This window comes from Haloarchaeobius iranensis, from assembly GCF_900103505.1.
Lineage (GTDB): Archaea > Halobacteriota > Halobacteria > Halobacteriales > Natrialbaceae > Haloarchaeobius > Haloarchaeobius iranensis.
The window spans coordinates 161,437-215,678 of record NZ_FNIA01000002.1 but is presented as its reverse complement, the minus strand read 5'-3'; the positions used below and the strand labels follow the sequence as shown (position 1 = coordinate 215,678).

The window sequence follows — 54,242 nt, the reverse complement described above, 5'->3', positions numbered from 1 at the left end:
GCGTCGAGTGCGGCCAGCACCCGCGCACCCTTGGTGTAGCCGACGCCCTCCTCGTGGCTCTCGGCCAGCACGGCATCGGCGTCCTGGTCGAGGGAGACCGAGCTGTGGAACGACGAGAAATCAGTGGCCCCCCGTCGATAGGCGAGCAGCGAGGCGTAGTAGTCCGCGCTGGCCTCGGTGAACCAGCTCGTCTCCGGCGTGGTCGTGTAGCCCTGTTGGACGTGGACGTACTCGTGCACCCAGGTGTTGCCCGGGCCGTCGACCGTCGAGCCGCGTGACGCCCAGATGTCGCTCCCACCGGGGTGGAGGCCGCCGCCGCGAATCGGTTCCGGTGCGGCGAACGCGTGGACGTCCCCCGTGTCGCCGCCGACGTCCAGTGCCCGCATCGCGTGGGTGATGCTGCCCGTAATCCGTTCGGGATCGGCGGCGAGGTCGGCGTCGTTCGGGACGATGAGCGTCACCGTCCTGCCGCCCACACTCGCGTTGTAGTGTTCGTACGCGCCAGCGAACGCGATGGTGTCGCCGACGGCGAAGTCGGGCGCGAAGCTGGTCCGCGTCCGGAACCGGTCGCCGCTCTCGTACATCTCGTGCCAGCTCTGTGTCTCGGTGCTGTAGTACCGGGCCGTGGCGAAGTATTCGAACAGTGCCCAGTCCGCCGTCTCGACGAAGTCCAGGCCGCCGAACTGCTCGTTCGTCTCGTTGGTCGGGATCTCGACGGTGATGCTCGGGTCAGGCGTCTCCCCGTCCCACCGGTAGAGCGTCTCCTCGCCGTAGCCTTGGACGATGCCGGAGCGGTCGACGACGGTCGGCTCGCCGTGGGTGCTGATCCGGAGACGACCCAGGTCCCGTCCGAATTCGAACGTGAGCGTGACCCTGACCGCACCCAGGTCCGCGGGCGTGCGGTCGACGGCGACCGAGGCGACGACACCGACTTGCTCGTCGTAGGGCGCTGGCGACGCCGCTCCAAGGTGGTTCGTGCTCCCGGTTCGGTCCGTGGGGACGGCGGTCACCGTCCCGGAGAGTGTAGCGACGAAGACGAGGAATGCGATGCACACCCGTGTTCCTTCCATTGGTTCAAGCTTTCATAACCCGGACAAAAACGTTCTGGCCAGCTCCCCCTGGTACCCCGATGTCGAGGGTGCTGTTCGTCCATCAGGACAGCCGACGGGAGCGCATGGACAGGACCACATAGCCGACGAGCGCGACCAGTCCCGAAGCCACGCCGAACCCCGGCGACCCCCCGGACGCCGTGGAAGATGTGCCGGTCGCCATCACGGGCGTGCCGGTCGGCGCAGTCGTCTCCACTGCGGTCGGGGTCGATGTCTCGGTCGCGGGTTCGGTCTCCTCACCCGTCGGGTCCATGCCCCGTTCAACCGCCTCGCCATCCGACACCCCATCACCGTCCGTATCCGGGTCGGTCGGGTCCGACCGGTGCTCGTTGACTTCGGTGCCGTCGTCGAGGCCGTCGTCGTCGGTGTCCACGTCGGTCGGGTCCGCGTCGCGGCTCAGCTCGGCCGCGTCCGGGAGCCCGTCGCCGTCGGTGTCGGGGTCGTTGGGGTCCGAGCCGACGACGCGGACCTCGCGGCTGTCGTTCAGGCCGTCGTCGTCGGTGTCGGTGGCGAACATGTTGCTCCCGGCGCGCTTCTCCTCGGCGTCGGTCAGCCCGTCGCCGTCGGCGTCCCGGTCGGGCCCCGTCGGTGAGTCGTACAGTGACGCGTTCTCGGGTACGTCGGGGACGGCCTCGGTGCGGGCGTACTCGTCGAGCCACGCCCCGGCGGCCTCGCCGCCGGCGGCGACGACGTACTCGCGGAGGTCGTAGTAGGTGACCACGCCGCGGTGGACGTTCACGAGGTAGAACACGTCGGCGAGGCTGTAGTTGCCGCCGGAGCCGCGGCGGATCTGGGCGTCGAGCCCCGCGAGCACGCGGCTGCCCTTCGAGTACGGCGCGTACTCCGAGGTCCAGTGGATGTCGTTGACGAGGACTGACTCTGCGTCGCGGTCGGTCGAGACCGCATCGTGGAAGGCGTCGAAGCCGATGCGGCCCTCGCGGTAGGTCAGGAGGGCGGCGTAGTACTCCGCGCTGGCCTCGGTGAACCACCGCATCTCGGCGTTCGGCCGGAAGCGCTGGCGGGTGTGGAGGTACTCGTGGACCCAGACGTTGTCCGCGTTCTCGGCCTGCATGTCCTCGTGGACCCAGAGGTCGGTGGGCCCGGCCTGGATGCCGCCGCGGCGGATGGGGCCGGGCGCGACGAACAGGCGAACGTCGCGTTCGCTGTCGGTGACGTACAGCTCCGACATCGCGAACGACACCGACTCGAAGACGGTCGCCGGCCCCTCCTGTACTGTCGCCGTCTCGGGGACGACGAGCGTGAGGTTCCGTCCGTTCGCCGTGTGTTCGTAGCGCTGGTGTGGGCCGAGGTACGCCAGTTGCGTGCCGAGGACTGCCTCGTCCGCGACGCGCGTCTCGGTGTCGAACAGCCCCTCGCGCTCCCAGGTGCGGTGCCAGCTGTCGGTCGCGTCGCTGTAGTAGCCCGCGGTGACGCCGTAGTGGACGAGTGCCCACCCGTCGCCCTCGGCGAAGTCGTAGCCGCCGAAGCGGTCGTTCTCCACGTCGCTCGGGATGCGGACGGTCATCGATGGCCGGTCCGTCTCCTCGTCCCAGCGATGGTCCCAGGCGATGGTGGGGGCGTCGACGATACCGTCGCGCGAGAGCAGCGTCGCGTTCTCGGGGATGCTCACGCCCAACGTGCTGACGTCGGAGCTGACCTCGAAGGTGACCGTGACCCGGACCGTCCCGGGGCGGTCCGGTGTCAGTTCAACGTCTACGAGCCGGGTGACGCCGACGCTGCCGTTCGGCGACGGTCCCGGACCGTTCGCTGCTACCCCCTCGGTGCCGGCGGCCGCTGCTGGGCCGTCACCGACCGCGCCGACCGGAACTGCGCTCAGGACGAGGAGCGCGACGATGGCCAGTGCGGCGGTCCGTGGCGGGGTCTGCATTGTATTCGTCTTCGAGCAGCGGGAGAAAAGGGTTCCGCCCTCCGAAAACTGTTTTCCCCTGACGGCCCAAGGTCGGGGCATGCCCGCGACGATGGAGGTCAGGTGTACGGACTCGGACTGCGAGCTCGACATGTTCGAGTTGCACTACACCTACGACATGCCGGACGACGTGACCGTCGAGGAGTTCACCTGCCCGTACTGTGGGACCACCGCCGGTCTGGAGGAGATCGAGCTATGACGATCCGCGAGTTCGGGCGCTCGGTCAGCAACAGCGTCCTGCGCCAGATCGGCCGGGCGGCCTCGCAGGTCCAGGAGAACCGCCCGCTCCCGACGGACCTGCTGGAGAGCGACGACGCCTACCTCGCCGTCTTCGACGCCCCGGGAGCGACCCACGCCGACGTCCAGGTCCGCTACGACGACGGCGCGGTGAAGGTCCGCCTCGACCGCTTCCGGGAGTTCCACGAGGGTTTCGACATGCGCATCCCCGGCCGGGGGATGGCGCTCGACGGCCAGGTCAAGCTCCCGGCCGACGCGCTGGTCGACGCCGAGTCCGCCACCGCGACGCTCCGCAAGAACGGCACGCTGGAGGTCGAGGTCCCCAAGGCCGTCCCCGACGGAGACGAGGCCAGCGATGCCGGCGACACCGACACCGTGACCATCGCCGAACCCGACGACGGCACGGACGACGGCAGTGACGACGACCCGGAGACGAGTGCGGACGACGCCGGCGAGACGTGACCCCCGCGGGTGACGAGGCTTCGGGGAACCGGTCGTTTCTGCAGACGCGACGGGCAACGATGCGACGAGCTGCCGGCACGGCGCTCCTCGGGAGCCTCGCCTCGACCGCCGGCTGCCTCGGCGGCTCCGGTGGCGACACGTGGGATGCCGGCCGCGAGGGGAGCCTCCAGCCCTGGCTCTACGACCCCGCGAGCTACCGCGAGGACGTGACCGACTACGTCGTCGGCTACTGGGAGCCAGCGACGTTCGCAGCCAGCCAGGACGCCCTCAGGGAGAGCGCCGGCCGGGTCCAGCGCTACCACGCCGCCGCGCCCGAGAATGTCGAGTTCACGGTCGAGCTCGGCGGCGCGAGCGACTCGGGCGGGCTCCCGTACGTGCTCGTCTCGCGGGGCTCGTTCGACGCCGAGACGGTCCGTGACTCCCTGACGGCGGAGTTCGAGCGCGTCGGCACCCTCGGCGACAGGCCCCTGTACGGCGACGGAACGGACGCCTTCGCTGTCGTCGCCGACGGCGAGCTGGTGTTCGTCCGCGGCCTCTCGCGCGCCGACGCCGAGTCGTACGTGACGGGGTCGCGCTCGTTCGCCAGCGACGACGACCGCCTCGCGAGCTTCTTCGACACCGTCGGCGTCGGCGCGAACGCCGGGTTCCGGCTGAGCACCGACGACGATGGGACGCCGACGCTGCACGGTCACGCCTACCGGGTCGACGGCGGGACCACGACCGCCCGGGCGCTCAGGGTCCCCGGCGTCGACGAGGCCCGCGGGGAGGAACTCACCTCGTACCTCGACCAGGTCCAGTCGTCGGTCGACCGCCTGCGGTCCGCGTCGGTCGAGTACGACGCCGAGCGCGTGCTGCTTGACCTCAAGTTCGCCACCGCGCAGGCTCCCTTCGGCGTGGACCCGCTGTCGAACTTCGGACTCCGGTGACGGGTGGCAATCACCGGAAAGACCCCAAAATTATCGGAATTCGTATATATACCTGCAGCGACGGCAGTTCCTGCGGCTGGCTGGCGCTTCCGCGACCGGCGGCCTGGCGACGGGCTGTTCGACGGACCACGACGTGTACACGCTCGTCGACCTGTCGATGCGGACCGAGGCGGCACCGTTCGGTTCCGACCCCACGAGTGACCTAAACACCTGACGTCGACGCTACTCCTCGACGACCATCCCCTCGACGACCTCGAACGACTCGTCGCCGTCGAACCTCGTGGGCGCGAAGGCTTCGATACCCTCGCCACCCAGCAGCTCCGCAGCGACCGCCTCGCCCAGCGCCGGAGCGCGCATGAAGCCGTGCCCCTGGAAGCCGGTCGCGACGAACAGCCCATCACGGAGCTCGCCGAGCAGCGGGTCGCGGTCGGGCGTCGCCGTGCAGAGGCCGGCCCAGGCGCGCTCGACCGAGGCCTCCCGGCCGGTGCGCCCGGCGACCGCCGCGACCGCGCCGTCGACGAACCAGTCGTCGGCCGCCCGTCGCCAGTCGTCTGGGTCGGCCTCGCGCTCCTCGGTGCCGTCGCCGACGAGCAGGCCGTCGGGATGCGGGCGGAGGTAGACGCCGGCGGTCGCGTCGTAGCAGACGGGCACGTCCCGGTCGAAGCCCGCGGTGAGTGCCTGCACGCGGTAGGGCTTCATCGCGATGGGGACCCCGGCGTCGGCGAGCAGCCGCTTCGTGTGCGCGCCGGCCGCGACGAGCACGGCGTCGAACGCCTCCCGCTCGCCGTCGTCGGAGACGACCGCCGGCCCGTCGTCGCCGTCATCGTTCGTCGCCACCCGAACCGGCGTCGCCTCCCGAATCGTCGCGCCCTCCTCGGCGGCCAGCGACGCGAGCAGCGGCGGGTAGGTCGCGGGGTCGACCACGCCCGCGTCCCGCGCCACTGCGGCGACCGCCACGTCGTCAGTCCGGAGGGTGGGGAACGCCGCCGCGAGGCCGTCGGGGTCGAGCAGCGTCACGTCGCGGTCGTTGGCACGCATCCGGGGCACCTGCTCGCGGATGGCGTCCGCGCGGCGGTCGTCGCCCTCGCGGGCGAGCCAGACGTACGGCGTCCCCTCGAAGGCGAAGTCGCCGCGCCCGTCGAATTCGCGGAACCGCTCGATTGCGCGGGCCGCCACCCGGGCGTCCCGGTCCTCCGCGAAGGCGTCGTAGCAGATGCCCGCGGCGCGGCCGCTGCTGCCGCCGGCGACGTGCCCGGCCTCGAACAGCGTGACGGCGACGCCGTGGCGCGAGAGGTCGTAGGCGGCCGTCGCGCCGACCGCACCGCCACCGACGACGGCGACGGTCTCGGGCGCACCGTCGGTCTGGAGGTCCCGGTCCGCGGGGAGACTCATCGGTGCTCCTCCGGCAGCAACGCCTCGAAGGGCTGGGCCACCAGCCAGTCCACCAGCGCGTCCAGCTCGTCCGTCGCCTGCTCGAACAGCCGAGCGCCCGCCTCGGCCGAGCCGCGGGTGGGCCGGCCCACGGCACCGGAGTCCGAGAAGTCGGCGGTGTCGAAGCCGACGCTCGCGCCGTGGACTGACCGCCCCCACGAGTCGGCCGCGCCCGCCTCGGCCTCCGCCAGGCGCTCCTCGCGGACGAGGTCGGGGGCGACGTGGGCGACCATGCTCGTCTCCAGCTCGTCCGCGTGGCCGATGCCGGCCTCGCCGAACAGCTCCTCGTCGAGGCCGTCGAGGTTCGACCACCAGGCCCACGGTGCGGCGAAGGCCAGCTCCTCCCGGCGGAGTCGGCGCGCCGCGCGGGTGATCGCGTCCGTGTTCCCGCCGTGGCCGTTGACGACGACTGCCTTCCGGACGCCGTGGCTGGCGACGCTCGCGAGCGTGTCGGCCACGTAGTCCTCGAACGTCTCCGGGGCGGTCCAGAGCGTGCCGTCGAACTGGCGATGGTGCTCGCTCACGCCGACCGGCAGGGTGGGGAGGACGAGCGTGTCGTCGCGGTCCGCGAGGGTGTCGGCCACCGCCTCGGCGGCCATGAAGTCCGTGCCGAGCGGCAGTGCCGGCCCGTGCTGTTCGACGCTTCCGACTGGGAGGACGGCGACCTCGGGCGTGTCACCGAGGCTCGCCGTCGTCTGGTCTGCGAGGCGCATAGCCGGGAGTGCGCCCGGCGCTCAGTTAAAGAACTCGTCCAGCCCGCGGGCGGGGTAGCCGACGACGTAGTCGGCACCGAGCTCGTGGAGCTCGTCGACCCGGTCGCGAACCGTCGCCGCGTCGCCGACGAGCGCGAAGTCGCGGCTCGCCTTCAGCAGCACCTCGCGAGCGCGGCCGGTCGCCGAGGCGTCGGTCGCGCAGTCGTCGGGGAGCGCGCGGGCGACGCTGCCGCGCCGGCTGATGTAGCCGCCGACCCCGTCGAGGATGGCGTCGTCGTCGCTGGCGAGCACCGTGGGCGCGTAGACGGCTATCTCGCCGTCGTAGCCGGCCGCGCGCAGCGACTTCAGGTCGCGGTCGGTCGACCGCGAGAGCAGGTCGAACTGCGTGCCGCCGGCCGCGAGGGCGACGCGCTCGACGCCCTCGGTGCCGACCCAGGCGTCGTCAGCGACCGTCCGGGCGGCCCCGAGTCGGGGCGCGATGGCACGGCCGGCCTCGCGCTCGGTCAGGTACGCGCCGTGACCGGCGACCAGCACGCGCCCGACATCGTCGGGCAGCTCTCGCGCCAGCGAGTCGTCGCCGAGGGGGTCGAACCCGTCGGCGCGCACGGGCGTCGTCACCCGGACCGCGGACTCGTCGGCGAGTTCGCGCAGGACGTTCGCGTCCGGCAGGTGGTCTCGACCCTCGTAGTCGACGACGAGCAGGTCGGCGTCGAGGTCGACGGCGTCGGCGATGTCGACCTCGGCGGGCTTGAGCGCGATGCCGTCGAGCCCCGTGCGGGCGACGGTCGCGCCGCTGGTCAACATCGGCGATCACCTCGAACGGCGTCGATGCGGCTCAGGAGAAGTAGGCTATCGGTCGAATGGAACGCGACCCATCGTCTTGTGGACCATGTACTCGTGTCCAGGTCTCGATGCAGTATAAACGTGTCGGACAGCGCGAAGACCTGCCGGCTGGTGGGTCGCGGGAGACGCCGGTTCAGGCGGGGGACCACTCGCAGCAGGTCCCCGTCGTCAGCCCCTCGTCGTCGATGTAGGCGGCGAGACAGGCGTAGTTGCAGAACGCGCGCTCCTCACTGCCCTCCTCCCGGGCGTACACCGGGTCGTGACGCTCGACGGTGCTCTCGCAGTACACACATGGCGTGGACATAGCTGGCTCCACGGCCGCCGCCGGGAAGAGTGGTCAGGCCTCACACCCGTCGGTCGACCCGTTCGGGCGCGCGCCAGTCCGTCGTCAGTTCGAGCAGTTGGACGAGGATGCGGGCGGTCGCGCCCCAGACGGTGAAGCCGTCGACGGTGAAGTAGTGGATGACGATGTCGCCGTAGTACGGGTGGTCGCGCCGCTCGTAGCGGTAGTTCTCGGGGTCGAGCAGCGCGTCGACCGCCAGCAGGGCGACCTCGGCGACCTCCCGCTCGTCGGGGTGGTACTCGCGGTCCGGGACGTAGCCGACGAACGGCGTGACGGCGTACTCCGTGATCGTTCGGATGTCGTCGACGCGGCCGACGAGTTCGACCTCCTCGGGGAGCAGGCCGATCTCCTCGTAGGCCTCGCGCAGCGCGGTCTCCTCGATGTCGGCGTCGCCGGGCTCGTAGCCCCCGCCGGGGAAGCTCATCTGTCCGGCGTGCTTGCCGAGGTCCTCGGAGCGCTTGGTGAAAATGAGGAACAGCCGGTCGTCGCGCTCGACGACCGGAATGAGCACGCCGGCGTCCCGCGGCTCGTCGTCCACGGAACGGGGGCTGAACTCGGCGACACGACGCAGGTCCATCGCCAGCGGCTACGGCCTGCGGCCCTAAAGCGTTCACTCTCCGCGTCGGCTTTGCACCGACGGACTCCCCGCCGCCCTACCACTGCAGGTAGTCGGCGACGAGCAGCGCGACGAGTGTCGCGGCGAGGACCGCCGCCGTCGGAACGACGCCGTCGGTGACGGTCGCGGTGACCACGCCGGCGAGCAGTCCGACGACGAACAGTCCGCCTGTCCGCCACGTGAACAGCCGTTCGACTCGGAGCTCCATACCGGAACGACGGTCGTGACGCCCAAAAGTGTGCCAGCTCCCCCGCGAACCGACCGTCGGACGTGGCTACAGTCGCGCGTCCAGCCGGCTCCGGACGGCCGTGCAGTCGACTGGCGCCCACGCCTCCAGGTCGTAGGTCACGTCGAGTAGCTCGTGGGCGCGCGCCTCGTTTGCGCCGGCGAGTGCGGCGGTCGCCTCCTCGGCAAGCCGCTCGCGGACCTGTTCGCCGAGTGCCGCGCGGTCGACCTCCCGCGGCTCGACGTCCATGATGTGCGGGAGGTCATCGCCGTGAGGTGGCTCCTCGGGGAACGCCCGAGGCCCTGCGACGTACAGCGTGCGCTCGCCGTCGTCGTAGGCGACGATGTGGTACGCTTCGGTGGCGTCGTCGACCCAGCCCTGGACGGTCTCGGCGTCGACGTCTTCGCCGGCGCGGAACGCGACCTCCTCGACCGCCCGCCGCAGCTCCGCGCGGGTCAGGCCGCCGAAGGTGTCCACGACGCCGGCGAGCTCGTCCTCACTCAGGCGCATGTCGGGTGCCACGGGCGACGGGGTAAAGACTCATTCGACCAGCTCGTCGCTGGCCTCGCGTGCGGCCGCGGCAACGTCAGCCGGCTCGAACGACACGTCGGTCCAGGCCGGGAGTCGGGTGTCGGTGTGGGGAGCATGCACGGAGCCGGCGTAGGCCGCGACCTGCTCGCGCTCGCCGGCGGCGTCGTAGTCGAGACCGTTGAAGCGCGCGTCGGCGGCGTACTGGCGGACCAGCCCGTCGGCGGTCTCGCGGTAACGGTCGGGCAGCGTCTCGAAGTCGGGTTCCAGTCCGTGGTCGTCGAGCGCGTTGAACAGCGCCTGACCGACCTGGTCGGCCATGTCCGAGAGGCCCGTCGGCCCCGACACCGACCGGTGGTCGTGCTCGTGCTTCCCGAGGTCGACCTGCGCCGTGCCGGCGAAGCCGGCGTGCTCGTAGGCGTCCGAGAGCATCCCCACCTCCAGCCCGAAGGCGCGCTGGGCGCGCACCTCGCTGGCGAGGTCGGCGGTCATGGCGAACTCACCGGCGAGCGCGTAGCGGAAGGCGTCGAGGTAGTCGAGGAACGGGTGGTCGTGTGCGTCGTCGAGCGCGCGCACCAGCGGCGTGAAGAACAGCCGGAACAGCCGGCCGTAGAGCTGGTTGTTCTCGACGCGGGCGTAGTAGCCCTTCGAGAACTCGAACTCGCCGGCGACCGGCGCGAGCAGCCGGGGGACGTGGCGCTCGGAGTAGGTCTTCGCGTCGGCGTCGTGGACGACGACGTAGTCCGCGGCCTCGGCGGCGACGCCGAGCGCGAGCCAGACGTCGCGGCCCTTCCCGAAGCCGTTGTCGAGGCCATGGTCCGCCAGCAGGTCGGTGACGCGGTCCGCCGAGCACCACAGCAGCTCCACCTCGAGGTCGAACGAGTCGAGCCACTCGTGGAAGTCAGACACGCGCTCGGGTGGCGCGCGCAACGGCACGACGACCGCGGCGGGGTCGACCTCGGCGAGCGTCGTCAGCACGCGCTCGGCGGCCAGCCCGGCGTACTCCCGTTCGGTCATCGGGACGACGACGGCCGCGCGGTCGGTCGGCGCGTCCGGCGTCGGGTCGGCGAGGTCGTGCAGCGTGGCGACCCGCTCCTGGACGTACTCCATCGACCGAGGGTCAGGTCCACAGTCCTAAAACGGCCCCGACTGGGGAACGGGTTACCGCGGCCCGGGGCCGCGCCGGCTCCGACCGCGACCGTGGCCCGGGCTCACGGTTCGGCACCCGAGGGGAGCCGGTCGAGCAGGAACAGCCCGACGAGTCCGGCCAGCACGAGCACGAGCACCGCCGCGAACCCCCGGAACGCGGCGTCGTACCCGATGCCGGCGTCGACGAGCAGGCCGACGGCGACGCTGCCGGTCGCCTGCACGAGCATCATCGACCCGGAGTAGAGCGCGTACGCCGACGCCCGGTTCTCGTCGGGGAGCGAGTCCAGCATGAACGTGTCCATGGCGGGGAACGTGCTGTGGACGATGTAGCCGAGGGCGAGCGTCACCCCGACGAGCGGGAGGAAGCCGCCGACGACCGTGAGCCCGAGCAGCGAGACGACGAAGCCGCCGAGAAGCGCGAGCAGCAGCGGGACGTGGGACACCCGGTCCGCGAGGTCGCCGGTGAGCAGGAACGCCGGGACGCCCGCGAGGAAGACCAGCGTCAGCAGGGTGCGCCCCTGCGCCGCCGACAGGCCCTTGGTGACGGTCATGTACCGCACGTAGAAGTTGAACACGCCGTTCCAGACGAACCCCGTCGCGCCGAGGATGGCCAGCCCGGTGAGGATGATCTTCCACTGCCGCCGGAGCGCCGAGAGCAGGTCGCGGTCCTCCGCACCCGCCACCGGCATCGTCGTCCGCCGCGCGACGACGTAGAAGACGGCCGTCGTGACCGCCGTGACCGCCGCGATGGCGACGAAGACGACCCGCCACGCCTCCGTCTGCCCGAGCACCGGCACCCACCACGCGTCGCGGATGAGCACCAGCCCGACGAACGACGGCGCGGCGACCGCCGCGAGCTGGCTCGACATGCCGTGGACGCCGATCGCGCGGCCGACCCGTCGGGGGAACAGCTCGCTCACCAGCGGGTTCGCTGCGATGAAGTACGCGCCGCTGGCGAGCCCCATGCAGAGCGCGCCGACGTAGACCATCGTCAGCGAGGTCGCCGCGGCGGTGAACGTGGCCGACGCCGTCAACACGAGTCCGGTCCAGCCGACGACGCGGTGCCGGGGGACGCGGGTCAGCACGTAGCCCGTCGGGATGCGCGGGAGGGCGCTGCCGACCCAGGCGAGCGTCGCGATGAGCCCGACCGCCCCCTCGGTGCCGATACCGAACTGCAGACGGAAGGGGTCGAGCAGCGGCGCGAAGACGACCCGCGCGAAGTTCACGAGGAACACCATCGTACAGAGCGAGCCGAACACGCCGAGGCGCCCGTCTCGCCGGTTCTCGGACTCGTTCCGTGGCTGTTCCGTCACGAACGGTGGTACTCCCGGCCCCCGTTCAAACCTTTCGAACCGAAACAGAATTGCCGGCCGTTCGAGGGGGCGTGCAACCGGGGGCTGGCCGACAGCCTACACCCGTCGCGTCCCCGCTCTTGCCAGCGATGTGGTGCGAAGACACCCCGGCCTTTTTCCCGCCCCCCCTCGTACCGTCGGGACATGAAATCGGTCAGGAAGGCCCTCAGGGACGGCACACTGGAGAAGGACACGTACGAGCGGCTCAACTGCGCCGAGTGCAAGAAGACGCTCAAGACGAAGAACGACCCGGACGAGGTGGGCACGGTGCGGGTCTGTCCAGACTGCGGTGGCGAGTGGAAGGAGATCAGGTAGTCACTCGAACGTCGCGTCGAACGCGTCCGCACCCAGCGGCTCGAACCGTCCCGCGTCCACGTTCTCGGCAACGTGTTCGGTTCGGCTCGCGCCGACCAGCGAGGAGGTCACGCCTGGCGCCGACCGAGCGAAGTTTATCGCGCGCTGTACCGACGTCTCGCCAGCGACGCGTGCATCCACGTCTTCGGGGAGCCCGTCCGCGAGGTCGCCCTGCAGTATCGACGCGCTCGTGAACACGTCGAGGTCCGCCTCGTGTGCCAGCCGGAGCGTGCTCACCGGGCCGTCCGCGGCGGGCTGTGACTCCACGGTGAACCCGTCGGCCATGTGGACGTTGAACGGGAGCTGTACCGCGCGGAAGTGCGTCGCCGCGTTCCCCGCTGCCTCCGCCGCCGACCGCGCCCGTGCGATAACTTCTGCCAGCGAGAGGTACGACTCGTGGTCCGCCGGCACCCGGAAGCACTCCCACGAGGCCACCCCGTAGTGGTCGATGTCGCCCGCCGCCGCACGCTCCTCCAGCCGCTCGAACGCCGCCTCCAGCCGGTCGTACACCGTCTCGCGGTCGTGCTCAGCGAGCTGTGTCTCCGGGTTGTGGACGTAGTAGAGGTCGATGGTGTCGAGGTCCAGGTTCGCCAGCGACCGGTCCAGCTGGTCGTCGAGGAACGCCGGCGCCATGCAGTGGCTTCCCCGGACCAGCTCGTCCGGGTCGACGATGCCGGTGTCGACGTACTCGGACTGGATGTACGCCCCCGGGTCAGCCGGCCGCGAGCCGTCGAACGGGACGAACCCGCCCTTCGTCGACACGAGGACGGCGTCGCGGTCCACGTCCGAGTCCGCGAGCGCCCGCCCGACCACCCGCTCCGAGCGCTGACACCGGTAGTTGATGGCCGTGTCGACGACGTTCACGCCCGTCGCCAGCGCCTCCGTGATGGCGTCGTGGTACCGCTCGTCGACCTCGTCGGTCGGCTCGCCGAGGTACGTGCCGACGCCGATGCTCGACACCAGGCCGTCACCGAATCGTCGGTAGAACGTCCGCGCGAAGGCCTCGTGGAACTCGTCGCGGTAGGCCCACGACGCATTGCTGGTGACCATGCGTGGACGTTGTCGTGTGGTGGTGAAAAGGAGCGCGTTCGAGGCCGCGTGTCGTCGGTCGGGGTCGTGCCGTCTGAGCCAGCCGACTACCCTCTCGACCCGGCCATCGCGTCGAACAGCCGGCGCTTGAAGTCGTCACGGGAGACGCCGTCGGAGGGGCCGAGGCCCTCCATGTGCTCCTTCGAGAGCTGGCCGCCGCCCATGCGGGCGTGGCCGCCGGCGTCCGCCATCGGGATGTCCGCGACGACAGCGCGCAGCGCCTCGCCCATGTGGATGCGGTCGTCGCGCGACCGGCCTGACATGTGGACAGTGTCGTCCTGTTCGCCGAACACGACGACCGCGCTCACGCCTTCGAGGTGCATCAGCTCGTCGGCGGCCTGCGGGATGGCGTCGACGTTCGGGATGGCGCCGAGGTCACAGACGGCGAAGGGGCCGTCCACGTCCTTCTCGACGATGGCCTTCGCCTTCGTCTTGAGCACCTCGTCGGGGACCTGCGGATTGGCGATGCGGTCGAGCAGGTCCTCGTTGACGGCCGGGTAGAGGTACGCGCTGGCGTCGAACTCGGCCGCCGAGCAGCCCTTCGTCAGGTCGTTCGTGTCGGAGAGGATGCCGTAGACGAGCCCGGTGGCGGTCTTCGAGTCGAGTGCGAGGCCCTCGTCGCCGTTGCCGTGGCTGGCGTCGAGGTCCTCGAAGTACTCCGCGAAGATGGTCGCACACGCGCCGTAGTCGGTCCGGATGTCGGTGTGGTCGGTGCCGGTGCCGTTGCCGGGGTGGTGGTCGACGACCGCGTACGGCTCGACGCCCTGGGCACCCTGGAACCCACGTGCCGTGTTGTGGTCCACGAGAACGACCGTGTCCGATGCGAGGTCGCCTGCGGTCTCGATCTGTTCGAGGTCGAGGTCGAGCACGGTGCGGAACGCGCGGTTCTCCTGATGGCGAATCTCGCCGGGATACTGGAGGTAGGCGTCTGCGCCCGCGTGTTCACAGAGGTCTGCGGCGGCCATCCCGGCGGCCATCGCGTCCGGGTCCGGGTTCGGGTGCAGCAGTATCGAAACCTCGTCGACACCACGGATGGCTCGCTCGAATCGCTCGCCTGGCGACCGACGAAGCCGCTGGACGCCGGCCAGTCCCGCGCCGGCCCCCAGAACCACCGCGAGCAGTACACCGGCAGCCATCATCGGGTCGTTCGTGGCTGCGTCAACGGCGTTGGCGGCGGTTATCGAGGCCGGGGTGACAGCGAACCCCATACCCCACGTCTCACATCGGACGAGTAAGAAGGTTCCCACTCGGTCACTCCACCCGATACTCCCCGACAGCGGCGCGATAGCCGGCCCGGAACGTCGGATACCGGAGCTCGTAGCCGAGCTCGCGGAGCCGCTCGTTCGAGCAGCGCTTCGACGTCCGGATGCGTCGTTTCGCCGCGTCGGAGAGTCCGGGGTCGGCGAGCCGGTCCGCCTTGGTCTGCTTCGGCGGCTCCGGGACGTCGCACTGCTCCGCGAGCCAGTCGGCGAACGCCCACTTCGAGACGGGTTCGTCGTCGACGACCTGCACGACCGCACCACGGGCGAGGTCGTCCGCCAGCAGGAATCGGACCGACCCGGCCGCGTCGTCCCGATGGACCATGTTGAGGTAGCCCTCCGTGACCGGCCCGGACAGGTAGCGCTCCAGCCGGTAGCGGTCGGGGCCGTACAGCCCGGCGAAGCGCGCGACGGTGCCGTCGATACCGTGGGTCTCCCCCGCGTCCAGCGCCAGGTCCTCGGCCGCGACGAGCACCTCGGTCTTCGGCGTCGTCGGGTCGAGCGGCGTCGACTCGTCCACCCAGTCGCCGTCGTGGTCGCCGTGGACGCCCGTGCTGGAGGTGTAGACCAGACGGTCGGGAGGCGACTCGCGGGCGGCGAAGTGGTCGAGGACGGTCCGCAGCCCGTCGACGTAGATGCGGCGCGCGGCGTCGGCACCGCGCCCGCCGGTGCTCGCGGCGAAGACGACGGCGTCCACGTCCGGGACGGTCGTGAGGCTCTCGTCGTCGGTGAGGTCGGCTTCGACCGCCTCGAACCCCGCCGCCTCGATGGCCGCCAGCCCGTCGGCCGAGCGCCTGACCCCGACCGCGTCGTGTCCCGCCTCGGTCAGCTGTCGTCCCAGTTCGATACCGACGTAGCCGCAGCCGAGAATCGCGACGCGCATGCCCGTCGGTAGGGTGGGCGAGCGGTTAGGCGGTTCGGTGTCGGGAACTGTCGTCTGCAGCCGACCCAGCTACGGCTGGTGCGTCGCGATGACGTGCTGGATGTGGACGAACTCGCGGAACGTCATCGGGGCGCGGCGCTCGATCTTCTGCTGGACCTCCGTGGCCTCCAGGTTCAGCGGCAGCTCCGCGGTCACGGCGTCGATGTCGAGGACGCCGGTCGTCATCCCGAGCAGGAGGTGCTCGCAGGCCATCTCGCGGACGGTGTCGGCGTCGGCGACGCCGTCGGCCAGCGCCTGGACCGCCGCGGCCTGCGCCAGTGTCAGCTCGGCCGGAACCTCCTCGTTCGCGAGGGACTCGACGAGCGCCCGGTCCAGTCCCGTCTCCTCAACGACGGCGTCCACGCCGTGGTCCTCGACGATGGCGGCGAGGTCTGCGGCGTACTCGGCTTCCAGCTCGGGTGGCGACTGTCCCGACACGTCGGTCCGGTGTTCGTGGAACATGGTCGTCCGTTCGGCCCGACGTGTACAAGTCAGTGCTGCAATCGGACGCGTTTTCGGCTCCCGCGTCCGTGCCGGGTCCGGTCGGGTCCGGCCAGCGGCCGGGACTGGGACAGGGCCAGCCACTGGTGTGCTCGTCCGCGACGCCGTTCCGGTCTCCGACACCCTGTTTGCCGGCTGGCACCGCGATGACGACGGCGACGCTGTTCTCGAACGCGACGCGGTCGGCGTGGCCGACTCGCTCGGCGGTGCCGTCGCCGTTCACGTCGAACGCGACCGGCGCGCCGTCGCGGCTGTAGTCGAACCCGCCCGGTGCCGCTGGCGTCCCCCGGTCCGCTCGCACGGCGAACCGCGGGTAGGTCCCGCGAACCTCGACTACCCAGACGTTCGTCGTGACGACCCACGAGTACATCGGGACCAGCGGGACGCCAGAGAAGGTGTGTGGCACCTCCTCGTCGCTGCTGCCGTTCAGATACCCCTCGACGCCGTTCTGGAGGGCCGACCGGGCACCGGCGGACACGAGGCTCCGCTGTCGGTCGCGGAGGAAGCTGCTCGCGTCCCCGACCGGACCCTGCGGCAGCCGGGCGGCTTCGGACTGCCTGGCGGTTCGGAGCGCGGTCCGTGCCCTGAGACGGAGTTCGTCGCGCTGTCGGGCGCTCGGTGCCGCGCCACCGTCGCCGTCTGTCGCTATTCGGTCCGCTGCCTCGTGGGCGATGTGCGGCACCAGCGACCCGTTCACGACTGCCGCCGCTCTCGCTGCGTCCGTCGGATACTGCTCGTACGCGGCTGCGACGGCGGCGTTCGCCTCGGAGTGGGCGAGCGTCGTGGTGGTCGCGAGGTCGGTCGCGACCTGTGCTCTGACGCTCGCCAGCGAACTGCCGACCGCATCACGGAGTCGCGCCCGGCGCTGGCGCGCACTGGCGTTCTCGGCGACACGGCCGGCGTGCTCCATCGCGGCGAGTGCCGGACTCCCGGTCGCGAGCGCGACGCGGTCGCCGCTGGCTCCCCGGTCGACCTGTCGGGTCACGGTGTCGGCGGCCGCGCCGTAGGGCACGGTGAACAGGTTCACGTTGCGTGCGGCAAGGGGTGCGAAGCCGTCCGCTCGTACCGCTCGCGCACGGTCGGTATCGAGCTCGCTCGTGACGAGGTACGACGGGGCAGCGGCCACCTCGAACGAGACCTGGCCCGCCGGCCCCGCGGTCCCCACGGGCGGGGCCGCCCGTCTGGTGGTGTTCGCACTCGCGTTCATCGTCGCGTCGGCCTCGGCGAGCGAGTGGCCGTGGTCCGAGAGGGCCTCGTCTGCCCCGTCGCGGCTCCGGGCGGTCGCGTCGGCACGCGACCCGAGTTCGTCGAGGAGGCGGTCGAGGTAGGCGGCCCGGGCGGCGGCCCGAAGCCGGGCCGAGACACTCGGGTAGGGGTCGCCCGCCGAAACGAGCTCGGGACGGTCGGCTGCGATGCCGTCGGCCAACGAGGCGGCCGGCGTCGCCGTCGTCACGAGGTCGCCGCGCGTCGTCGTCACCGAGCGGTTCCGCGTCCGGTCCCGCAGTGCAGCGGCAGCGAGATACGCCGTGTCCGTCGCGTCTTCTGGCGGCGGGCCGAAGACCACCGTCGGCGACTCGTCGAGTTGCCCCCTCGCTGCGGCGGCGGCGACGGCGTCCGGCCCGCCGCGGTCGGCGAGGACCGACCGCACGGGCTGGCGGACCGCTGACGGTGTCTCCCCACCGAGCACGCCACCTGGCTGGAACGCACCCGCGACGCGGCCATCGGAGCCCGGTGCGAGCGCGGCGGGTGCCGCGTCGACCGCGACGCCGACCCGGTACGTCCGGTTCGACGTGCGCTCGGTCTCGGTCCGGTTCCCGCCCCGGGCCCAGGCCGTGGTCGTGGTCTCGGTGACGGTGACCACTCGCTCGAAGGTCAGGAACCGCGTCGAACCCGGCGCCCGCGTTGGGACCGGGGCGGAGCCGGAGTCGACTGTCACCGTCCGGGTGGTACGACGCCCCCGTCGTTCCCAGCCTGGTCCGGGGGGCCGTGCGGGCAGCGCCGGCTCCGCTGCGACCTGCCTCGAGGTCGCGTGGACCCGGACCGACGCGCTGTAGGTCCGTCGGACGAGCCGTTCGAGCGTCGGGCCGCCGTCGCCGTCGAGCAGCCGGCGGAAGGCCTCGGCCGCACTCTCGTTCACCCCGACTGTCACCGGGTCGTCGTGCGTCGTCGGTGGGGTGCCCGTCTCGGGGACCGGGGCCACGTCCGGGGTCGCGTCGGCGAACGAGCCGTCCGGCTCGCCGAGGACGAGGTCGGTCCACTGGGCCGGACTGATACCGGTCTCGCCCGGTGTCTGGTCGACGGCCTCCTGTGCCAGCAGCCGGCCGCGGGCCCGACCGAGTGCCCGCCGGCCGGCGTCGTCGCTCGTCCCGAAGACGCCGCGCTGGGTGGCGAGCGCGGCCTCGTTCGCCGACAGCGAGACGTGACGGTTCCCGAGGACGTTGTCGACCGGGAGGCCGCCGAACTGCGCGTAGCCACGGGCCCACGTCCAGGCGTACAGCCGCGAGGCGAACTGCCGGCCCAGCCCTCGGCCCTCGGTCGGACCGCGGTTCAGTCGTCGCTCGTACTCGGCTACCCGGTCGTGGGCGACCAGCACCGGCGTCGCACTCGTGAACCGGACCGTCGTCGTGCGGCGGTCGACGAAGCGGTCGTGTCGCCAGAGCGTCGCCGAGACGTTCGCGATGGCCACGGAGACCGTCCCGTTGCCCGTCCGCGCGAGCGAGACGCGTTCGATGGCGGCACGCGCGTCGGCTGGCCCGTCGATGGGCGGGAGGTCGGCGGTCACCCGTGCCTCCCCGGCGCTGGCCTCGATGCCGGCCAGCGCCCGGCGTGCCTGCAGGTACACCCTGAGTTCGAGCGCGTCACGGAACGCTCGCGACTCGTTCAATACCCGTCCGTACGTCGTGTTCGCGGGGGTGACGACCGGATCGGCGGCCGCGTTCCGGGCCGCGCGGTCGACCGCCGCCCGAAGCGCGGTCGTCACAGCGGCGTCGGCGCGCTCCATCGCGGCGTCGCCGTCGGCCTCGGCACCACCGGACGGACGCGTGAGGAACGTCGTCGCGAGCGTCGCGCTGCTCACGAGCAGCAGCACGCCGACGATGGCGAACGGGACGCGAGCCCGTTCGTCGTCCGCGAGTCTCACGCCGACCACGTCCTGACGGTGACCGTCGCAGTCTCCACCGAGACGAGCGCCGCGGCGTCGCTGGCGGTACCCGTTCTCGCGTCGAGGTCGCGGGCGTACCGTGCCGCGAGCGCCCCGACGAGGATGTCGTTGGCCCGCCTGACCGAGCCGTCCGCGAGAGCACCGTCGAGTCCCACGCCGAGTGTGGCGGCAGTTCGGCGGTACCGCCCGGCCGTTCGTCGGTCTGCCGGCGAGCCGGCCACGAGTGCGAGTCGGGTCGGCTCGGGTGGGAACAGGCGTGTAACCGTCGCGCTCGCGGCCCGCCGCCCGACTGCATCGACGGTCATCGCGTCCCCGTCGGTGCCAGCACGGGCGGGCCCGTCGGCAACGGGCACCCGGAGCGTCGCGGTGTGGACGTCGATGCCCGGTGGCGGGCCGCCCCCGACCGCGACGCGTCCCCCGAGCGGTGCGTCGGGGTACCCCCGCCACGTGACGACGACCTGCCAGGAGGCCTGGATTCCCGCGAGTCGCTGCCGGGTTGCGTTCCGCACGCCCTGCTCGAACCGCGAGGGACCCGTGCTCTCGTTGTCGGCCACGTCGGCGACTGCGGCACGGGCGAGGAGGTCCGCGACCGTCCCGTGGGCGGTTCGACAGCCGTCGGGCCGCGTCTCGCCGGTGGCCGGTCGACACGCGACGGTCGCGCGCTCGGGCGCGGTACCGCCCCCGCCGGCCGTGGCGTAGTGCACCGTCGCGGTCGTCGTTCCGAGCAAGGAAGCCGCGCGGTCGGCGCTGTTCGAGTCGTCCGGGGCCGGTCGGTCTGCGGTCGCGAGCACTCCGACGGCCGCGGTGACGAACAGCAGGCAGACAGCCACGTCGAGCACCGTGCTGACGGCACGACCATCGCCGTTCCCGGCGGCTGGACTCACGCCCACACCTCCACGCGGAGCCGCCCCGAGACGACAACGCCCGCCGCGATACGGACGCTGACCGGGCGCGCGGCGGTCGCAGCGGTCGGCGGGGCTGCCGGCCCGACGCGCCAGCGTTCGCCGTCGGCTGCGAGCGTCACCGCGACGTGGTAGCCGTCCGGGCCGGCCGCGAGCGTGTCGTGCAGGTCGGCGGGGTTGGCGACACCGGTCGCGGTCAGCGACTCGTGGACACGCGAGAGGGTCGGCTCCGCGACACTGCGCGAGTCCTCGGCGGCGGGGAGCGAGTCGAGGGCGCCGGCGTACAGCGTGAGCCCGACCGCGACGGCGAAGACGGCGACGAGTGCGGCCGTCGGCTCGACCTGCCCCCTACGCGTCGACCAGCGTGACATCCACCTCACCCCATTCGAGATGTCTGACGACGAGTCGGTCAGTCACGGGACGCCAGCCGGCGTCGCTCGCGCGCTCTCTGGCGGCCTCGATTGCCGCCTCGAAGGCGGTCACCGAGCCGAACGCCCGCCCCGGTGGGACGCCGCGTGCGACCCGAGCGAGCGCGGGGTCGTCGCCGACGGGCACGACGGGGCCGAACGCGAACGTCGCGTGGCTCGTCTCGCCGTCGGTCCGGAGCGCGAGCCGGTGCGGGCGGAGCCGGACCCGGTCCGCGTCGAGCGGGTGCTCGCCGGCGCTCGCGTAGGTCGAGCCCGCGACGGCGTCGACGGTGTCCGCGGCGGCGGCGGCGTCGGGCGCGGGGCGGCTTGGCAGCTCGGTCGCGACGCCGGCGACGGCGACGCTGGCGAGTGCCACGCTGACCCAGATGTACCAGGCGTCGGGTGGTGCGTCGAACATGCCGACTCTGGCCGCGGGTTCGTACTTGAACCCTCAGACGACCACGCCCGCAGCGACGACGCTCCCGACGTAGACGCAGACGGCGGTCGGGAGCGCCCGGCCGACGTGGTGGCCGACGAGGGCGCGGTCGAGACCGTGGCGGAGCCCGGTCGAGAGAACGGTGAGGACGACCGCCAGCAGACAGACGTAGATCCCGACGACCAGGCCGAGCTCGGCCGTCGGGAGCGGCGGGACGCCGGTCGCGCTGGAACCGGTCCCTGTCGAACCGTCGGTGAGGCCCGTCGCCGCTGTGCCTCCGGCCCCGCCCCCCATCCCCGCCGCCAGGGCGACCGTCGCACCGGCGACGAGCGGGCCGAACGTCGTCGCCGTACTGGCGAGCGTCCCCGTCACGCGGGCGAGGTCGTTCCGGCACTCCCGTTCGAGCGCCTGCAGGTCGGCGAGGTGGTCGGCCATCGAGACGAGCGCCCGCCCCGCCGGCGCGCCCTCCTCGCTGGCGAGGCCGAGCAGGGTGGCGGTCCCTCTCGCTCGTGGACTCGGCACGTCCGCGAGCGCGCCGTGGTCGCCGAGGAACGCGCGCTCGACGCCGACGCGGAGCTGGCGCTGGCGGTCGGCGGCCGCGGCGAACGTCTCGCCTGTCTCGCCCTCGACCTCCGCGGCGGCGCGTTCGACGGCCGTCTCGACGGCGGTGCCCTCGCTCACGCGCCGGCCGACGAGGTAGAGGGCGTCGACGAGGCCCGCCTCGACGGCCCGTGCGTGGTCCCGGACCGCCGCGATGGGGCGATAGCGGACGAGGAGTGCGACGCCGGCACCCATCGCGACGCCGACCAGTGGTGCCGTCCACGCCGGTGCGACGACACCTGCCAGCGCCGCGCTCGCGACGGCGGCACCGAGTCCGGCTGCGACCGCGCGCCAGGGCTGGTCGGGCACGTCGGGATGCGAGCGCGGCACCGACGGTGGGGGGAACGCGACGGGACGCCGTGTGAAGAGCCAGCCGCTCGCGGCGAGCAGGCACCCGGGGAGCGCCACGTCGTAGACCAGTACCAGCGCGCCGACGGTGACCGGGACGCCGGCGACCCGTGCGGCGGGGAGCACGGCGACGAGCGCGAGCGGAAGGAGCACGCCGAAGGCGTAGAGCCCGGTCGCCGGCCCCTGGATGCGGGCACCGAACTCGGCCATCCGGTCGCGGGTCCCGCGCGTGACGGCCGTCATCGCCCGGTCGAGGCTGCGCCCTCGCTCGCCCGACGGCGCGTCGGCGGCCGCGTCGACGAGGTGGAGGGCTCGGCGGAGCGCGGGGAACTCCTCGCCCCACTCGTCGGCGAAGCCGCCGAGTCCGGAGCCGGGCGCGCCACGGGAACGGCGAACGTGGGTCGCGAGGCTCCGCGCCAGCGGCCCGTCGTCGGTCTCGGCGGCGAAGGCGGCGGCACGCTCGGCCGCCGGTTCGACGTGCATCCGCAGGACGGCGCGGCCGACGAGCCCCGGTGCGTCACCGAGGGCCGCTGTCCGGCGAGCCCTGGCCAGTGCCCCCGGGGTAGCGTGGACGGCGTGTGTCGCCGCGAGGCCGAGCGCGGCAGCCACGAGCGGGACGGTCGTCGGCGCGAGCGAGAGCACGACTGCGGCGGCGGTGCCGACGAGAGCAGCCAGCGCGCCGGCGACGTAGCCCGCTCGGACGACCGTCGCGGCGTCAAGCTCGCTCCCGACGAAGCCGAGTGCCCGGGCGAGGTCGTCGCTCGACTCGACCGGCCACGGGTAGCCACGGGCCAGGGCTCGAACGGCTACGGCTCCCACCGTGCTCACGGCTGTCCACCCGGCACGGGTGCCACCGCTTCGGGGCCGGTCCGCCCGTCGTCGGCCAGCGAGGCGATGGCGTCGGCCCGCTCAGTCAGCGTCTCGCGCACCTCGGCGTAGCTCTCGCCGGGACGGGCCAGCGTCGCGACGAGTTCGCTCTCGCCGCGGTCGATCCGCCCCGTCGGTTCGAGCGAGCGACCGTCGAGTTCGAACAGCGGCGCGAAGGTGACGCCGTCGTCGGCGGCGCGGACCTCCTCGATGCGGCAGACGCGCCGAACGCTCCCATCCGGGGTGTCGAGCGGCCGGAGCGTGACGACGAGGTCGGTGACGGCGAACGAGGAGACCGGCACGCCGAGGTCGGAGACGACGCGCTCCTCGACGTCCGCGCCGCCGTCGCCGTGGATTGTTCCCAGCACCGCACTCCCGCTCGCGCCGACGCGCATCGCCTCGTACAGCACCTGGGCCTCCTCGCCGCGGACCTCGCCGACGACGAGGGCGCCCTCTCCCAGCCGGAGCGCCGTCCGGAGCGCCTCGTCGGGGGCGACGCTCGGCCCGTCGTCCGTCGCGGTCCGGAGCGCCTGCACGTCCCGACCGTGGGTCTGGAGGCTCGCGACGGGGAGTTCGGGCGTGTCCTCGATGACGACGGTCCGCGTCTCGGGGGGTAGCTCCCACAGGAGCGCGCCGAGCGTCGTGGTCTTGCCCGCGCCGCGGGTCCCGGCGACGAGCGTGGCGGCAGCACGCTCGACAGCCAGCGAGAGCAAGGCGGCGGCTCGTGGCGTCACGGAGTCGACCGCGACGAGCCGTGGGAGCGTCCACGCCTCGGTGCCCGAGCGCCGGAAGGCGAAGCCGTAGCCGTCGCTCACCGGCTCGGTGACCCCCGCGACCCTGACCTGCGTGCCGGCGACCGTTGCCGTCGCGTCGAGCGTCGGGCTTGCTCTGGAGAACGCGCGGCCGCTCTCGCGACGGAAGCGCGAGGCGAGCGCCGCCGCCCCGTCGGCCGTCAGCCGCACGTTCGTCGGCATGGTGTGCCCGTCAGCGGTCACCCGGAGCGGGGTCCCGGTGACCGGCGCGGAGGCGAACACGTCCGAGACCGCCTCGTCGGCGAAGCAGTCCGTCAGCACGCCGTGGCCGCGGGTGTGCTTCCGGAGGACCGCCGAGAGCGTCTCGACCGGGTCGTCGTCGCCCGCGACGGCTCGAACGGCCCGGCCCGGCGCGCGTCGGCCGCCGCCGGCCGTCTCGCCGGTGCCCGACGCGAGTCGTTCGTACGCGGTGTCCAGCGTCCGGAGGCTCGCCGCGCCCAGCCGGTGCTCGACGGGCTCGACGTGGTAGCGCCGTCGCCCGACTGCGTCCTCGTACTCGCGGACCGCTGCGTCGGTGTCCGTCTCGCGGGCGTCGAGCAGCGTCGCCCCCGGCGGTGGCGTCGCGGCGACCCTCGCACGGGCCAGCGACGGGCCGACGTACGGGCGGAGCACTGCCTCGTACGGGACGCGCTCCGAAGCCGTGGCGTCGGTCGACGCGACCTCCCGGGCACGCTCTGCGGCGAGCGCGAGACCCGTCTCGGCGGCCGCATCGGCGACCTGGTCGGCGCGGGCCTCCGCGTCGGCCGCCGCCCGGAGGGGGTCCCGTTCCGCGCGCTCGGCCAGCGCCGGGTCGCGGTGTGCGACGGTCTCGGCGAAGCGCCCGGCGGCGACGAGCAGCGCCGCGGCGTCGTCCTCGTAGGCGCGGTCCAGGCCGTCGGCGCGACAGACCACGCGGTCGGCGGTGCGCGAGGCGAGCGCGGCGACGACGGTGGCGCGGCAGCCCGGCTCGGCCGCGAGGTTCCCGCGACCGGCGCAGTCGCCCGCGTCGACCAGCAGCCGGTCGGTCTCGAACGCGGGCTGGCAGCCACAGCGCTCGTCGTCGTCGGTCAGCAGCGAACGGAGTGCTCCCATGCCGACCCTGCCCGCCCGTTCCGGTTTAAACTCCGGCTCGCCGGACATGGACTCCGTTCGGCGCGAGCGACAGTCGGAGCTCGTAGCGGCCCCCACCCTCGAGCACGAGCGGCCCGTCGCCGTCGGTGCGGAGCGGGAACGGGAGTTCGATAGTTCGAGGCTCGCCGCCGGCGAGCGCGTACGCGACGACGTTCGGGTCGGGGGTCGCGGCCCCGGGCCGGCCGCCGAGAGCGACCCAGTCGACGCGCGCCGTCGTCCAGCTCTCGCCGGGCACCCGGAGCGTGACGAAGCGACGTGCGCCGGTCGCTGGCTCCGGCGTCCGGTCCTCCCTGTCGAGCAGTACCGTCCCTGCGCGTTCGAGGGTCGTCAGGTCAGCGGCGACGACGCGGTCACTCCGGTACTCGCGGGCCTCGGCAGCGGCGGGCGCGGCGACGGCGAACAGGGCGAGCGTGACGGCGACGGCGAGGACGACTCGCATCACAGCCGGTCCCGCAGCCGGGCGAGCACCCCGCGGCTCGCGTCGCCGCCGTCCTCGTGTTCGAAGCGCGGCGCGGGCGAGGTCGGCCAGCCGGCGTCGAGCGTCCGCTCGCGTCGACCCCCGGCTGGCGGCTCGTCGGACGGGCGACCGTCGTCGCGGCGGCCGGCACAGTGCGGGCAGTGTTCGTCGCGACCGGGGCCCTGGCGTTCGGGCACCGGCGTCGACTGTGACTCCAACTCGTCGACGCGGTCCTCCAGCGTCTCGACCGCGGCGAGCGCAGCGTCGGCACGCTCCTCGACCCGCTCGTCGACCGACCGGACCTTGCCGGCGTAGCCACGCAGCGCCTGGACGGCGCCTTCGAGGTCCGCGGTGGCCGTCTCGGCGGCGTCGAGGCGCGACTCGAGGTCGTCGAGCTGGTCGCCGTCTCTCGCGTGTGCTGGTGCCGACTGCCGAGCGGTGCTCGTCTCGTCGGGTGTCGTCGTCACGCTCGCGGCACGGTCGTCCGAGCCGTCCAGCGCGCGTTCGACGGCGCGGAGCCTGTCGTCGAGGGCGTCGGGCATGACCGCTCTGGCCGCGGCATCACACAAAAACGATTTGTCGGAACGTTTACGCCCGTCCTCCACGGACGTTGCCGACATGAAAGTCGTCCTGATTGGTGTCGGCCAGGCCGGCGGGAAGCTCACACAGGCCATGGCCGAGTTCGACTACGAGATGGACTTCGACGCCGTCCGCGGTGCGCTCGCGGTGAACACGGCGGAGACCGACCTCCAGACCCTCGACATCGAGACACAGCTCATCGGCCAGGACCGCGTGCGCGGCCACGGCGTCGGCGGCGACAACGAGCTCGGCGCCGAGGTGATGCAGGAGGACGCCATCGAGGTGATGGACGGCCTCGACGGCAAGATCACGGCGGAGGCCGAGGCGATCTTCGTCGTCGCCGGCCTCGGTGGCGGCACCGGCTCCGGCGGCGCGCCCGTGCTCGTCCGCGAGCTCAAACGTGTCTACGACGTCCCCGTCTACGCGCTCGGCATCCTCCCCGGGCGCGGCGAGGGCTCGATGTACCAGGCCAACGCCGGCCGTTCGCTGAAGACCATCGTCCGGGAGGCCGACTCGACCATCCTCGTCGACAACGACGCCTGGCACGACGCCGGCGAGTCCGTCGAGGCCGCCTTCGACACCATCAACCGGAACATCGCCCAGCGGATCGGCCTGCTGTTCGCCTCCGGGGAGAACGTCGAGGGCGTCGGCGAGTCCGTCGTCGACTCCTCGGAGATCATCAACACGCTGCGCGAGGGCGGCATCGCCTGCGTCGGCTACGCCAGCGCGGCTGGCGGCGAGGACGCCGAGGACAACATCAACGCGGTCACGAGCATCACGCGCTCGGCACTGTTCACCGGGACGAGCCTCCCAGACGCGGTGACGGCGGACGCGGCCCTCCTCGTCGTCGCTGGTCGGCCGGACGCCATCCCGCGCAAGGGGGTCGAGCGCGCCCGGAGCTGGGTCGAGGACCAGACCGGCAGCCTCCAGGTCCGGGGCGGCGACTTCCCGCTCGACTCCGACCGCATCGCCGCGCTGGTCCTGCTCGGCGGCGTCGAACGCTCCCCCCGCATCGACGAGTTCATGGAGCGCGCCCGGGAGGCACAGGAGCAGCAGGAGCAGGTCGACCACACGGCGGCCTTCCAGAACGACGAGCTCGACGACCTGTTCTGAGCTACTCGCGTTCCAGCTCGCGGTCGTCGGCCGGTCGCGCCTCGCCCGTGGCCGAGCGGTCGATCCGGGCACGGGCGTCCTCCAGCGTCTCCGTCTCAAGCAGGTTCTCGAGCTTGTTCTCGAACTGCTCCTCGGAGAGTTCACCCTGCGCGTAGCGCTCCCGGAGCGTCTCGAGCGCGTCGCGCTTCGAGTCGGGAACCCGCTCGTCAGTCCGTCCGTTCAGCGCGTCCTCCCTCCCGCGGCCGGCCTCGTCGAGCACCTCGCCGTCGTCGTCCTCGTCGAAGAGGGTGGCGACGATGGGGAGCACGACGGCGTAGCCGATAACGAAGATGAGCCACCAGTTCGGCACGCCGAGGAAGAGGCCGAGCAGCCCCGCTCCGAGGACGAGCAGCGAGGTGATGGCGGAGGCGGTTCCCTGGGAGTCACTGTCGTCGCCCGGCGTCATGACTGTTCGTTGGCGGAATCGTCGCAAAAACGTTCCGACAGGACTCAGGCGAGCGAGCCGCCGTCGAACTCGCTGCGCTCGTAGTCGATCTCCATCAGGTCGAGGATGGTCGGGGTGATGTCGTAGAGGTCTGCATCCGTGATGCTCACGTCGTCGTCGTCGACGAACAGCGCGGCGTTGTCGAAGCTGTGCATGCCGTTGCGCGCCTCCTTGCCGAACACGTCGTCGTGCCCCTTGAAGCCGGCCTTGAGGTCGAAGCCGTGGTTCGGGATGACGACGAGGTCGGGGGCGATGGCGTCGTGGTCGCCGCGGAACGCCTGCTCCTTCTCGACGACGCGCTCGGCGACCGGCTCGCCGTTCGGCCCCTCCAGGGCTTCGAGCTCGGCCTTGAGCTCGTCGCGGACCGCCTCGTACTCCGCTTCGGGGACGCCACCGCGCGGTTCGCGTCCTTCGAGGTTGAGATAGACGCGGCCGGGGATGAACGAGTAGGCGCGCGTCTCGTCGCTGATGTCGCCGAGTTCGCCGGGCTCGTCGGTGTCGAAGGAGAGCCAGCCCTCGCGGCGGAGCCACTCGTTGAGGTGGACCTCGTGGTCGAGGGTGGTGAAGCCGTGGTCGGAGGCGACGAGCATCGTCACGTCGTCGGGGAGCGCGTCGCGGAGCTTCCCGATATACTCGTCGACAGTGCGGTAGAACTCGAGGAACTCCTCCCTGTACTCGCCGTCGCGCTCGTAGTGCTCGAAGAGGAAGTGGTTGACCCGGTCGGTGGTCATGAACACGCCGAAGAAGAGGTCCCAGTCGTCCTGCTCGACGTAGTGTTCGAACGCCTCGAAGCGCTTCTCGAGCGTCTCGTGGGCGTTCTCGATGAACGCCGTCTTGTCGTCGTCGTGGCCGAGCTTGGCGTTCACGTCGAGGTTGTAGTCGATGGAGTCGAGGTACCCCTGTAGCTCCTCGGGCTGTGCCGCCTTCGTCATGTCGTCGACGGAGAGGAAGCCGGAGACCTGCCGCTGGACGTTGCGTTGCGGTGGGAACGTGACGGGGACGTTCAGGACGGTCGCGTCGCGGCCGTCCTCCTGCACGCGGTCCCAGAGCCGCTTGGCCTGCACGTCGTCGCCCATCGGCACGTACGTGTCGTAGGTGCCAGTCTCACGGTCCTGGAAGCCGTAGACACCCGTCTCACCGGGGTTGACCCCGGTGGTCAGCGACGGCCAGCACGCGCTCGACTCCGGCGGAACGATGCTCTCGATGGCAGCGGCGCCGCCCTCGCGAGCGATCCGGTTGAGGTTCGGGAACACGTCCTCGTTGTCGGCGACGAGGCTGTACGGCACGCCGTCGATACCGAAGAAAGCGACGCGTGGGGCGTCGTCACCGCGCAACCTATCGAAGAGACCCATACCCCACCGTACTGGAGAAGGATACAAGAAGCTTCTTTTCACCTGCAGCGCCGCCGGCCCTCCTCGATGGCGGCAAGAACGGCTACCGGTCGTCCCGCTCGAAGTTCGTCGGGACGACTGTGACGTGCGAGAGCCCGACCGTCGCGTGCTCGCCGTCGTCGTCCTCGTGGTGGTCGGTCGTGGGAGTCGTGGTGTTGGTAGCCATCACGGCTGGAGTTACGGCCGGAACCCGGATAAGATTACCCATGCTCATAATTCATCGTGCGAGAGCCTCGCATAACCGGTGTGTATCCCGCGGGGGTCGCACCGGTCCCTGGTCGTCCGATGCGTCCGTCGAAACGGAGAAGCGCGTCGCTTCGGTGTCGTTACTGGAACTCGTCCTCGTAGAGGTCCATCGCGTGCTCGATGGCCTCCTTCGCGGCGGCCTTGTCCTCCCAGCCCAGCGTCTCGACTTCCTTGCCCTCCTCGAGGTTCTTGTAGGTCGCGAAGAACTCGTCGATCTCGTCGAGCTGCTGCTGCGGGATGTCCTCGAGGTCCTCGATGTGGTCGTAGCGCGGGTCCTCCGTCGGGACCGCGATGACCTTGTCGTCCTGCTCGCCGTCGTCGTCCATCTTCATCAGGGCGACGGGGCGTGCCTCGATGATGCAGCCGGGGAACGTCTGGTCCTCGACGAGGACGAGCACGTCGAAGGGGTCCTCGTCGTCGTAGTACGACTGCGGGATGAAGCCGTAGTCGGAGGGGTAGTGGACGTTGCTGTGGAGGACTCGGTCGAGGACGACGCCGGGGACATCCTTGTCGTACTCGTACTTGTTCCGCTCGCCCTTCAGGCACTCGACGACCGCGTAGATCTCTTCGGGCGGGTTCGGACCGGTCTCGAGGTCTTCCCAGAGGTTCGTCATACGTTCCGGCGTGGGACTGGCCGGGGCAAAGTCCTTTCGTCTCGGTTTCGTGGGTCGGTTTCACACGCTCTCGGCCGGAACGTGGGACTCTCCGCGACCTGCTAATCACCGTTCGCACATTCGGTCCGAACTGGACACCGTCTAATTTTTTACCCAGTGAAAACAAATGTATGCAGAGGCGGATACAACGAATAGTTGAGAAGTGTTAAATAGCTCGATGACATTTATGTAACCATGTCAGAGGCACAAACAGTCACCGGTCAGCAGGGCATTGCACGCGAACTCACCGCGTTCCAGCACAATATCCTCGTGATTCTGGCGAAGGAGCCGATGTACGGGCTCGCGATCAAGCGGGAGCTGGAGGAGTACTACGGCACCGAGGTCAACCACGGCCGCCTGTACCCCAACCTGGACGAGCTCGTCGGGCTCGGGCTCATCGACAAGAGCGAACTGGACAAGCGCACGAACCAGTACGAACTGACCGAGGACGGCTACGACGCGGTCATGGACCAGGTCGAGTGGACACTCGAGAACATCGCGACCGAAGAGGAGCGCGCGGACGACATCCGGGCCATCCTCGAGTAACGACCGAACTGCGGCTCCTGCGGTCGACGCCGGAGGCGGACTACGAACCGGGCACCCGCTCTCCTGCCGTCTCGTACACCAGTTCGAGCGACCGCTCTACGACGTCCCTCTGCTCCTCGCTGGGCCACGCGTTGCGCGGGAAGTACTCCTCGAGGAACTCCGCCATCTCCGTCTCGGTGAGCGACTCGACGGGTTTCGCGTAGTGGTTCCCCGCGAAGTCGGCGAACGCGGTCGCGTTCCGCGCGTGCACCTCGCCGTGTTCCTCGCGGACCTGCTCGACGAGCTCGCGGTTGTGCCGGTCGACCGCGCGCCACTCGTCGGGGTCGCCGGGTCCGGAGAGCGAGACCTCTACCGCACGGTCGGTGTCCTCGATCCGGTCCATCTGCACGACGCCGTCCGCCAGCCACTCCTGGGGATAGCAGACGAGCGTCGCCTCGTCGTCGTGACGGACCCGCGCTGCGTAGTCGTACTCGTCCACGAGCCCGGCCCGCCGTTCGCGGTACGCCTCCGCCTCCGCGTCGTCGACGGCCTCTCGCGCGAGGCGGGACAGCCGCTCGGCCTGGTCGACGACCGACTGGGGGAGTTCGGTTCCGTCCTGCGCGTCCGCCGCTATGTCACCACTCGGGGTGTTATCTTTCTCTGACATTGGCACGTCTTCTCAGGCTTCGTCGAGAGCCTCGTTGGCCAGTTCGTCCGCGCGGTCGTTAATCTCACGGGGGACGTGGCTGATGGTCCAGGAGTCGAAGTTCGACAGCAGTTCGTGGACCGAGACCCGCTTCTCGCGGAGCGTCGGGTCGTTCGCGTTGTACTCTCCGCGCACCTGCTTGACGATGAGCTCCGAGTCCCCGCGGATCTCGACCTCGTCGTAGCCGTAGTCCACGGCGACCTCGAGCACCCGCAGGAGCGCCTCGTACTCGGCCTGGTTGTTCGTCGCGTTCCCGATGCGCTCGCCACCCTCGGCGACGATGCCGTCGCTCGTCACGACCACCCAGCCGACGGCGGCCGGACCGGGGTTCCCACGCGACGCGCCGTCGAAGTAGCAGTGGGCGCGGCCGCTTCCGTCCCTGAGGAGCGCCTCGATGTCGGCCGGACGCGCGCCCTGGACGACGACCTTCTCGTCGTACGCGACGGCGGAGGCGTCCCCGTACTCCGCTCGCCAGCGTTCGTGGTCGGTGTTCCCCTCGGAGACCGTCGCCCCGGCTGCCTCGAGGGTCTCGCGGGCCGCCTCGACGTCGCACTCGATGACCGGCATTGACCGAAGGTCACCGAACCTCGGGTATAACGGTTCTGATTCCGATTTGGTGTCAGATAAAATTACATCGCGCTTTCGTGCGATTGCCTTCGTTCCACCGGGTTGTGTCCCCGTAACAGCCGACAGATCTCCACCGAGGGTTTAAGTGATTGGGATATACTACTATAAAAGTGCGATGACACGGTCCACCCGCCAGCGGGAGCGAGAAACCGAGACCGAGGCGTCGGACGAGCAGGAGGGAGTCAGGGAGTGTCCCGAATGCAGTTCCGAGAACCTGGTCAAGAGTTCCGACAGGGGCGAACTCGTCTGCGACGACTGCGGGCTCGTCGTCGAGGAGGAGAAGATCGACCCCGGTCCGGAGTGGCGAGCGTTCAACCACCAGGAGCGCCAGGAGAAGTCTCGCGTCGGAGCCCCGACAACGCAGACGATGCACGACAAGGGGTTGACGACGACTATCGACTGGAAAGACAAGGACGCGTACGGTCGGTCTATCTCCTCGAAGAAGCGGAGTCAGATGCACCGGCTCCGCAAGTGGCAGGAGCGCATCAGAACCAAGGACGCGGGGGAGCGGAACCTGCAGTTCGCGCTCAGTGAGATCGACCGGATGGCCAGCGCACTGGGCGTCCCGCGCTCGGTCCGTGAGGTCGCGTCGGTCATCTACCGGCGCGCGCTCAAGGAGGACCTGATCCGCGGCCGGTCCATCGAGGGTGTCGCGACGAGCGCTCTCTACGCCGCCTGTCGCAAGGAGGGAATCCCGCGCAGCCTCGAAGAGATCTCGGAGGTCTCCCGGGTCGAGCGGAAGGAGATCGGGCGCACGTATCGATACATCTCCCAGGAGCTCGGTCTGGAGATGCGGCCCGTCGACCCGAAGAAGTACGTTCCCCGTTTCTGCTCCGAACTCGAACTCTCCGAGGAGGTACAGACCAAGGCCAACGAGATAATCGAGACGACCGCCGAGAAGGGTCTGCTCTCCGGCAAGTCGCCGACCGGCTACGCCGCCGCCGCGATCTACGCGGCCTCGCTCCTGTGCAACGAGAAGAAGACACAGCGCGAAGTCGCCGACGTGGCACAGGTGACGGAGGTCACAATCCGGAACCGCTACCAGGAGCAGATCGAAGCGATGGGCATCCACAGCTAGGCCCACGCCGCCACCCGCCCGTTCTTTCGGCCACCACGCTGGCAGTCTCGACTGGACGGACCGTGCGACACAACGCTTACCGGGTGGGCGACCTTCGTTCTCGAAGATGGTGCTACTCGTCGGAACGTTCGACGGTCTCTTCGCCCTCCGTGAGGATGGTTCCGGCGCGGAGCGACGGCTGGACGCGACCGTGCATCGGCTCCACGCGGTCGAAGACGGCTGCATCGCGGCCACCGAGAGCGGGCTCTACCGGACCACGGACGGTCGTGCGTGGGACCACGTCGCCGAGTTTCCGGGTGCCGTGGTCTCGGCGACAGTCAGTCCGGACGGTGACCGCTGGTACGTTGGTACCGACCCCGCTGCCGTCCACTGCTCCACCGACGATGGCGCCAGCTGGCGCGAGCTCGACGCCCTCCAGTCGCTCCCCGACCGCGAGCGCTGGCGCGACCGTGCGCCCGGTGACGACGCGAGCGTCCGGACGATGGCGGTCCACCAGGACGCACCCGAGCGGCTCGCCGTCGGTATCGAGCCCGGGGGCGTCTACCTGAGCGTCGACGGCGGCGAGACCTGGTCCGCCCGTTCCGCGGGTGTCCACGACGACGTCCACCACCTGCTCGCGCTCGGGGCAGACGAGTACGTCGCCGCCTGTGGCAACGGGCTCTACCGGACGGACGACGCCGGTCGCACGTGGCTCAGACAGGACACCGACTTCCGCGACTTCTGGTTCAACTACTTCCGAGAGAGCCTCACGCACGAGGACACGCTTTACGCGGCTGCCAACGGCCGGGGGCCGGCAACCCCTGCTGGCGCGCTGTTCGAGGTGACCGAAGACGGGGTCGTCGAGCGGTACCCGTACCCCGGCGAGAACGAGTCGTTCGTCGTCTCGTGGGCCGTCCAGGATGGGACAGTGTACGCCGGCACGATGGACGTGCGCGACGGCTTCGGTCAGTACGAACCGGCCCGCATCCTCCGCCGGGAGGAGCGCGGCTGGTTCGAGTCCGGAACGGTTCCCGCGGGAGCGCGGACCCTCGCGACGATTTAAGTAGGATGCCGGGGGCAGCCCCGGCGTGCCCTGACGGTGGACCGAATGCGGGCAGCGGCTGTGCGACACGTCGCAGCCGGGTGGTTTCCGGTGTCGCCTGTCCGCCAGATTGAAGCGCGTCGTCGCCCTACCTCCCTCGAATGCGGCTCGACGACTACATCGAGGGGCTGGAACCCGACGAGTCGGCCCGCCGTCGACAGCTCGCCGCGGAGAAGTCCTACGCCATCACCGAGTACCTGGAGGACTTCCAGTCGCGCTTCGAGGAGACTGTCCAGGGCGACTCGCTGTACGGAGCGACGGCACCCTCCATCTTCGTCGGCCGGACGAACTACCCCAACGTCTCGACCGGGCTGCTCTCGCCCGTCGCGGACGGCGACCCGACCGACTTCGTCACCGACGGCCAGTGGTACCAGCAGGGCCTCGGCGTCGGCGACGTCGTCGAGCGGCGCACCGGCCTGCTCAACTCCCGCCGGCGCGCGAACGTCAACGTCGAGGACGTCTGGGACGGCTTCGTCGGCGTCCAGCGGGAGGTCGCCATCGCGGGCGACCCCGTGGACGTCGAGATCGGCCTCGACGGGACGCTCGACCTCGACCTCGACGTGGGGGAGGGCGTGGCGACGCCGACCGGCCCGAGCGCCAGCGCCACCTCGGTCGACCTCACCGAGAACCCGCACGTCCCCCGTCCGGTGAAGAAGACGCTGGAGGACGACGACTGGCAGGCACAGGGCGCGATGACGTACCTCTACCGACGTGGCCTCGACGTGTACGACATCAACCGCGTGCTCTCCGCGGGCGCGCTCGGTCAGGGCGAGAACCGCCGGCTCGTCCCGACGCGTTGGTCCATCACCGCCGTCGACGACACCATCGGCCAGTACCTCCGCGGCCAGCTCCGGCACGCACCGAGCGTCGACAGCGTCGAGGTCCGGATGAACGAGTACATGGGCAACCGCTTCTGGGTCGTCCTCGCACCCGGGCAGTGGGAGTTCGAGCTCGTGGAGATGAAGGCACCGGGTAGCGTGTGGAACCCCGACCCGACCGGCGACATCTGGATGGGGAGCGCCTCGGAGGGGTACGAGGGCCGCACCGGCTACGTCGACGAGACCGCGGGTGCGTACTACGCCAGCCGACTCGGCGTCCTCGAACACCTCGCCGACCGCGGCCGGCAGGCGAAGTGTCTGGTGCTGCGGGAGGTCAGCGACGACTACTGGGCACCCGTCGGCGTCTGGCAGGTGCGCGAGAGCGTCCGCAACGCCTTCGACGGGACGCCGTGGCACAGCGTCGAGGAGGACGCCGTGGACGACTCCCTCGCCGGCGAGCACGGCGAGGCGGAGACGTTCCACGGCGCCGTCCGAACCATCGCACAGCGGCTGCCCGTCTCCGACGAGCGGCTCCGCCGGAAGTCCGACCTCGTCGCCGGCGTGCAGCGCTCGCTGGGTGACTTCTGAGCCGAGAACGTTCCGCGAGGATTCAGGCGGTGTCGAGGTTCTCGAACGCGGCCTCGACGAGCTCGCCGGTGTCGGCGATCAGCTCCTCCCAGTCCTCGTCGTTCGGCGCCATCCCGAGCAGCGGCGCGATCTTCATGATGGAGACGTGGTAGACGTGCTGTCGGCCGGGCTCCTCCTCCCAGACGACGACGTTACACGGCATCAGCCCGCCGAGCTCCGGGCTCATGTCGAGGCCGCGGTCGGCCATCTCCGGGTTGCAGGCCCCGAGGACGTAGTACGGGTCGCGGTCGGCACCGATCTTCTCGGCGAGCATGTCGGAGACGGAGAACTCGACGGCGACGCCGAAGCCGGCCTCGGCGAACGCCTCGCGCACGTGCTCGATGGCCTCCTCGTGCGCCATCTCCAGTGTGGCCTGCTTCTTGCCGATCTCGTCGTCGCTCGGCGTCGGTAGTTCGACGTCGCTGTCGTCGTTGGATTCGAGTGCCATACTGCAACAGGTGGGGCGGACGGACAAAAACGTATGCTACAGCGGGATGGGCAGCCACTCCAGCCAGCCGTACACCGTCTCCGGCGGGAGGACCGGGTCGTGGATGACCAGCCAGTCGAGCAGCACCAGCCCGGCACCGTGGGCGACGACCGAGGGCAGGATGGAGCCGCTCTTGTAGTCGACCGCCCCGAACAGCACGTCCGTCGGCCCGGAGAGCAGCAGCTCTATCGGGGGTTTGGCGATGTGGTGCAGCGCGTAGACGACGGGGCTGATGAACGCGGCCTTGATGCCGAACCGTTCGCCGACGCCGACACAGAGCAGGCCACGGTAGTACGTCTCGACGGCGACGACGAGCGTGAACTGCTTGGCGGCGTGGACGGTGAACGCCCCGGGCTCGCGCAGCTCGGCGGCCGTCGCCCACATCGGGTAGTAGGCACGGATCGACGGCAGCGACGACCCGACGAGGTAGAACGGGAAGACGAACAGCGCGAGCAACGCGGCGTTCCTGACCGCGGTGCGGTCGATACGGTAGCCGATGTCCTCGCCGTAGTACGCCGCGAGGGCCATCGGCCCGCAGAAGAAGATGAGGCCGTCGATGACGAGCCGCTGGTCCAGCCCGGGCTGGTGGAACGCCATCCAGAGTAGCGAGAGGGCCGCACCGACGACGAGCGACTTCGCGGTCCAGGAGAGACGCGACCAGCGCAGGGACGCCAGTCTGGGACGGAGCCAGTCGACGGCCGTGGTGACGATGCCGGCGTCCTGGCTCGACACGGCTCTACTCGTCCACGGTCGCGACGGGGCCGCGACCGACGACGTCGCGGACGGCTTCCTCGAACTCCTGGCGCTTCTCGAAGTACGTGATGTCCACGTCTTCGAGCGCCGCGGAGAGTTCGGTCGGCCCGTCGGGCGTCCGGATGACGGCGTCGCCCTCGAGTGTCTCCAGTCGGCTCTTCTTGATGGGCCAGGTCAGGCGGGACGTGACTCGTGCGAGCGGTGCGCCCTCGACGGGCTCGCCCTCCCCGAGCTCGACGGCGGGTTCTGCGTCTGCTTCCTCCTCGTCAGCCATGGACGGGGCTTTGCAACCGCGTCGATTCAACCTTTCGCTTCCGACCCCGATGTCTGACGTACTGTTTTGTGGTGGGAGGACCAACACGGGTCCATGACCAGTCTCGCGGACGTGTACGAGGACAACGTCGGAGAGGTCGACGACCTCCGGCGCTTCTACCTGGGGGTGGCGCTGTTCGCGGCCGGGGCGTTGCTCACGGTGGTGGGCATCCTCGTCGGGGGAACCGACCTGCTCGGTGCGGTCGGCGTGGGCGTCTACGACGCCCGGAAGGTCGCCGGGCTGCTCGGCGGGCTCGGCGTCCCGGCGGTGCTCGTGGGCGTGTTCACCGTCCTGCCGGCGAGCAAGCGCATCCGGGCCGCCGCAGCCATCGGGGCGAGCCTCTGCGTGCTCGGCGTCGCGCTGTTCTGGTACGCCTACCCGACGTACTGGGTGACGGGCCCGCAGGAACGGACCGGGCTCACCCTGCTCGTCGCGGCGGTGTACTCCTTCGGCGTCTTCGCCTCCATCGGCTGCCTGTTCAGTGCCGTCGTGACGTTCAAGACGCGTAACGACCCGGGCGGTACCGTCACGATGGAGGTCACCCGCGAGGGGGAGACGCGCGTCGTCGAGGTGCCGGTCGAGCACGCCGAACAGGCGGCGCACGGTGGCGTCGGGATGTTCGGCGCGGACCCCGACGGCTCGGTCGAGACGCAGACGAACGGGGCCGGCTCGGGGCCCGACTCGTCGGCAGGTGGGGCCAGTGGGTCCCCGAACACCGCATCCCGGGCGTCTCCCGGTGCGTCCTCGCCCGGACTCGGTGGTGGGGGGACGACGACGAGCGACGGCGGCGCGTCGACGCGGGACATCCGGTCGCCGATGGACGGCTACGACGACGGCGAGGTGCTCCAGTCCGGGGCCGGCCGACGGGAGAAGAGCCTCGCGGACCGCTACTGCGGCAACTGCCAGCACTTCGAGTACGTCCGGACGAACCACGGGATGCAGCCCTACTGCGGCGCGGACGGCGAGGTCATGGACGACATGGAGGCGTGCCAGCAGTGGGAGCCGAACAACTAGCGGTCGGTCGCCGTCTCTCCTGACGACCCGCGCACGTCCGCGAGCGTCGCGGCCATCCGGTCCCAGTGACTCCCCTTCCAGAACCGCTGGCCGCAGTCCCGACAGCGCCAGACCGGGGCGGCGTCGTCTGGGACGTACTCGGGGCCGTCGTCCGAATCGCCGGTCTCGATCCTCGCGAGCCGACCGTTGCATCGCCCGCAGTGGACCGGTTCCGCCACGGGAGCGAGGTCGACCCCTGCGGCGTCGAGTTCGCGGAGCTGCGGCTCCGTCTCGCGATGCCCGAGTAGAACCGACTGCTCGGCGTGCGCGGCGAGCTGTTCGTCACGGGTGATGAGGCTGCGGTCCTCCTCGGTTGCGAGTTCGAGCACCGCGTCGTCGGCCTCCACGTCCCGGTCCAGCGCGTAGAGCGTGTCGTGGCCGCAGAGCCGCAGGTACGTCGCGAGGTTGCCGAGCATCGCGTCGAGGAGGTACCGCATCAGTGCAGGAACTCCCGGACGCCGTCGGCACCGCGCGCGTTCAGCACGTCGGCGGCCTCGACCCAGCCGCGCCGGGCGGTGTGGACGCCGAAGCGGGCGTATCCGAACGACGGCGTGCGGTGGGCGTCGGTGTCGATGGCGATTGTCGCGCCGGCGTCGACGGCGACCTTCACGGGGCCGCCGGAGAGGTCGAGACGGTGCGGGTCGCTGTTGATCTCCAAGGCGACGCCCTCCCGCGCGGCGGCCTGGGCGAGCGCCCCGGCGTCGATGTCGAGTCCGGACCGCTGGTTCAGCAACCGGCCGGTCGGGTGGCCGAGGATGTCGACAGCGGGGTGCTCCATCGCACGGACGAGTCGGTCGGTGCCGTCGCCGTCGAGCGCGGCGTGTGGCGACGCGACGACCACGTCGAGCTCGGCGAGCACGTCGTCATCGACGGAGAGCTCGCCGTCGGCGGTGATGTTCGCCTCGACGCCCGTGAACACCTCGAGGTCGTAGCCCTCGGCGACGTCCCGAATCCGGTCCGCCTGCGCCAGCAGTTCCTCGTCGGGGACGCCGACGCCGCCGACGACCCCCGGGCCGGTCGCGTGGTCGGTGACGGCGATGTAGTCGTGCCCGAAGGCGGCCGCCCCGTCGAGGAGCGACTCGATGGACTCCGCGCCGTCGGACCAGTCGGTGTGGGTGTGGAGGTCGCCCCGGACGTCGTCCTCGGTCACGAGGTCGGGGAGGTCGTCGGCCGCGGCGGCCGCGATCTCCCCGCGGTCCTCCCGTATCTCGGGCGGAATCCAGGGCAGGCCGAGCGCGTCGTACATCGATGCCTCGTCGGTTCCGGCGACGCGGTCGCCGACACGCTGGCCCGCGTCGGGATCGTCGACCTCGCTCACGTCGAACGCGCCGTACTCGTTGAGCTTCAGGCCGCGGTCGATGGCGTAGTTGCGGAGGGCGACGTTGTGCGCCTTGCTCCCGGTGAAGTACTGGAGCGCGGAGCCGAACTCGTCGGGGACGACGACCCGGAGGTCGACGCGCATCCCGTCGCTGCGCACGCTCGCCTTCTCAGTGCCGGCCTCGATGACGTCGTCGGCCGCGGGCCAGTCGAGGAGCGCGTCGATGGCCCCAGCCCCGTCGTCGGTCCCGACGAGCACGTCGACGTCGCCGATGGTCGCGCGCCAGCGCCGCAACGAGCCCGCCACCTCGACGTGTTCGACCGGCGATGCGTCGGACAGGTAGTCCACGAGGTCGTCAGCGAGCGGCCGGGCGTCCCCCAGCAGCGTGCGCTCGCCGGCGGATTTGGCGAACTCGATGTTCTCGAGGATGTTCTCCTCGGTCTTCGGACCGAAGCCGTGCAGCTCGCGGATCCGCTCCCCGCGTGCGGCCGACTCGAGGTCCTCGAGGCTCCGGACGTCGAGCTCGTCGTACAGCGTGCCGACCGTCTTCGGCCCGACGCCCTCCACCCGGAGCAGCGCGTCGAGCGCGACCGGGTAGCGCTCTCGGAGCTCCTCGAGCTCCTCGATATCGCCCGTTTCGGCGTACTCTACCACCTTCGAGGAGATGGCGTCGCCGACGTGGTCGAGCTCGCCGACGGCGTCGGCACCCTCCGCGACGAGGTCGTCGAACGAGCCCTGGTAGTCGCGGATGCTCTCGGCGGCGCGACGGTAGGCGTTCGGTTTGTACTCCACGTCGTCTGCTTCGAGCAGGTTCGCCATCTCCTCCAGCCGGTCCGCGACATCGTCCTGTAGGGTCATGTTCGTGGTCCACTGCCCTCGCGGCCGAGGGCCTTCTTCAGGAAGTTCATCCAGCGCTTCTTGTCCGCGGCCTCCTTCGCGTCGGCCTCGGCCTCGATGTTCGTCGGGCCGAGGCTCTCCAGTGCGTTCAACGCCCGGTCGAGCCCGATGATGGCCTCGACCAGCTCCTCGCCCTCAGCCCACGTCATCTCGGCCCACTCGTTCTCGAGGCGCTGTCTGCGCTGGAGGCGCTCGCGCCGCAGGTTCTTCTTCGCCTGCTGCACACGCTCTCGCTCGCCCGCCGGGACGGTGTCCCGACGCTTGATCTCGAAGACGAACGACTGCAGGTCGATGGGCTCGCCCTGCACGTCGATGCGCTCGGGGATGTCCGCGCCCACGGTGGCCCCCTCGCGGTCGATGCGCGCGAGCAGTTGCTTCTGTTCGTACGCTTTCACACCCCAGCGTCGGGCCCGTGGGACCAAAAACTCTCACGCTGGGGAGGTTCCAGTATCGGCACATAGGGTCGTCTGAACATCGAGGGTTTACAAATATTGTAAACGCCCGGCGACGACGTCGAAGAATCAGCCGGCTGGCGCGCGGCCGGGCGAGCGTGCCGAAGGCCGCTCGCCGACGCTCGTGCGAGGGGCGAGAAGCGCAGCGCAGCGAGCATCGCAGTCGGCTGGGGAGGCTGAGGTGCGGTGCAGTCGCGGTGGGCGGGACTGAAAGGGGCTGCTCGGTCGACGAACCCCGACGACGTGAGGACCGCAGGAACGAGGACCGCAACGAGTCGCGGGAGTCGAGCGAGCCGCGGCTTTCTGGCTGTTCGCGGTACAAGTGATTTCCACGTTCGGCGGGGCTTTCTGGCTGTACTTGTTTCGAGTAATTCCCACGGAGAAGACACAGACAACTGCTCCTCCGGCCAAGTTCGATAGCCGAATCGAGACTCGAAACGACATCAGAACTCGTTGATACCTTCATGTGGGTACGGGGTAATCCAGAATGTAGGGGATACGAACTCCCCAGTCACGCCATGTCGACCACGAACCGACCCCGCAGCCAGACCGGACCCACCTGCCTCGACCTCTCGCGAGCCGAGGCGTGGGTGGTCCACCACGTCGCGCTGTCCGCGCTGACGGACGACGGTGAGTCGTCGCACGCGCCCCAGCCGTGGTGGGCACTCGAGACCGCGCAGAAACTCGAAGCTGGCGTGCGCTCGTTCACACAGTTCGAGGGCTGGCGGCTTCGGGTCGAACTGCTCGCGTACGCCGCCGACCTGTCCACCCCGGACGGGGACGCGGCAGTCGCACGGACGGTTGGCGACCGTCTGGAACGCAGCTTCGCCCCGGCACCGCCCGCCATCGAGAACGACATGGCGGTCGATCAGGCACTTCGACCGGACTTAGACTGATCCAATCCCGGAACGGTTCCAGAGACCGTTCGTCGGCCGGCGACGTCCACAGCATCGCCGGCTACGATTCACCCCTTTCCCGACGCACCACACGACCGAGAGCGACCGCGTCCTGCGTCACGCCACGACGCTCCGAACTGGCGAAATCACTACTGACAGATGGGTCCCACTACGCTGTCGTCTCCGTATCGCAGGACGCGATGAGTCCCAGCGTAGTCACGAGTCCGAGGAGGACGAACACTTTCGGGAGCATTTCCCTGAGGAACGGGACGGGCCAGACCACGCCGTATTCGACGTGGGCGACGATTGCGAGTGAGTACGATGCCGGTGGCAGCCAGTGGTCCGATTCCCGGGGTGCGGTCCTGAGTGCGGTCCGGACGTGCATCGTCGCAACCAGCGGAACGAGGACGAAGAGGAACAGTCGTTCGAGGAACCGACTGGTGCCGACGAGGGACTGGTACAGGAGGTAGACGATGAACGTACCCGTGAACACTATCAGGATGCCGAAAAACAGAATGCTCTCGTAGGCAGTTCCGTACAGTTCCTGCCGAAGGTCGAATTTGGGTAGGTCCACTTGCCGAGAGTCCTCACCAACGGTACTTGTCTGCTCTGTTTCGGAATCCCAACCCCTTTGCCGTCCGTGTTCGTACGGGCGACCAATGGCCAACTGCGACGAGTGCGGCGAGGAGACGAACATGCCGTACACGTGCAACCGGTGCGGGGGGAAGTTCTGTGGCACCCACCGGCTGCCGGAGAACCACGACTGTCCCGGGCTGCAGTGGAACGACCCCGAGGGCGTCTGGGCCGAAGAGACGACGACAGCAAGCGACGACAGCGACGGTGGCGTGCTGAGCGGCCTCACGGCAGACCCCTTCCGGCGCGGCGGCCCGCTGGCGTACTTCCGCGGGAACATGACGTACGTGTTCCTCGGGCTGATGTGGATCACGTGGGGGATACAGTACTTCATCCTCCCGACGTTCACGACCATCGGTCCGAGCCGGCTCGCGGAACAACAGCAGCTCTGGTACGACATCTTCACGCTCCAGAGCCAGCACCCCGAGTACGTCTGGGCGTGGTTCACCTCCATCTTCTCGCACGCGCAGGACCTCTACCACATCGCCGGCAACAGCATCGTGATATTCTTCTTCGGCCGGCTGGTCGAGGAGTACGTCGGCAGCCGCGACTACATCTTCCTCTTCCTCGGGAGCGGCGTGCTCGCGGGGCTGGGCCACATCGGCCTCGCGCTGGTGACCGGCGAGCCGACGGCGCTGTACGGGGCCTCCGGCGCGGCCCTGGCCCTGATGGGCGTGCTGACGGTCATCCGCCCGAACCTCACCGTGCTCATCTACTTCATCATCCCGACGCCCATCTGGGTGCTCACCGGGCTGTACGCGCTCGTCAGCGTGACCGGCATCATCGGCGGGAACGTCACCCTCGGCGGGGCGAACGTCGCCCACGCGGCCCACCTGTTCGGGCTCGTGCTCGGCCTGCTGTACGGCCAGTACGTCAAGGACAAGGTGAGCCTCCCCAGGGAGACGAGCCTCGGCGGTGGCCGTCGCGGCGGCGGTGGCGGCAGGGGCCCGTTCTGAGATGCGCAGGGAGTTCGTCCCGGACCCCGGGGCCTCCCGCGCGGAGATGGAGGCCCAGCAGCGCGACATTGCGGCGGCTGCGACCTTCATCGACGACTTCGAGTTCGACAGCGACGCCGTCGGCAGCGACACCGGCCCGCTCGTCGCGGGCGTCGACCAGGCGTTCCTCGACGACCGCGCGGTGAGCGCCGTCGTCGTCACCAGAGGCGACAGCGTCGTCGAGCGCGCCCACGCCGTCTCGCCGCTCTCCATCCCGTACATCCCGGGGCTGCTCTCGTTCCGCGAGGGCAACCCCATCCTCGCCGCGTTCGAGGAGCTTTCGACCGAGCCCGACTGCGTGCTGTTCGACGGGAGCGGGCGCATCCACTTCCGGCAGGCCGGGCTCGCCACCCACATCGGCGTCGTGCTCGACGTGCCGAGCGTCGGCGTCGCGAAGAACCTGCTCTGCGGCGCGCCCGAAGCCTCGACGGAGGGCCTCGCGGCGGGCGAGCGCGTCGGCATCGACGCCGACGAGGACGTCGACGCACCCGCCGGCACGCGAATCGGCTACGCCGTCCAGACGAAGCAGTACGAGTCGCCGAACCGGCACGTCAACCCGCTGTACGTCAGTCCCGGCCACCGCGTGAGCGCCGAGACGGCGGCGGACTGGACGCTCGCCACCGCGGCGGGCTACAAGCTCCCCGAGCCGACGCGGCTGGCCGACGCGCACGCCGCCGACGTGAAACGAACCATCGACACTTAGGTACCTCCCGGGTGAACGCCGGGACATGACCGCAGACGAGGACGACGACTCGCCCGAGGAGGCGAGCGCGACGACGGACGACGAGGAGTCGCCGTCGGCACCGGAACCGACACTGGAGACCGTACTCATCACCGGCTGCTCCTCCGGCATCGGGCGTGCGACGGCGACGGCGTTCCGGTCGGAGGGCTGGCTGGTGTACGCGACGGCCCGCGACGAGGACGACCTCGCGGACCTCGCCGACATGGGCTGCGAGACCGCCGAGCTCGACGTGACCGACCGCGGGCAGGTCGAGCGCGTCGTCGACCGCATCGTCGACGAGGCCGGTCACATCGACTGCGTCGTCAACAACGCCGGCTACGCGCAGATGGGTCCCATCGAGGACGTCCCGACCGAGAAGGTCCACGAGCAGTTCGACGTGAACGTCTACGGTCCGCACCGGCTGGTCCGCGCCACCGCGCCGCACATGCGCGAGGCGGAGGACGGCACGTTCGTCAACGTCTCCAGCGTCTCGGGCAAGCTCTCCGTCGCCGGCACGGGCGTCTACTCCGCCTCGAAGTTCGCCGTCGAGGCGATGAGCGACGCGCTCCGGAGCGAGCTCCGCGAGTTCGACGTCGAGGTCGTCGTCGTCGAGCCCGGTCCCGTCGCCACGCAGTTCACGGACCGCGCCGACAGCGAGGTCGACGACCTGCCCCGTTCGGAGGCGTACGACGACCTCTACGAGCTGTTCGAGGACGCCAGTCTGGTCGCGGGCGACGGGCCGCTCTCCGTCACGCCGAACCAGGTCGCCGGAGTCATCCTGAACGCCGCCAGCAGCACCGACCCCGCGACCAGATATCCCGTTGGAGCCGTCGCGAAGTACGGCCTGCTCGCCCGCTACCTGCCGGACCGGATCCGCGATGTGGTCGTCGGGCTGGTCCGGCGCTTCGCCACGTAGGGGGAGAGTCGTGCCCGTCGAGAACCGCGACGAACTCGCGTCGACACCCGCCCGCGACACGGCGCTCGCCTGCGTCACTGCCGGCATCGAGGCGGCACTGCCGGAGCGCGTCGTCGCGGACGGCGTTGCGGTCGCGGACACTGTTCTGACGGTCGACGACACGCGATACGACCTCGACTCCCCGATACGGCTCGTCGGCGCGGGCAAGGGCGCTGGCCGGGTGGCAGCGGCGCTGGTCGACGCGCTCGACGGCCGCGTGGACGGCGGTGTCGTGGTCACCGACGAACCGGCCGATGCGGGGCCGGTCGAGGTGCTCGTCGGCGACCACCCCGTCCCCACCCACCGGAACGTCGTGGCCGCCCGCCGGGTTCAGGACTGCGTCGCCGATACCCCCGAGGACGCGCTCGTGCTGGTCGCGCTCACCGGCGGCGCGAGCGCCCTGCTGGCACTCCCGGCCGGCGACCTCTCGGTCGAGGACCTCGCGGGCGTGACCCGCGAACTGCTCGACGCCGGCGCCGCCATCGCCGAGCTCAACGCGGTCCGGAAGCACTGCTCGGCGGTGAAGGGTGGGTGGGTGGCCGATGCGGCGGCACCCGCACGGCTCGTCACGCTCGCCGTCTCGGACGTCGTCGGCGACGACCCCGCCGTCATCGGCAGTGGACCGACCGCCCCCGACGACACGACGTACGCCGACGCGGTCGCGACCCTCGACCGGTACGACGTGGCGGCGCCGGCCGTGCGGACGCACCTCCGGTGCGGTGTCGACGGGTCGGTGCCGGAGACGCCACGCGCCGACGCCCCCGCGTTCGACCGCGCCGACTACCACGTGCTGGCGAACGGGGAGACGGCGCTCTCGGCGGCGGCGACGGTCGCCCGCGAGCGGGGGTACGAACCGCTCGTGCTCTCGACGGGTGTCGAAGGCGAGGCGCGCGAGGCCGGCCGGTTCCACGCGGCCGTCGCTCGCGAGGTGCGCGCGACCGGGCGGCCAGTCGACCCGCCGGCGGTGCTCCTCTCCGGCGGCGAATGCACCGTCACCGTCCGTGGCGACGGCGCTGGCGGCCCGAACCTGGAGTTCGGCCTCGCGGCGGCGCTGGACCTGCGGGGTACCGACGACGTGGCGGTCGCGGCGGTCGACACGGACGGGCGCGACGGCTCGACGGCCGCTGCGGGTGCGCTCGTCGACGGTGAGACCGTTCCGAACCCGGAGCAAGCTCGGGACGCGCTCGCAGCCAACGACAGCCGGGGGTACCTGGACGGACTGGACGCGGTGCTGAGAACAGGGGCGACGGGCACGAACGTGAACGACCTGCGGGTCGTGGTCCTCGAACGGGAGCGATAGCCGAGCCGGTCGAAGCGCCCTGTCAGTCGAGACAGGCGGCCACGATCCGGAGCATCCGTTCGCCCCTGACCTCGTCCGCGAACAGCGGGACCCGGCGCACGTCGGTTCCCCGGAACAGCTCCTGTGCCTCCGCCAGCGCGGACTGCTGGACGTCCCAGCGGCGCTGGCAGAACTCGCAGTCGGCGAGGTTCGGCTTCACGAACTCGTCGGCCTCGACGGAATCGGTCACGTCTGCGAGGTCCTCCATCACCCGGTTGACGACGACGGTCCCGACGGGAATCTCGAACTCCTCGAGCTGGGCGCGCAGCCGGCGGGACTCGAAGACGCTCATCTCCTCGGGCACCATGACGATGCGGAAGTCGGTCTGTGCGGGGTCCTGCAGCACGGCACGCAGGCGCTCGATGCGGTCGGCCAGCTCGTCGAGGTCCGGCGACTGCTGGTCCGCGCCGTCGTCGCCACCGAACATCCCGCCGAGCCCGCCCATCAGGCCACTGAGCCGCTCCCGCATCTTGGCGATGCGGCCGACCATCGTGTCCATGACCTCCGGGAGTTCGAGCAGCCGGAGCGTGTGGCCCGTCGGCGCGGTGTCGACGACGACGCGGTCGAAGCGCGGGTCGTCGAGGTACTCCAGGAAGAGCTGCATGGCGGCGGCCTCGTCCGCCCCGGGCATCGCGCCGCCCAGCATCGAGCTCATCGGGTCCTCGCCGTCGTCGCCGAGCATGTCGCCGAGGCCGCCCATCGGGCCCTGGCCCATCGCGTCGTCGCCGGCCATGGGACCAGCCCCGCCGGTCCCGGAGTCGTCAGCGAAGGGGTCGGTGCCGTCGCCGCCCGCACCGCCGAACAGTGCCGCGCCCTCCTCCATCGCCTGCTCGGGGTCGATCTCGGCGGCGAACAGCGGGATGTCCTCGCGGATGCGCGTCGGCTCGGACGGGATGTCGGTCTCGAACGTGTCCGACAGCGAGTGCGCCGGGTCCGTCGACACGACGAGCGTCCGGGTGCCGTCGGCCGCGCTCGCGAGGCCCGTCGCGGCCGCCATCGTCGTCTTCCCGACGCCGCCCTTCCCGCCGTAGAGGACGTACTCGGGGGCGTCGACGCCGTCCAGCGCGTCCGTCGTCGCCTCGTCGAGATTCTCGTCCACCGCGTCGACCGCGATGCCGTCGGCCGGGTGCTGGGACTCGTCCTGGGGGTCCGGTGCGTCGTCGGCGTCCTCGACCTCGTCGACCGGGTCGACGCTGATGTCGCTCATGGCCGGGGATATCGCCCGACGACTTGTGTACTAATCGGTCCCGCTATCGGTTGTGGGTCGGCGGCAGAGAGATGAAGGGGCCTCACGAGACGCCCGGGACGGTTCCACTCCAGTGGACCCCCGCTTTCAGAGTGGATTGCACGACCTTCGAAATACCATCGGCGGGTCTATCAGAAATAATATCTGTCGATAACCGTTCTGGACAGATGAGCATGCAACGTCGGGCCTACCTCCAGTTCGTCTGTGCCAGTACCACGTTGTCTCTCGCTGGCTGCCTGTCGTCCAATCGTTCTCCGGACCCCGACCAGCTCGGCGTCGTCTCCTCGGTCGGCCTCACCAACGAAGACGCCGACGAACACGTCGTCAGTGTCACCGTCGAACGGAACGACGAGATGGTCCTCGATACGGAAGCGACGCTGGCACCAGCGGGGAACGGCTCCGAAAGTCGGTTCTCGTACGACGACTTCGAAACCGAGCCCGCGGAGTACACGATCGAGGCGGCGTTGGAAGATGGCGGCGAGGAACGGCTCTCACCGGATTTCACGGCGTCCGACTGTTCGAAGAACTACTACGCGTTCGTGGAGGAGGACGGTCGGCTGTCGTCGTTCTACTCCGAGGCGAACTGTGGGTAGAACACGACAATAGCCTCCTCACTCCAGCCGGCCGGGGGAGACTCACCCGAACCGTTCGGCGAGCCGGTCGGCGGCCGCCTCGACCCGTGGCGTGACGAGCGCGAACCGGAACCAGTCGTCGAACGCGTCGCCGAAGGCCTCGCCGGGCATGCCCGCGACGCCGGCGTCGTCGATGAGTGCCTTCGTGTTGGCGACGGTGCCGGGGTAGCCGTCGAACCGGGCCATGACGTAGAACGCGCCGTCGGGGTCGGTGTACTCCGCGCCGGCCTCGTCGAGCGCGTCGGTGAAGGTGTCGACCCGCTCGGCGAGCAGCTGGCGGTTGGCCTCGTGGTACGCCGGGTCGGTGTTCCGGAGCGCGTGGAGGACGGCGTGCTGGCCGGGGCGCGTGGTTGCGACGTTGACGAGCATGTGCCGTGCCTTCGCGGCCTCGACGTGCTGCTCGGGGAAGACGGCGTAGCCGACCCGGAAGCCGGTGATGGCGAACGTCTTCGAGAAGGAGTTCGTGACGATGCGGTGGTCGGAGTCGACCGACAGCGCGCTCGAGAAGCGGCCGGAGCGGTCGTAGTGGTCGTACACCTCGTCGCTGACGAGGATGGCGTCGTGGGCCTCCGCGATGGCGACGAGCTCGCGGACCGTCTCCTCGGGATACACCGCGCCGGTCGGGTTGTTCGGCGAGTTGACGACGATGCAGGCGGTGTCGTCGCTGGCGGCCGCGCGGACGGCAGCGGGGTCGAGCGTGCCGTCGTCGTCGGTCGGGACGAACCGCTGCGTGCCGCCGAGCATCGAGGTCTTCCCGGGGTAGTAGGGGTAGACCGGATCGGTGAGGATGATCTCGTCGCCGGCACCGCGTTCGAGCGCGCGGGCCATCGCGAGGTAGTTCGCCTCGCCGCCCCCGTTCGTGACGACGATCTGTGACTCGTCGACGCCCCGGCGCGCGGCGATCTCCTCGCGCAGGTCGCGCAGCCCCTCCGAGGGCGCGTACTGGAACTCGGACTGGTCGAAGTCGGCGTACTCGCGCAGGCCGTCCCGGAGCGACTGCGGGGGCTCCCAGTCGGGGTTCCCGCTGACCATGTCGACCACGTCGCGGTCGGCGTGGACCGCGTACGACATGATCTCGAAGAACAGCGGCTTCTCGTACTCCATGGTCGGGCAGTCGACGCCCGGGTGGCTATTTCTTTCGGGTCCGGACGGCTCTTTCCGGCGTCGGCGGGGAGTGCACGCGCCGGGTGTTGTCGGTTCCGTCAGGCGTTCGGCCCGGCACCCGCCGTTCGGCTCGGGTGGGCCCGCACGGCCCGGCCGTCGCAGTCGAGGCGGGGCTGGCAACACTTGCCCGCCCAGCCGAACGTTCACTCGACACCGAGTCAGAATCGGCCGCCTGTTCCCGGAATCTTCTTTACCGGTGCCAAGGTGTCTCCGCATACGAATGGCAGTACTCTGGCTGGACGACATCCGCGCCGACGACCTGGAATCGGTCGGTGGCAAAGGGGCGTCCCTGGGCGAACTCACAGGTGCAGGGCTCCCCGTCCCACCCGGGTTCGTCGTCACGGCTGAGACGTACCGGGAGTTCATCGAGGCGGCTGGCATCGACGAGGAACTGTTCGAGGCGGTCGACGTCGACGTCGACGACAGCGAGGCGCTCGCCGAAGCGGAGGCGCGCGCGAGCGAACTCATCCTGGGGAGCGAGTTCCCCGACGAACTGCGCGAGGAGATCCTCGAGGCCTACAGCGAGGTGGGCGACGGCGACGCGTTCGTCGCGGTGCGCTCCTCGGCGACCGCGGAGGACCTCCCCGACGCCTCCTTCGCGGGCCAGCAGGAGACGTTCCTCAACATCACCGAGGAGGACCTGCTCGAGCGCGTCCGCGAGTGCTGGGCGTCGCTGTTCACCCAGCGCGCCATCTACTACCGGACCCAGCAGGGGTTCGCCCACGACGACGTGAACATCGCGGTCGTCGTCCAGCAGATGGTCGACGCCGAGAAGTCCGGCGTGATGTTCACCAGCCACCCCTCGACGGGTGCGGCGACGATGATAATCGAGGCCGCGTGGGGACTCGGCGAGGCCGTCGTCTCCGGCAGCGTCTCCCCCGACAACTACCACCTCGACCGCGAGTCCGGCGAGGTCGAGGAGGTGACTGTCGCCGACAAGAAGGTCAAGATGATCAAGGACCCCGAGACCGGGAAGACGACCGAGGTCGACGTGCAGGACGACCAGCGCGAGGCGCGGGTCCTCTCGGACGACGAACTCGCGGCTCTCCGCGAGCTCGGAACCACCGTCGAGGACCACTACGAGACGCCCCAGGACGTGGAGTGGGCCATCGTCGACGGCGACGTGTACATGCTCCAGTCCCGCCCCATCACCACCATCGCGGAGGGCGACGTCGGCGAGGCCGACGAGACGCGCGTCGACCCCGACATCGGCAGCGACACGCCGGGCGAGGCGAGCGCGACCGACGGCGGCGGGAGCGACGACGTGCTCGTCCGCGGCCTGGGTTCGAGCCCCGGTATCGCCTCCGGCCGCGCCCGAATCGTCAAGAAGCTCGACCAGCTCGACAAGGTCGAGGAGGGCGACATCATCGTCACCGAGATGACGACGCCGGACATGGTGCCCGCGATGCGCCGTGCCGCCGCCATCGTCACCGACGAGGGTGGGATGACGAGCCACGCCGCCATCGTCTCGCGCGAGCTCGGCGTCCCGGCGGTCGTCGGCGCGGGCGATGCCACAACGACGCTCGAGGACGGCCAGACGATAACACTCGACGGCGACAAGGGGACCATCCGCGAGGGCGAGACCCAGACCGACGAGGAGCGCGAACCCGTCGAGGAGGTGCGCCCGCAGGCCCCGGTGAAGCCGATGACCGCGACCGAGGTGAAGGTCAACGTCTCCATCCCGGAGGCCGCCGAACGCGCAGCCGCGACCGGTGCCGACGGCGTCGGCCTGCTCCGCATGGAGCACATGATCCTCTCGACGAACAAGACCCCCGAGCGCTACATCGAGGACCACGGCGAGGAGGCGTACATCGACGAGATAATCGACGGCGTCCAGCGCGTCGCCGAGGAGTTCTACCCGCGCCCGGTCCGGGTGCGCACGCTCGACGCGCCGACCGACGAGTTCCGACAGCTCGACGGCGGCGAGGACGAGCCCGAGGAGCACAACCCGATGCTCGGCTACCGCGGCGTCCGCCGGAGCCTCGACCGGCCGGAGCTGTTCAAGCACGAACTGGAGGCGTTCCGTCGCCTGTTCTCGATGGGGTACGACAACGTCGAGATCATGATCCCGCTCGTCAACGACGCCGAGGACGTACTCCAGGTCCGCTCGCTGATGGAGGAGGCGGGCGTCGACCCGACGAAGCGCCGGTGGGGCGTGATGGTCGAGACGCCGGCGGCCGCACTCTCCGTGGGCGAGATGGCCGAGGCGGGCATCGACTTCGCCTCCTTCGGGACGAACGACCTCACGCAGTACACCCTCGCGGTGGACCGGAACAACGAGAACGTCGCCGACCGGTTCGACGAGCTCCACCCGGCCATCCTCGAACTCATCAGCCAGACCATCGAGACCTGCCGCGAGCACGACGTGGCGACGAGCATCTGCGGGCAGGCCGGCTCCAAGCCCCAGATGGTCCAGCACCTCGTCAACACCGGCATCTCCAGCATCTCGGCGAACATCGACGCCGTCCGTGATGTGCAACACGAGGTCAAGCGCACCGAGCAGAAGCTCATCCTCGACTCCGTCCGCTAGAGCGAGGGGCCGAACAGCGCGAGCAGGACGACGGCGGCGGTCAGGGCGCTCGCGGTGACCACCACCGACCGGGGCGCATCCGCCCCGTCGCCGACCGTCTCCGCGACGACGATTCTGAACACCTTCCCGCCGTCGAGCGGCCAGATCGGCAGCGCGTTGAACAGTGCGAGGTTCGCGTTCAGGAAGCCCACCCAGAACAGCGTGTTGCCGACGACACCGAGCGTCGCCACGTCGGCGGCCGTCGGCGGCGCGGCGGGTGTGTACAGCCAGCCGAAGTAGACGAGGTAGGCGTCGACGATGGTGTCGGGGCCGACGACGACGAATCCGAGCAGCACGAGCAGTGTGACGGCGACGTTGTTGGCGACACCGGCGGCGAACAGCCGGAGCCTGGCACGAGCTGGTGCGTCCTCGACCGCCGCCGTCGGCTTGACGTACGCCGCGAGGGGCAGCACCCCGAACAGCAGCGCGACGCCCATCTCGTCGATGGGGAGGTCGTCGACGCGGAGCGATATCGCGTGGCCGCCCTCGTGGACGAGCGTGGCGACGAGCAGACCGAGGACGACGTAGCCCGCTGCCGCGAGCGGCATGAACTCGTTAACGCCGGGGATGGCGACCATGTTGTTCGGGTCGTTCGCGGCGGTGGACTCCACGTCGGTCGTCAGCGCAACGACGGCGACCCAGCCGACCGCGCCGACCGCGCCGAGGCCGCAGGCGACGAGCACGCCGACGCCGAGGTCGTGCCACCGCCGCCACGGCCCCCGTTCGGCGACCCGGTCGACGAGCGGTTCACCGCGCGTCGTGAACGCGTACAGCGTGAGGAACCCGACTTTCAGTGACTCCGGCAGTCGCTCGTTGCAGGCTGCCTCGACGGCCTCGAAGCGGCGCAGGACGCTGTCGAATGGACTCATCGTCTCAGTCCGAGTTCCGGGTTGCTATCATTGAATCTATCGGACGACCGGTGCGGCCGCCGGAAATCGCCCGGGAACGCAACCCCTAAATTCCACAACCCGAAGATAGAGGCATGCGCGGCCAGCCACAGGAGTTCGACCGGGTTCTCTCCTCGATGTGCACGGAGCCACACCCGGTCGCGCGCGAGGCCGCAGAACGCTTCCTCGCGACGAACCCCGGCGACCCCGCGACGTACCAGTCCGTCGCCGAACTGGAGGACGAGGCCATCGCCGGGCTCGGCGAGATCGTCGGCCTCGACGACCCCGCGGGCTACATCGCGAGCGGCGGCACCGAGGCGAACATCCAGGCGGTGCGCATCGCCAGGAACCGCGCGGTGTCGAGCACCCCGAACGTGGTCGTCCCGGAGAGCGCGCACTTCTCCTTCCAGAAGGCTGCGGACGTGCTCTCGGTGGAGCTCCGGGTCGCCCCGCTCACGGACGACTGGACCGCCGACGTGGGTGCTATGCGTCGGTTCTGCGACGAGGACACCGCACTCGTCGTCGGGGTGGCCGGGACGACGGAGTACGGCCGGGTCGACCCCATCCCCGAGCTCGCCGACCTCGCGAACGACGTCGGCGCGCTGTGCCACGTCGACGCGGCCTGGGGCGGGTTCATCCTCCCGTTCACCGACCACGAGTGGCACTTCGGCCACGCGGACGTCGACACGATGACCATCGACCCGCACAAGATGGGCGCGGCGGCCATCCCGGCGGGCGGGCTGGTCGCCCGCGACGGCGAGCTGTTCGACGCACTCGCCGTCGACACGCCGTACCTCGAGTCCGCGAAACAGGCGACGCTCACGGGCACCCGCTCCGGCGCGGGTGTCGCGAGCGCGGCGGCGGTGATGGCGGAGTGCTGGCCCGACGGCTACCGCGAGCAGTACGAGCGCGCACAGGGCAACGCCGAGTGGGTCGCCGACGCCCTCGCGGAGCGCGGGTTCGACGTGGTCGAGCCGGAGCTCCCGCTGGTCGCCGTCCCGGTGTCGGAGGAGCTGTTCGCGTCGCTCCGCGAGGCGGGCTGGCGGGTCTCCCGCACCGCGGACGGCAAGCTCCGCGTCGTCTGCATGCCCCACGTCACCCGCGAGATACTCGATTCGTTCGTCGCGGACGTCGACCGGCTGCAGGCCACTGCGAACATCAACACTTAGGTTCGCGGACGGCCCAGGCGCTGGTAGTGACCCCCGTCTCGACCCCGTCGCTCGCCCTCCTCGACGTGCTCGTGTCGGTCGACCTCTGGCTCCCGTTCTCGTCGGTCCTCCCCGAGTTCGCCGGGCTCGCTGACGCGGTCCGGAACGCGTCGGGTGTCATCGGGCTCGCAATCATCGCCGTCTACTCCTTCCTCATCGCGTTCGTGCTCCCGCTCCCGAGCGAGGTCGTCCTCGCACCCGTCCAGACCGGGACGCTCGCGCTCGGGCTGCCGACCTCGCTGGAGTACGCCGTCGTCATCGTCGTCAGCGGCCTCGGAAAGGCCGCCGGCAGCGTGTTCGCGTTCCACATCGGCCAGGAGGCGAAGGAGGCCGGGCCAATCGTCCGGTTCCTCCGTCGCTCACGGTTCAACATCGTCGAGTGGTCCGAGAAGACGTCCGTCGAACTCGCCCGGAAGTACGGCTACGTCGGGCTGGCGATGGCGCTTTCGGTGCCGTTCTTCCCGGACACCATCTCCATCTACGCCTTCGCGGTGCTCGAACGTGACTACAAGAAGTTCGCGCTGGCGACGTTCGCCGGTAGCGTCGGCCGCCTGCTCGTGACGATGGGCGTGTTCGGCGTCGCGTTCGTGTTCCTCTAGAGCGCGAGGCCGACGCCCCAGCCGACCGCGACCGCGAGCAGACAGGCCGCGAGCGTCCCGACGCCGTTGAGCGCCGCCGCCAGCCAGCGTCCGCGTTCGAGCCGGTCCACC

General features: G+C 70.5%; 59 protein-coding genes (2 of these 59 only partly in view). 19 read left to right on the top strand and 40 right to left on the bottom strand.

Annotated features, from left to right (window positions below; genetic code table 11):
* On the bottom strand, positions 1-1,070 hold the 5' portion of the coding sequence (locus BLT27_RS02550) for a hypothetical protein (RefSeq protein WP_089731461.1). Its footprint begins 967 nt before the window's first position; 1,070 of the gene's 2,037 nt are visible here — the first part of the coding sequence; its start codon is at positions 1,068-1,070; its stop codon lies beyond the left edge, outside the window.
* Between the two features lie 82 nt (positions 1,071-1,152).
* Positions 1,153-2,997 carry a hypothetical protein gene (locus BLT27_RS02545; protein ID WP_089731460.1) on the bottom strand — a complete coding sequence of 615 codons (1,845 nt, stop codon included), beginning with the start codon at positions 2,995-2,997 and terminating at the stop codon, positions 1,153-1,155.
* A 79-nt stretch (positions 2,998-3,076) separates the two neighbouring features.
* Between BLT27_RS02545 and BLT27_RS19580 the strand changes: the two genes are divergently transcribed.
* The 3 genes from BLT27_RS19580 to BLT27_RS02535 are packed head-to-tail and all read left to right on the top strand — an operon-like array spanning position 3,077 to position 4,661.
* On the top strand, positions 3,077-3,235 hold the full coding sequence (locus BLT27_RS19580; RefSeq protein WP_175526350.1) for a DUF7559 family protein: 159 nt from the start codon (positions 3,077-3,079) through the stop codon (positions 3,233-3,235).
* Entirely contained in the window at positions 3,232-3,735 is a 504-nt protein-coding gene (locus BLT27_RS02540) for an Hsp20/alpha crystallin family protein (RefSeq protein ID WP_089731459.1), read from the top strand. The genes BLT27_RS19580 and BLT27_RS02540 overlap by 4 nt, the downstream gene beginning before the upstream one ends.
* 59 nt (positions 3,736-3,794) lie before the next feature.
* Positions 3,795-4,661, top strand: a complete 867-nt coding sequence (locus BLT27_RS02535) for a hypothetical protein (protein ID WP_089731458.1) — start codon at positions 3,795-3,797, stop codon at positions 4,659-4,661.
* Between the two features lie 222 nt (positions 4,662-4,883).
* Here the strand turns inward: BLT27_RS02535 and BLT27_RS02530 are convergent, their stop codons facing one another.
* From BLT27_RS02530 to BLT27_RS02500, 9 genes are all read right to left on the bottom strand, one after another.
* A complete protein-coding gene (locus tag BLT27_RS02530; RefSeq protein ID WP_089731457.1) occupies positions 4,884-6,053 on the bottom strand; it encodes an NAD(P)/FAD-dependent oxidoreductase in 1,170 nt (389 codons plus the stop codon).
* Positions 6,050-6,805: a creatininase family protein gene (locus BLT27_RS02525; protein WP_089731456.1), complete on the bottom strand. Its 756-nt coding sequence runs from the start codon at positions 6,803-6,805 to the stop codon at positions 6,050-6,052. The genes BLT27_RS02530 and BLT27_RS02525 overlap by 4 nt, the downstream gene beginning before the upstream one ends.
* A gap of 21 nt (positions 6,806-6,826) precedes the next feature.
* Positions 6,827-7,609, bottom strand: coding sequence for a DUF7388 family protein (locus BLT27_RS02520; protein WP_089731455.1), 783 nt, complete (start codon positions 7,607-7,609; stop codon positions 6,827-6,829).
* Between the two features lie 172 nt (positions 7,610-7,781).
* Positions 7,782-7,952 (bottom strand): hypothetical protein, encoded by a 171-nt coding sequence (locus tag BLT27_RS19575; RefSeq protein WP_175526349.1) that lies wholly within the window; start codon positions 7,950-7,952, stop codon positions 7,782-7,784.
* 40 nt (positions 7,953-7,992) lie between these two features.
* The gene (locus BLT27_RS02515; RefSeq protein ID WP_089731454.1) at positions 7,993-8,568 is read right to left on the bottom strand and encodes an NUDIX hydrolase; all 576 of its coding nucleotides are present in this window, start codon (positions 8,566-8,568) and stop codon (positions 7,993-7,995) included.
* Between the two features lie 76 nt (positions 8,569-8,644).
* Positions 8,645-8,815, bottom strand: coding sequence for a hypothetical protein (locus BLT27_RS19570; RefSeq protein ID WP_175526348.1), 171 nt, complete (start codon positions 8,813-8,815; stop codon positions 8,645-8,647).
* Positions 8,816-8,881: 66 nt separating this feature from the next.
* Positions 8,882-9,343, bottom strand: coding sequence for a DUF7109 family protein (locus BLT27_RS02510; protein ID WP_089731453.1), 462 nt, complete (start codon positions 9,341-9,343; stop codon positions 8,882-8,884).
* Between the two features lie 30 nt (positions 9,344-9,373).
* Positions 9,374-10,471, bottom strand: coding sequence for a glycosyltransferase family protein (locus BLT27_RS02505; protein WP_089731452.1), 1,098 nt, complete (start codon positions 10,469-10,471; stop codon positions 9,374-9,376).
* Between the two features lie 101 nt (positions 10,472-10,572).
* Complete coding sequence (locus BLT27_RS02500; protein ID WP_368086018.1) at positions 10,573-11,823, bottom strand: MFS transporter; 1,251 nt, start codon at positions 11,821-11,823, stop codon at positions 10,573-10,575.
* A 183-nt stretch (positions 11,824-12,006) separates the two neighbouring features.
* Between BLT27_RS02500 and BLT27_RS19565 the strand changes: the two genes are divergently transcribed.
* Entirely contained in the window at positions 12,007-12,177 is a 171-nt protein-coding gene (locus BLT27_RS19565) for an HVO_0758 family zinc finger protein (RefSeq protein WP_175526347.1), read from the top strand.
* Here BLT27_RS19565 and BLT27_RS02495 read toward each other — a convergent pair whose 3' ends face one another.
* From BLT27_RS02495 to BLT27_RS02445, 12 genes are all read right to left on the bottom strand, one after another.
* Complete coding sequence (locus BLT27_RS02495) at positions 12,178-13,266, bottom strand: aldo/keto reductase (protein WP_089731451.1); 1,089 nt, start codon at positions 13,264-13,266, stop codon at positions 12,178-12,180. It abuts the gene before it with no gap.
* A gap of 86 nt (positions 13,267-13,352) precedes the next feature.
* The gene (locus BLT27_RS02490) at positions 13,353-14,513 is read right to left on the bottom strand and encodes a DHH family phosphoesterase (RefSeq protein ID WP_089731450.1); all 1,161 of its coding nucleotides are present in this window, start codon (positions 14,511-14,513) and stop codon (positions 13,353-13,355) included.
* A gap of 43 nt (positions 14,514-14,556) precedes the next feature.
* The gene (locus BLT27_RS02485; protein ID WP_089731449.1) at positions 14,557-15,447 is read right to left on the bottom strand and encodes an SDR family oxidoreductase; all 891 of its coding nucleotides are present in this window, start codon (positions 15,445-15,447) and stop codon (positions 14,557-14,559) included.
* Positions 15,448-15,516: 69 nt separating this feature from the next.
* Entirely contained in the window at positions 15,517-15,849 is a 333-nt protein-coding gene (locus BLT27_RS02480; RefSeq protein WP_217639082.1) for a DUF5791 family protein, read from the bottom strand.
* Positions 15,833-19,126, bottom strand: coding sequence for a DUF7286 family protein (locus BLT27_RS19560; protein WP_175526346.1), 3,294 nt, complete (start codon positions 19,124-19,126; stop codon positions 15,833-15,835). Before BLT27_RS19560 ends, BLT27_RS02480 begins: the two co-directional genes overlap by 17 nt.
* The gene (locus BLT27_RS02475) at positions 19,123-20,031 is read right to left on the bottom strand and encodes a DUF7284 family protein (RefSeq protein ID WP_139172234.1); all 909 of its coding nucleotides are present in this window, start codon (positions 20,029-20,031) and stop codon (positions 19,123-19,125) included. Before BLT27_RS02475 ends, BLT27_RS19560 begins: the two co-directional genes overlap by 4 nt.
* Positions 20,028-20,420: a DUF7285 family protein gene (locus tag BLT27_RS02470; protein ID WP_089731446.1), complete on the bottom strand. Its 393-nt coding sequence runs from the start codon at positions 20,418-20,420 to the stop codon at positions 20,028-20,030. The genes BLT27_RS02475 and BLT27_RS02470 overlap by 4 nt, the downstream gene beginning before the upstream one ends.
* Positions 20,398-20,874: a DUF7283 family protein gene (locus BLT27_RS02465; protein ID WP_089731445.1), complete on the bottom strand. Its 477-nt coding sequence runs from the start codon at positions 20,872-20,874 to the stop codon at positions 20,398-20,400. The genes BLT27_RS02470 and BLT27_RS02465 overlap by 23 nt, the downstream gene beginning before the upstream one ends.
* A gap of 33 nt (positions 20,875-20,907) precedes the next feature.
* A complete protein-coding gene (locus BLT27_RS02460) occupies positions 20,908-22,668 on the bottom strand; it encodes a type II secretion system protein (RefSeq protein ID WP_089731444.1) in 1,761 nt (586 codons plus the stop codon).
* Positions 22,665-24,590: an ATPase, T2SS/T4P/T4SS family gene (locus BLT27_RS02455; protein ID WP_089731443.1), complete on the bottom strand. Its 1,926-nt coding sequence runs from the start codon at positions 24,588-24,590 to the stop codon at positions 22,665-22,667. Before BLT27_RS02455 ends, BLT27_RS02460 begins: the two co-directional genes overlap by 4 nt.
* A 25-nt stretch (positions 24,591-24,615) precedes the next feature.
* Positions 24,616-25,068, bottom strand: coding sequence for a DUF7311 family protein (locus BLT27_RS02450; protein WP_089731442.1), 453 nt, complete (start codon positions 25,066-25,068; stop codon positions 24,616-24,618).
* Entirely contained in the window at positions 25,068-25,628 is a 561-nt protein-coding gene (locus BLT27_RS02445; protein ID WP_089731441.1) for a DUF7310 family coiled-coil domain-containing protein, read from the bottom strand. The genes BLT27_RS02450 and BLT27_RS02445 overlap by 1 nt, the downstream gene beginning before the upstream one ends.
* A gap of 76 nt (positions 25,629-25,704) precedes the next feature.
* Between BLT27_RS02445 and BLT27_RS02440 the strand changes: the two genes are divergently transcribed.
* Complete coding sequence (locus BLT27_RS02440) at positions 25,705-26,778, top strand: tubulin/FtsZ family protein (RefSeq protein ID WP_089731440.1); 1,074 nt, start codon at positions 25,705-25,707, stop codon at positions 26,776-26,778.
* 1 nt (position 26,779) lies between these two features.
* On the opposite strand, the gene BLT27_RS02435 is transcribed toward BLT27_RS02440, so the two are convergent.
* The 4 genes from BLT27_RS02435 to BLT27_RS02425 form a co-directional block, all read right to left on the bottom strand.
* On the bottom strand, positions 26,780-27,223 hold the full coding sequence (locus BLT27_RS02435) for an SHOCT domain-containing protein (RefSeq protein ID WP_089731439.1): 444 nt from the start codon (positions 27,221-27,223) through the stop codon (positions 26,780-26,782).
* Between the two features lie 44 nt (positions 27,224-27,267).
* Complete coding sequence (locus BLT27_RS02430) at positions 27,268-28,614, bottom strand: alkaline phosphatase family protein (protein ID WP_089731438.1); 1,347 nt, start codon at positions 28,612-28,614, stop codon at positions 27,268-27,270.
* 82 nt (positions 28,615-28,696) lie between these two features.
* Positions 28,697-28,819 carry a hypothetical protein gene (locus BLT27_RS20360; protein WP_281241446.1) on the bottom strand — a complete coding sequence of 41 codons (123 nt, stop codon included), beginning with the start codon at positions 28,817-28,819 and terminating at the stop codon, positions 28,697-28,699.
* 160 nt (positions 28,820-28,979) lie between these two features.
* Positions 28,980-29,513: an inorganic diphosphatase gene (locus BLT27_RS02425; protein ID WP_089731437.1), complete on the bottom strand. Its 534-nt coding sequence runs from the start codon at positions 29,511-29,513 to the stop codon at positions 28,980-28,982.
* Between the two features lie 234 nt (positions 29,514-29,747).
* Between BLT27_RS02425 and BLT27_RS02420 the strand changes: the two genes are divergently transcribed.
* Positions 29,748-30,098 carry a PadR family transcriptional regulator gene (locus BLT27_RS02420; RefSeq protein ID WP_089731436.1) on the top strand — a complete coding sequence of 117 codons (351 nt, stop codon included), beginning with the start codon at positions 29,748-29,750 and terminating at the stop codon, positions 30,096-30,098.
* A gap of 40 nt (positions 30,099-30,138) precedes the next feature.
* On the opposite strand, the gene BLT27_RS02415 is transcribed toward BLT27_RS02420, so the two are convergent.
* Positions 30,139-30,744: a DUF7108 family protein gene (locus tag BLT27_RS02415; protein WP_089731435.1), complete on the bottom strand. Its 606-nt coding sequence runs from the start codon at positions 30,742-30,744 to the stop codon at positions 30,139-30,141.
* 12 nt (positions 30,745-30,756) lie between these two features.
* Positions 30,757-31,350, bottom strand: a complete 594-nt coding sequence (gene rnhA / locus BLT27_RS02410; protein ID WP_089731434.1) for a ribonuclease HI — start codon at positions 31,348-31,350, stop codon at positions 30,757-30,759.
* Positions 31,351-31,525: 175 nt separating this feature from the next.
* On the opposite strand from rnhA, the gene BLT27_RS02405 reads away from it, so the two are divergent.
* The 3 genes from BLT27_RS02405 to nreA all read left to right on the top strand — a co-directional run bounded on the left by BLT27_RS02405 (position 31,526) and on the right by nreA (position 34,975).
* Positions 31,526-32,488, top strand: coding sequence for a transcription initiation factor IIB (locus tag BLT27_RS02405; protein WP_089731433.1), 963 nt, complete (start codon positions 31,526-31,528; stop codon positions 32,486-32,488).
* Between the two features lie 106 nt (positions 32,489-32,594).
* Entirely contained in the window at positions 32,595-33,530 is a 936-nt protein-coding gene (locus BLT27_RS02400; RefSeq protein ID WP_089731432.1) for a WD40/YVTN/BNR-like repeat-containing protein, read from the top strand.
* 140 nt (positions 33,531-33,670) lie between these two features.
* Positions 33,671-34,975, top strand: coding sequence for a DNA repair protein NreA (gene nreA, locus BLT27_RS02395; RefSeq protein WP_089731431.1), 1,305 nt, complete (start codon positions 33,671-33,673; stop codon positions 34,973-34,975).
* A 22-nt stretch (positions 34,976-34,997) separates the two neighbouring features.
* Here the strand turns inward: nreA and BLT27_RS02390 are convergent, their stop codons facing one another.
* From BLT27_RS02390 to BLT27_RS02380, 3 genes are read right to left on the bottom strand one after another with little or no spacing between them, the layout of a single operon-like run.
* The gene (locus BLT27_RS02390; protein ID WP_089731430.1) at positions 34,998-35,462 is read right to left on the bottom strand and encodes a DUF302 domain-containing protein; all 465 of its coding nucleotides are present in this window, start codon (positions 35,460-35,462) and stop codon (positions 34,998-35,000) included.
* Positions 35,463-35,498: 36 nt separating this feature from the next.
* Positions 35,499-36,233, bottom strand: a complete 735-nt coding sequence (locus tag BLT27_RS02385) for a CPBP family intramembrane glutamic endopeptidase (protein ID WP_245707592.1) — start codon at positions 36,231-36,233, stop codon at positions 35,499-35,501.
* A 4-nt stretch (positions 36,234-36,237) separates the two neighbouring features.
* Positions 36,238-36,528 carry a DUF5789 family protein gene (locus tag BLT27_RS02380; RefSeq protein WP_089731429.1) on the bottom strand — a complete coding sequence of 97 codons (291 nt, stop codon included), beginning with the start codon at positions 36,526-36,528 and terminating at the stop codon, positions 36,238-36,240.
* Positions 36,529-36,621: 93 nt separating this feature from the next.
* Between BLT27_RS02380 and BLT27_RS02375 the strand changes: the two genes are divergently transcribed.
* A complete protein-coding gene (locus BLT27_RS02375; RefSeq protein WP_089731428.1) occupies positions 36,622-37,581 on the top strand; it encodes a cell division protein CdpA domain-containing protein in 960 nt (319 codons plus the stop codon).
* On the opposite strand, the gene BLT27_RS02370 is transcribed toward BLT27_RS02375, so the two are convergent.
* From BLT27_RS02370 to BLT27_RS02360, 3 genes are read right to left on the bottom strand one after another with little or no spacing between them, the layout of a single operon-like run.
* Positions 37,578-38,057 (bottom strand): Mut7-C RNAse domain-containing protein, encoded by a 480-nt coding sequence (locus BLT27_RS02370; protein WP_089731427.1) that lies wholly within the window; start codon positions 38,055-38,057, stop codon positions 37,578-37,580. The genes BLT27_RS02375 and BLT27_RS02370 overlap by 4 nt on opposite strands.
* Entirely contained in the window at positions 38,057-39,796 is a 1,740-nt protein-coding gene (polX, locus tag BLT27_RS02365) for a DNA polymerase/3'-5' exonuclease PolX (RefSeq protein ID WP_089731426.1), read from the bottom strand. Before polX ends, BLT27_RS02370 begins: the two co-directional genes overlap by 1 nt.
* Entirely contained in the window at positions 39,793-40,230 is a 438-nt protein-coding gene (locus BLT27_RS02360) for a DUF5788 family protein (RefSeq protein ID WP_089731425.1), read from the bottom strand. The genes polX and BLT27_RS02360 overlap by 4 nt, the downstream gene beginning before the upstream one ends.
* Before the next feature lie 575 nt (positions 40,231-40,805).
* Here BLT27_RS02360 and BLT27_RS02355 point away from each other — a divergent pair.
* Positions 40,806-41,183 (top strand): DUF7853 family protein, encoded by a 378-nt coding sequence (locus BLT27_RS02355; protein ID WP_089731424.1) that lies wholly within the window; start codon positions 40,806-40,808, stop codon positions 41,181-41,183.
* A 169-nt stretch (positions 41,184-41,352) separates the two neighbouring features.
* Here BLT27_RS02355 and BLT27_RS02350 read toward each other — a convergent pair whose 3' ends face one another.
* Positions 41,353-41,757 carry a hypothetical protein gene (locus tag BLT27_RS02350; RefSeq protein WP_139172233.1) on the bottom strand — a complete coding sequence of 135 codons (405 nt, stop codon included), beginning with the start codon at positions 41,755-41,757 and terminating at the stop codon, positions 41,353-41,355.
* 85 nt (positions 41,758-41,842) lie between these two features.
* Here BLT27_RS02350 and BLT27_RS02345 point away from each other — a divergent pair, with 85 nt between their 5' ends.
* From BLT27_RS02345 to BLT27_RS02330, 4 genes are read left to right on the top strand one after another with little or no spacing between them, the layout of a single operon-like run.
* Positions 41,843-42,772, top strand: a complete 930-nt coding sequence (locus BLT27_RS02345) for a rhomboid family intramembrane serine protease (RefSeq protein WP_089731422.1) — start codon at positions 41,843-41,845, stop codon at positions 42,770-42,772.
* Between the two features lies 1 nt (position 42,773).
* A complete protein-coding gene (locus BLT27_RS02340) occupies positions 42,774-43,514 on the top strand; it encodes an endonuclease V (RefSeq protein ID WP_089731421.1) in 741 nt (246 codons plus the stop codon).
* A gap of 25 nt (positions 43,515-43,539) precedes the next feature.
* Positions 43,540-44,448 carry an SDR family oxidoreductase gene (locus BLT27_RS02335; RefSeq protein ID WP_089731420.1) on the top strand — a complete coding sequence of 303 codons (909 nt, stop codon included), beginning with the start codon at positions 43,540-43,542 and terminating at the stop codon, positions 44,446-44,448.
* 10 nt (positions 44,449-44,458) lie between these two features.
* Positions 44,459-45,787 (top strand): glycerate kinase type-2 family protein, encoded by a 1,329-nt coding sequence (locus BLT27_RS02330; protein ID WP_245707590.1) that lies wholly within the window; start codon positions 44,459-44,461, stop codon positions 45,785-45,787.
* A gap of 22 nt (positions 45,788-45,809) precedes the next feature.
* On the opposite strand, the gene BLT27_RS02325 is transcribed toward BLT27_RS02330, so the two are convergent.
* The gene (locus BLT27_RS02325; RefSeq protein ID WP_089731418.1) at positions 45,810-47,033 is read right to left on the bottom strand and encodes an ArsA family ATPase; all 1,224 of its coding nucleotides are present in this window, start codon (positions 47,031-47,033) and stop codon (positions 45,810-45,812) included.
* 206 nt (positions 47,034-47,239) lie between these two features.
* Here BLT27_RS02325 and BLT27_RS02320 point away from each other — a divergent pair, with 206 nt between their 5' ends.
* Positions 47,240-47,665 (top strand): hypothetical protein, encoded by a 426-nt coding sequence (locus tag BLT27_RS02320; protein ID WP_089731417.1) that lies wholly within the window; start codon positions 47,240-47,242, stop codon positions 47,663-47,665.
* A gap of 42 nt (positions 47,666-47,707) precedes the next feature.
* Here BLT27_RS02320 and BLT27_RS02315 read toward each other — a convergent pair whose 3' ends face one another.
* Positions 47,708-48,808, bottom strand: coding sequence for a pyridoxal phosphate-dependent aminotransferase (locus tag BLT27_RS02315; protein ID WP_089731416.1), 1,101 nt, complete (start codon positions 48,806-48,808; stop codon positions 47,708-47,710).
* Between the two features lie 280 nt (positions 48,809-49,088).
* Between BLT27_RS02315 and ppsA the strand changes: the two genes are divergently transcribed.
* Entirely contained in the window at positions 49,089-51,398 is a 2,310-nt protein-coding gene (gene ppsA / locus BLT27_RS02310; protein ID WP_089731415.1) for a phosphoenolpyruvate synthase, read from the top strand.
* Here ppsA and BLT27_RS02305 read toward each other — a convergent pair.
* The gene (locus BLT27_RS02305) at positions 51,395-52,306 is read right to left on the bottom strand and encodes a site-2 protease family protein (RefSeq protein ID WP_089731414.1); all 912 of its coding nucleotides are present in this window, start codon (positions 52,304-52,306) and stop codon (positions 51,395-51,397) included. The genes ppsA and BLT27_RS02305 overlap by 4 nt on opposite strands.
* Before the next feature lie 113 nt (positions 52,307-52,419).
* On the opposite strand from BLT27_RS02305, the gene mfnA reads away from it, so the two are divergent.
* Entirely contained in the window at positions 52,420-53,493 is a 1,074-nt protein-coding gene (mfnA, locus tag BLT27_RS02300) for a tyrosine decarboxylase MfnA (protein ID WP_089731413.1), read from the top strand.
* 65 nt (positions 53,494-53,558) lie between these two features.
* On the top strand, positions 53,559-54,131 hold the full coding sequence (locus tag BLT27_RS02295) for a YqaA family protein (protein WP_089731513.1): 573 nt from the start codon (positions 53,559-53,561) through the stop codon (positions 54,129-54,131).
* On the opposite strand, the gene crcB is transcribed toward BLT27_RS02295, so the two are convergent.
* Positions 54,128-54,242, bottom strand: the end of a protein-coding gene (gene crcB / locus BLT27_RS02290) for a fluoride efflux transporter CrcB (RefSeq protein WP_089731412.1). The gene runs 248 nt beyond the window's last position; 115 of the gene's 363 nt are visible here — the last part of the coding sequence; its start codon lies beyond the right edge, outside the window — the gene reads right to left on this strand; it ends in the stop codon at positions 54,128-54,130. The two genes, BLT27_RS02295 and crcB, sit on opposite strands and share 4 nt — an antisense overlap.

What these genes read in the sequence shown, in the direction of transcription:
- BLT27_RS02545 (WP_089731460.1), bottom strand. Translation starts at nt 2,997, where the DNA reads ATGCAGACCCCGCCACGGACCGCCGCACTGGCCATCGTCGCGCTCCTC.
- BLT27_RS19580 (WP_175526350.1), top strand. Translation starts at nt 3,077, where the DNA reads ATGCCCGCGACGATGGAGGTCAGGTGTACGGACTCGGACTGCGAGCTC.
- BLT27_RS02540 (WP_089731459.1), top strand. Translation starts at nt 3,232, where the DNA reads ATGACGATCCGCGAGTTCGGGCGCTCGGTCAGCAACAGCGTCCTGCGC.
- BLT27_RS02535 (WP_089731458.1), top strand. Translation starts at nt 3,795, where the DNA reads ATGCGACGAGCTGCCGGCACGGCGCTCCTCGGGAGCCTCGCCTCGACC.
- BLT27_RS02530 (WP_089731457.1), bottom strand. Translation starts at nt 6,053, where the DNA reads ATGAGTCTCCCCGCGGACCGGGACCTCCAGACCGACGGTGCGCCCGAG.
- BLT27_RS02525 (WP_089731456.1), bottom strand. Translation starts at nt 6,805, where the DNA reads ATGCGCCTCGCAGACCAGACGACGGCGAGCCTCGGTGACACGCCCGAG.
- BLT27_RS02520 (WP_089731455.1), bottom strand. Translation starts at nt 7,609, where the DNA reads ATGTTGACCAGCGGCGCGACCGTCGCCCGCACGGGGCTCGACGGCATC.
- BLT27_RS19575 (WP_175526349.1), bottom strand. Translation starts at nt 7,952, where the DNA reads ATGTCCACGCCATGTGTGTACTGCGAGAGCACCGTCGAGCGTCACGAC.
- BLT27_RS02515 (WP_089731454.1), bottom strand. Translation starts at nt 8,568, where the DNA reads ATGGACCTGCGTCGTGTCGCCGAGTTCAGCCCCCGTTCCGTGGACGAC.
- BLT27_RS19570 (WP_175526348.1), bottom strand. Translation starts at nt 8,815, where the DNA reads ATGGAGCTCCGAGTCGAACGGCTGTTCACGTGGCGGACAGGCGGACTG.
- BLT27_RS02510 (WP_089731453.1), bottom strand. Translation starts at nt 9,343, where the DNA reads ATGCGCCTGAGTGAGGACGAGCTCGCCGGCGTCGTGGACACCTTCGGC.
- BLT27_RS02505 (WP_089731452.1), bottom strand. Translation starts at nt 10,471, where the DNA reads ATGGAGTACGTCCAGGAGCGGGTCGCCACGCTGCACGACCTCGCCGAC.
- BLT27_RS19565 (WP_175526347.1), top strand. Translation starts at nt 12,007, where the DNA reads ATGAAATCGGTCAGGAAGGCCCTCAGGGACGGCACACTGGAGAAGGAC.
- BLT27_RS02495 (WP_089731451.1), bottom strand. Translation starts at nt 13,266, where the DNA reads ATGGTCACCAGCAATGCGTCGTGGGCCTACCGCGACGAGTTCCACGAG.
- BLT27_RS02490 (WP_089731450.1), bottom strand. Translation starts at nt 14,513, where the DNA reads ATGGGGTTCGCTGTCACCCCGGCCTCGATAACCGCCGCCAACGCCGTT.
- BLT27_RS02485 (WP_089731449.1), bottom strand. Translation starts at nt 15,447, where the DNA reads ATGCGCGTCGCGATTCTCGGCTGCGGCTACGTCGGTATCGAACTGGGA.
- BLT27_RS02470 (WP_089731446.1), bottom strand. Translation starts at nt 20,420, where the DNA reads ATGTCACGCTGGTCGACGCGTAGGGGGCAGGTCGAGCCGACGGCCGCA.
- BLT27_RS02465 (WP_089731445.1), bottom strand. Translation starts at nt 20,874, where the DNA reads ATGTTCGACGCACCACCCGACGCCTGGTACATCTGGGTCAGCGTGGCA.
- BLT27_RS02455 (WP_089731443.1), bottom strand. Translation starts at nt 24,590, where the DNA reads ATGGGAGCACTCCGTTCGCTGCTGACCGACGACGACGAGCGCTGTGGC.
- BLT27_RS02450 (WP_089731442.1), bottom strand. Translation starts at nt 25,068, where the DNA reads ATGCGAGTCGTCCTCGCCGTCGCCGTCACGCTCGCCCTGTTCGCCGTC.
- BLT27_RS02445 (WP_089731441.1), bottom strand. Translation starts at nt 25,628, where the DNA reads ATGCCCGACGCCCTCGACGACAGGCTCCGCGCCGTCGAACGCGCGCTG.
- BLT27_RS02440 (WP_089731440.1), top strand. Translation starts at nt 25,705, where the DNA reads ATGAAAGTCGTCCTGATTGGTGTCGGCCAGGCCGGCGGGAAGCTCACA.
- BLT27_RS02435 (WP_089731439.1), bottom strand. Translation starts at nt 27,223, where the DNA reads ATGACGCCGGGCGACGACAGTGACTCCCAGGGAACCGCCTCCGCCATC.
- BLT27_RS02430 (WP_089731438.1), bottom strand. Translation starts at nt 28,614, where the DNA reads ATGGGTCTCTTCGATAGGTTGCGCGGTGACGACGCCCCACGCGTCGCT.
- BLT27_RS20360 (WP_281241446.1), bottom strand. Translation starts at nt 28,819, where the DNA reads ATGGCTACCAACACCACGACTCCCACGACCGACCACCACGAGGACGAC.
- BLT27_RS02425 (WP_089731437.1), bottom strand. Translation starts at nt 29,513, where the DNA reads ATGACGAACCTCTGGGAAGACCTCGAGACCGGTCCGAACCCGCCCGAA.
- BLT27_RS02420 (WP_089731436.1), top strand. Translation starts at nt 29,748, where the DNA reads ATGTCAGAGGCACAAACAGTCACCGGTCAGCAGGGCATTGCACGCGAA.
- BLT27_RS02415 (WP_089731435.1), bottom strand. Translation starts at nt 30,744, where the DNA reads ATGTCAGAGAAAGATAACACCCCGAGTGGTGACATAGCGGCGGACGCG.
- rnhA (WP_089731434.1), bottom strand. Translation starts at nt 31,350, where the DNA reads ATGCCGGTCATCGAGTGCGACGTCGAGGCGGCCCGCGAGACCCTCGAG.
- BLT27_RS02405 (WP_089731433.1), top strand. Translation starts at nt 31,526, where the DNA reads ATGACACGGTCCACCCGCCAGCGGGAGCGAGAAACCGAGACCGAGGCG.
- BLT27_RS02400 (WP_089731432.1), top strand. Translation starts at nt 32,595, where the DNA reads ATGGTGCTACTCGTCGGAACGTTCGACGGTCTCTTCGCCCTCCGTGAG.
- nreA (WP_089731431.1), top strand. Translation starts at nt 33,671, where the DNA reads ATGCGGCTCGACGACTACATCGAGGGGCTGGAACCCGACGAGTCGGCC.
- BLT27_RS02390 (WP_089731430.1), bottom strand. Translation starts at nt 35,462, where the DNA reads ATGGCACTCGAATCCAACGACGACAGCGACGTCGAACTACCGACGCCG.
- BLT27_RS02380 (WP_089731429.1), bottom strand. Translation starts at nt 36,528, where the DNA reads ATGGCTGACGAGGAGGAAGCAGACGCAGAACCCGCCGTCGAGCTCGGG.
- BLT27_RS02375 (WP_089731428.1), top strand. Translation starts at nt 36,622, where the DNA reads ATGACCAGTCTCGCGGACGTGTACGAGGACAACGTCGGAGAGGTCGAC.
- BLT27_RS02370 (WP_089731427.1), bottom strand. Translation starts at nt 38,057, where the DNA reads ATGCGGTACCTCCTCGACGCGATGCTCGGCAACCTCGCGACGTACCTG.
- polX (WP_089731426.1), bottom strand. Translation starts at nt 39,796, where the DNA reads ATGACCCTACAGGACGATGTCGCGGACCGGCTGGAGGAGATGGCGAAC.
- BLT27_RS02355 (WP_089731424.1), top strand. Translation starts at nt 40,806, where the DNA reads ATGTCGACCACGAACCGACCCCGCAGCCAGACCGGACCCACCTGCCTC.
- BLT27_RS02345 (WP_089731422.1), top strand. Translation starts at nt 41,843, where the DNA reads ATGGCCAACTGCGACGAGTGCGGCGAGGAGACGAACATGCCGTACACG.
- BLT27_RS02340 (WP_089731421.1), top strand. Translation starts at nt 42,774, where the DNA reads ATGCGCAGGGAGTTCGTCCCGGACCCCGGGGCCTCCCGCGCGGAGATG.
- BLT27_RS02335 (WP_089731420.1), top strand. Translation starts at nt 43,540, where the DNA reads ATGACCGCAGACGAGGACGACGACTCGCCCGAGGAGGCGAGCGCGACG.
- BLT27_RS02325 (WP_089731418.1), bottom strand. Translation starts at nt 47,033, where the DNA reads ATGAGCGACATCAGCGTCGACCCGGTCGACGAGGTCGAGGACGCCGAC.
- BLT27_RS02320 (WP_089731417.1), top strand. Translation starts at nt 47,240, where the DNA reads ATGAGCATGCAACGTCGGGCCTACCTCCAGTTCGTCTGTGCCAGTACC.
- BLT27_RS02315 (WP_089731416.1), bottom strand. Translation starts at nt 48,808, where the DNA reads ATGGAGTACGAGAAGCCGCTGTTCTTCGAGATCATGTCGTACGCGGTC.
- ppsA (WP_089731415.1), top strand. Translation starts at nt 49,089, where the DNA reads ATGGCAGTACTCTGGCTGGACGACATCCGCGCCGACGACCTGGAATCG.
- BLT27_RS02305 (WP_089731414.1), bottom strand. Translation starts at nt 52,306, where the DNA reads ATGAGTCCATTCGACAGCGTCCTGCGCCGCTTCGAGGCCGTCGAGGCA.
- mfnA (WP_089731413.1), top strand. Translation starts at nt 52,420, where the DNA reads ATGCGCGGCCAGCCACAGGAGTTCGACCGGGTTCTCTCCTCGATGTGC.